Origin of the sequence: Tautonia rosea (assembly GCF_012958305.1) — a bacterium.
GTDB classification, from domain to species: domain Bacteria; phylum Planctomycetota; class Planctomycetia; order Isosphaerales; family Isosphaeraceae; genus Tautonia; species Tautonia rosea.
This window is the reverse complement of the sequence record NZ_JABBYO010000026.1, coordinates 1-50,054: the sequence shown is the minus strand read 5'-3', so window position 1 is coordinate 50,054 and position 50,054 is coordinate 1. Positions and strand designations below refer to the sequence as shown.

The window sequence follows — 50,054 nt, the reverse complement described above, 5'->3', positions numbered from 1 at the left end:
AGCGCTGGTGCAGGCGATCGCCGAGGCCGATGGGGCAATCGTCTCCGGGGCCGAAGTTGAGTCGACGCCCGTCGACGACCCGACGCTCGGGACGCTCATCGGGGCTGAGCTGGTCGGTTCAAGAGGTTATGGCTGCATCTCCTGCCACGTCTGGAACGGCAGGCAACTCTCGCAACCCGACCCCGGAGCCCTTGGCCCGGACCTGACCCGAGTGGCCGGCCGAATCCGGCGAGACTGGTTCGATCAGTTCGTGCAAGATCCGTCGCGATTCAGTCCCGGCACGCCAATGCCGGCGATTTTCCCCGAGGGCCGGACGACGCTCACCTCGGTTCTCGACGGCGACGCGACCCGACAGCGTGATGCCCTGTGGGCTTACTTCACGCTTGGGAGTGACGCCCCTGCTCCTCAGGCGCCGCCTCCGGTTCCTCTGGAAGCCCCTGGCGCAGGGGAGCCTGTGCTGGTGGCACAGATCCCCATCGTACTCCCAGACCAATCGGTTGTTGAATCAATGACGATGCTCAACGATCGTCATGATCTGGTCGTGTACGACCTTGCCGACCATTCGCCCCGGGCCGCCTTCGTTGGAGGACGACTCTTGCGGACCGTCCAGGGACGGACGCGACAGTTCCATGGGGAAGGCGAGCCCGCTGGGCCCGTCTTTCTGCCTGGTCCATCCTGGACGCTTATTGCCGACGGAGTGCCGGGGAGGCCGATCGAGTGGCAGTTTCAGGGATATGATCGGCTCCAGGACGGCATGCGTGTGCGATCGTTAGCCCAGCTCGCCTCTGGGCCAGTCGAGTTCGAGGATTCGGTCCGGATCGTCCGAGCCGAAGAGGAGGGCCGGCTCGAGCGGGTGGTCCGGGTGGCGGGGCTCCCGCAAGGCGTGTCCCTGGTCCTTCGGCTCGGCGACCCTTCCGCAGAGGCATTCTCGGCAGAGGCGGTTACAGGAACGATCGAACCGGCGATCGACGGCAACGGGAGAGCGGTACGACTCATACCCGACCTCTCTGGATCGGTTTTTGTAATACTCTCACATGTGTTGATTCATGCTCGTTCGGCCCCAGTATGGGAGGGAACGCCGCTTGAACAGCCTGACCTCACGGGCGGGGACCTGGAACGCCCGGGGTATCGGGCCGTCGCGTTCCCGAGGCCAAAGACGGTGTCGGGAGAGGACCGGGTGATGCCCGCCGCACTGGCCGTTGATCCGGTGGACGGGAGCCTGTTCGTTTCTTCGTTGAAGACGGGGGAGCTGTTTGTGGTGGACGACCCGCGAGGCGACCCGTCCTCGGCTCGCTTTACGGACTATAGCCGCGGCCTGTTCCAGGATGCATTCTCCATGCTCGCCGGGCAGGATGGCCTCTCCGTGCTTCATCGTCGGAATCTCACCCGAGCGAGCGACACCGACGGCGACGGCCGGGCGGATCGATTCGACCGAGTTGCCGCCCTCCCTCATGGAGTTGCAGACACGTATGACTATGCGTACGGCCTCGTGCGTGATCGAGAGGGGGGCTTCATCCTGAGCTATGCCCCCTATGCGAACACGAGCCTGCCGGGGTCGGGGGGGGTGTTGCGGATCGTCCCCGGACGGGAGCCGGAGGAACTGGCTTTCGGCCTGCGTAATCCGCTCGGCTGGTGTTCCGGGCCGGACGGAGAGGTCTTTTTTACCGACAACCAGGGGGAGTGGGTCGCCTCCAATAAGCTTTGCCACGTCGAGCGAGGGAAATTCTATGGCTTCCCGAACCCGGGGCAGCCGGAGCATGCTGAGAAACCGGCTGGGAGGCCCGCCGTGTGGGTCCCTTACGCGTGGGGACGATCGATCAACGGTGTCGCGTACGATAACACAGGAGGGAAATTCGGACCGTTCTCCGGCCAGTTTTTCCTTGCGGAACTGATGTATGGTGGCGCGATCGTGCGGGCGAATGTCGAGCGGGTGAACGGCCAGTACCAGGGGGCCTGCTTCCCGTTCTGGGGAGAGGGGCTACTCGGGCCTGTCAGCCTGGCCTTTGACCCGGCAGGGCACCTCTATGTCGGTGGGATCACGGAACCGGGCTGGATGGCTCAGCCCGACCGAGGTGCCCTGTTTCGCGTCGATTTCACGGGCGAGACCCCCTTCGAGATGCAGTCGATCCACGCAATGCCCCGCGGGTTCCGCATCGTCTTCACCGCACCGATTGATGAGAAGACCGCGGCCGTTCGGTCCTCGTATCACCTGGAGCGATATCGCTACGAATATACCGGAGCTTATGGATCTCCCGAACTCGATCGTTCGGAGGTTGGGGTGGAAAGGATTCTCGTCGCGCCCGACCGAATGAGCGTCGAGCTGACGACGGAGCCCCTCGTTCAGGATCATGTTTATCTCATTGACGTCGCCGGGGTTCATTCCGAATCGGGAGCGTCCCTGGTCCATGCGGTCGGGGCTTACACATTGAACGAGATCCCTGGCAAAGACAGTCCATGATGCCGATGGCGGCGATGAATCGACATCGGCACCGAATGAAGCGCATCGAGTTTCATAACGATGTTCGTTCGTGAGGTCGCAAATGAATCGATCGGTGGGCGTGATCGGCCTCGGGTTGATGGGATCGGCGATGGCCTTCCGGCTGATGGAAGCGGGGTATCCCGTTGAGGTCTTCAATCGGACCAGAGAGAAAGCCGAGGGACTGATTGAGCAGGGAGCACGCTGGTCTGAGAACCCGATGGTTTCCTGTGATCGCGTCTTGATCAGCCTGTACACGACGGAGACCGTCGAGGAAGTTCTCGACAGCCTGGCAGCGGGGCTCCGTCCGGGGCTGATCCTGATCGACACCACGACGGGCGACCCGGACCGAACGGCCGCCCTTGGGGCGAAGTTGACGGCTGGCGGGGTCTTTTACCTTGACGCGCCGATCTCCGGGTCCAGCGAGCAGACGAGGCGAGGGCAGGTTTCGACGGTCGTCGGCGGCCCACGGGAGGCATTCGACACCTGCCGAGATCTGTTCGATTGCCTCACGGAGCGTGCTGTCTACGCCGGTCCCTCCGGCAGCGGGTCGAAGCTGAAGCTGGTCAGCAACCTGGTGCTGGGGCTCAACCGAGCTGCCCTGGCCGAGGGCCTCGCGTTCGCCCGGTCACTCGGGCTCGACCCGGAGACGACCCTGGACGTTCTGCTCCACTCCATGGCCTATTCCCGGATCATGGACACAAAAGCCCGGAAGATGATTGATCGCGACTACCGGACGCAGGCAAAGCTCTCGCAACACATCAAGGACGTCCAACTCATGATTGCCGCCGCTGGTGCGGCCGGACTGGACCTTCCACTGAGTGAGGCCCACTGCCGGATTCTGGAAGCAGCCGCTCGGGCCGGCTACGCTGATGCGGACAACAGCGCGCTCATCGAGGCTTACAACCTGTCCGTGTCCGAGCCTGGGTGATCGGACCGGGCGGACCGTCCCTTCCCTGCACCCATCGACTTCAAGGTTGTGAACTCGCTTTACCGACAAGCAGCCCACGGTACGCCATGCCCGAGCCGACCGCAGCGATGCATCCGATCGACCTGATCGTGCTGGTGGCCTACCTGGCGGGCATCACAGCCCTCGGAGTCTGGATGGCCAGGCGGGTGCGTTCGATCGGCGACTACTTCATGCCCCGTCGATTCGGCAAGGCGATGATGACCACCTTCGCCTTTGGGACCGGGACGGCGTCCGACCAGGCTGTGAGTGTGGCCGCCGAAACGTTTCGGGTCGGACTCGCAGGGATCTGGTGGCAATGGATCTGGCTCCCGGCCACCCCGTTCTACTGGCTGATCGCCCCGATCATGCGGCGGCTCCGGGCGATCACGACGGCGGACGTGTACGAATTGCGTTACGATCGGAGCGTGGCCCTGTTGTTTTCGGTCGTCGGAATCGTGGGATTGTCGGTGAAGATCGGTCTGCTGCTGAAAGGCTCAGGAGCGTTGATCGAGGCCACGACAGGCGGAGCAGTATCGGCCGACTGGGCGATCCCCATCATTACGGTTCTGTTCGTCGCCTATGGCACGGCCGGAGGGTTGGCCGCAGCAATCGTCACGGACTTCGTTCAGGGGATCCTGACGATTCTCTTCTCCTTTCTGCTGCTCCCCTTCGTCATGCAAGCCGTAGGAGGGATGGAGGGTATCCGCGGGACTATCGACGATCCCGAAATGCTCTCGCTCGTCGTCCCGGGAGAGATCGGCCTGTTTTTCGTGGTGATGTATGCGATCCAGGCACTGATGGGGATCGTAGCCCAGCCATTCATCATGGGAGTCTGCGCTGCCGGTCGGACCGAGATGGACGGTCGCTTCGGATTCATGGTGGGGAATATTCTCAAGCGAATCTGCACGGCGGCCTGGAGCCTGACGGCGTTGGCGGCGGTCGCCTGGTACATCAGCCTTGGCGTTGATCGGGCAGACATCAACCCGGACCACGTCTTCGGGGACATGGCCCGGGAGTTTCTTCCGGGGGTGATGCCGGGATTGCTGGGAGTGTTCCTCGCCTCGCTGGTGGCCTCGGTCATGAGTTCGTGCGACGCGATGATGGTCTCCGGCTCAGCGCTTGCAACAGAGAACATCTACAAGCCGATCGTGCGGGGCCGCGATCCGGGGCACTACGTCTGGGTTGGTCGGCTGGCGTCGGTGGCGATTGTGGCAGGTGGGATCGTCTTCGCCTGGGCGGTTCCCGACGTCATCACGGCGCTTAACATCTGGTTCCGGATCGCCCCGATGATGGGGATCGCCTTCTGGCTGGGGCTCTCCTGGAGGCGAACGACCCCCGCAGGCGCCTGGGCCGTCACGTTGACCGGATTTGCATGCTGGTGGCTGGCCGAGCTACCGAATGTCGCGGCGCTGGTCGCCCGGATGCCGATGGCCGAGGCATTCGGAATCGTTCGCCTGACCAGCGAGGGCCGACTCGCGATTGCCGAGCCGTGGGTGATCGCCCTATATACCGGTGCGGCCGTCATTGCCGGGGTCGTCGTCAGCCTGGCCACCGTGCAAACGCCCAGGGAGCGGCTCGATCGCTTTTACACCTTAACGAGGACGCCCATCGTTGCTGGAGAACGGGTCGAGGAGCCGTGCACCCTGCCGCCGGGTGTCGAGCCCGCAAACCGGCCAATGCTCCTGACCGCCGGGGGTTTGGAGATCCCCTGCCCCTCTCGCACCTCGGTGCTCGGATTTGTCTTGGGTTGGGTCGCAGTCGTGGGCATGGTCCTCGGGTTCCTGTGGCTTCTGGGTGGTTAATGCAACGATGAGCCGAGTGCCCTGATGAGGTTGAGGCCGCAAAAACGTCGATCGGCCGAACGCTCCCCACAGGGGACCGGTCGGCCGATGTGTGCGAGGGAAAAGCGGCGTGTCAGGAAATCGTATCGCCCTCGGAGGCGTTGAAGTCAAGAACGCGATCCCGGTTCTTCTTGATCTGATTAACGACGTACCACTCGGCGAAGAACAGGTCAGCCCCTGCTCCCCCGTAAAGGGCGTCGGCGATCCCGTCGGACCCGCCCCGGAGGCGGTCGTTGCCGTTCTCGCCGTAGAGTTTGTCGGCGCCACTGCCCCCGTCAAGGTCGTCGTTGCCGTCGCCTCCCAGGAGGACATCCTTACCGGAGCCGCCGTTGAGGGTGTCGTTACCATCGCCTCCGAGCAGGGTGTCGTCGCCGTTCAGCCCGTCGAGGGTATCGTTGCCGGCCCGGCCGTCGAGGGTGTTCGCCCGGGCATTGCCGCGGATCATGTCGTCGAAAGAGGTGCCGACAACGTTTTCGATCCCCGAGGCACTGGAGAGTTGCAACTGGAGGCCGGTACGGCTTTGCGAGGCCCACTGCAACTCGGTCGACCCGAGGGTTATTCCCAGGCCGGAGCCGAAATTGGTGAAGTCGAGGGTGTCAGCCGGGTCGTTGGTCGGGCCGTGGGGGTCCTCATCTTCGAAGATCGCGTCGATGCCAGCGGCGGTGATGCCAAAGACGTACGAGTCGTTGCCGCGTTGGCCGTAGAGGGCGTCGTCACCCTGGCGACCTTCCAGAACGTCGTTGCCGTCATTCCCCCACAGAGTATTGGCAAGGGCGTTTCCGCGAATCACGTCGTCGAAGACCGTCCCCTTCACATCCTCGATGCGGTCTCCAGCATTGAGTACGACCCGAAGCAGCGGGTTGACGACCTGAGTGGCGGTCGATCCCAGGTCGATGGCGATGCCGCCAGACATGCCGGAGAAGTCAATCGTGTCCCGGCCCTGTCCCGACAACTCGATGATCCGGTTGGTGCCGCGATCGTCGGTGAGCGAGGAGAACGCGTAGGTGTCGTTCCCGTGGCCGCCGATGAGTGTATCGTTGCCCCACCGACCGTCGAGGATGTCGTCGCCCCCGTTCCCGACCAGCCGGTTGCCGCGTGTGTTGCCTCGAAGGAAGTCCTTCTGCGGGCTGCCGAGGACGTTCTCGATGCCCGAGTTCGTCGTCAGGTTCAGAGCCAGCGGGGCGGATCGGATGTCGTCGCCGGGGAAATAGGGCAAGACGTCTTGCCATCCGGTCTGGTTGAGGTCGAGATTGACGGTGTGGCCGTAACGGCTGAAGTCGAGCGTGTCGGTATCTCGGGAGACTTCCTCGATGATCGTGTCCCGGCCAAGATTGGCGTTGCCGGAGAAGACGTACGTGTCGTTGCCCGAACCGCCATTGAGCCCGTCGTCTCCGGATCGGCCCTCAAGGCGGTCGTTACCCGGACCCCCCGAAAGCACATCATTCATCCAGCCGCCGATCAGAGTGTCATTGCCGCTGCCGCCGTTGAGCTCTGAGGGGAGGATTGAGTTGTTCGTGATCTGGTCGTTACCGCCGAGTCCGTTGACAACAACCCGATTGACCGACTGCCAGGGGAAGTAGCGGTTGAAGAGCGTCTGGCCGTTGGACGCCAGAGTCATCGAGACGAAGTCATTGCCGAGGTAGTCGATCCGGATGACGTCGGCCTGCTCGGTGCCGGTGATCGTGACGATCCCGTTGACGAGGTCGCTGATCCCGGCGGTCATCAGCTGTCGGCCTTCCAGGCGGTCGATCGAAGGGCGAGCTGTCCGGGCAAGACGTCGGGCTCGGGGTGAGGTGTGGCGGCTCATGGCTCGGGCTCCTTTGGCGAGTCGGCTGCGAGGGGACGCCTCGCCTCCAGTGAGATGATCCGGTTGATCTCCCGCCGCGATTCTCGACGGCGACACCCATCAATGAGCGAACTCAGCCGGCGCCCGACAGGCCTTCCGAATTGGTTCCGGGACGCAGCGACAGGGCAGGCAGCTGGAAGCGAGTCCTCGAGCCCGGCGAGGTGGGCACTCGTCCGGGGATCGACAGGATGGGTAAGATGCTTGGGATCACCTCACGACGGGGTGTTCCCGGGGAGGCTCCGGCGATGGTCAATGACGAGGACGATGGCTCGGTCACGCGGTGGATTGAGGACCTCAAGGCCGGCGAGCACGAGGCGCTGGAGCGGCTCTGGGGCCGATACTTCGGTCAGCTCGTCGCCCTGGCTCGGACCCGGCTGAGGTCGAGCCGAGGCGGACCGACCGTGTCCGACGAGGAGGACGCGGCGCTGAGTGCCCTCAATAGCCTTTGGGAGCGTGCCTCCGATGGTCGGCTCCCCGACCTCCGGGGCCGAGATGAGCTCTGGCGACTGCTGGTGGTCATCACAGCTCGGAAGGCCCTCCGCCAGGTCGAGCGTGAGGGGCGAAAGAAGCGGGGAGGTGGTAAGGTCCTCAACGAGGCAGTCCTCGCCGCGACCAATCCCGGTGACGGTGACGAGGGTGGCCTGTTGGCGCGGGTGGCTTCCGACGGCCCAACGCCCGAGTTCGCCGCGATGGTCGCCGAGGAGACGGTCCGACGGCTCGACTCGCTCCCTGACCCAACACTCCGTGAGATTGCCCGGCTTCGGATGGAAGCCTACACCAACGAGGAGATCGCAGCCCGCCTTGGGTGCGTCGTCCGGACAGTTGAGCGAAAGCTGGAGGTCGTCCGGAAGATCTGGAGCGAGAACGCCCGGCCATGACCACCCCCAATCCGACCGAGCCGTCCCTCTCCCCGACAGCGGCCCTCCGCATCGACGGCCTCTGCGACCGATTTGAGGCCGACTGGACCGCCGGCCGTCGCCCTCGGATCGAGGACCTGATCCTTCTTCTCGAACCGATCGACCGGCGGCCGGCGCTCGGTGAACTGCTCCGGCTGGAGCTGGCCCTCAGACGCAACGGGGGCGAGGTCCCCGACCCTGAGGAATACTTTCTGCGATTCCCCGGCAATCCGGGCGAGGTCGATGCCGCCTTCTCCCTCGACCGTCAGGATCGGGCAACCCTGATCAAGGACGCTGCTGACTCCCCCTCCTCGCCGGTCCCAACAGCCCGGGACTCATTGCCGCCCGGCTCCCCCGCAGCGCCGCCCTCGGCCCCGGCCGGATACGAGATCCTCGGGATCCTCGGTCGGGGAGGGATGGGAGTCGTTTACCGAGCTCATCAGGTGCGGCTGAAGCGTGACGTGGCACTCAAGATGATCCTCGCCGGGGGACACGCTTCTTCCGAGGCGATCGCCCGGTTCCTGGCCGAGGCCGAGGCGATCGCGAGGCTCCGCCACCCGAACGTCGTGCAGATTTACGAACTGGGCGACCACGAGGGGTGGCCCTACTTCGCAATGGAATACCTCGCACGGGGAAGTCTGGCACGAGAGCTGGACGGCGCTCCCCGGTCGTCGAGGGAGGCGGTCGCCCTGATCGAGCAGATCTGCCGGGGAGTGGCCGAGGCCCATCGATTGGGGATCGTCCACCGCGACCTCAAACCGGCCAACATCCTGATTGCCGACGATGGCGCTCCCAAGGTCGCCGACTTCGGTCTGGCCAAGACCCTCGGCACTGACTCAGGGCTGACCCGCACCGATCTGGTCGTCGGCACCCCCAGCTACATGTCTCCGGAGCAGGCGAGCGGTTCGCCCGGGGGAGTTGGCCCTGAGGCGGATGTCCACGCCCTCGGCGCGATCCTCTATGAACTGCTGACCGGCCGGCCGCCGTTCCGGGGGGCCTCGGCGCTTGAGACGGTCATGCAGGTCCGCACGATCGACCCGGTTCCTCCTCGTCGATTGGTTCCCGGTGTCTCCCGCGATGCCGAGACAATCGCCCTGACTTGCTTGCAGAAGGATCCGGCCCGGCGCTATGCCTCGGCCGAGGCGCTGGCCGATGACCTGGCCCGATACCTCGAAGGCCGGCCGATCGTCGCCAGGCCGGTCGGCCCGGTGCGCCGGGTCTGGCTCTGGTGCCGACGAAGGCCGGCACAGGCTTCGCTTGCCGGGCTGCTCGCCCTGGCCGTCTCGGCCGGGTCGGCCTCGGCGATTGCACTTTGGCTGAGAGCCGAGTCCAACCTCGCCGAGTCGAACCGCCGGCTGGACCTCGCCCTTGACGCGGTCGAGCAGTACCATACCGGAGTTGGCGAGGAGGTCTTGCTCGACCAGCCCGAACTGGAGGGGCTGAGGCGTCGGCTGCTTCAGACCCCAATGCGGTTCTATCGGCAACTCGGCCGGGAATTGCAAGACGGCCGCCGGGACCCGAGGACGCGTGCCCGGCTCGTCGAGACCCTCGTCTCCCTGGCAAACCTAATCTACAAGGTCGGCACTCCCGACGACGCGATCAAGGCCTATCGCGAGGCGATCGCCGTCGCCAGGCCACTCGCCAAGGAACACCCCAATGAACCTTCCTATTTGCGGGCGCTCGGCGACGCCCTGATCCGGCTGGCCGAGGTCGAGGCCGACACCGGCCGGCTCGATGAGGCTCGCACCACCCTGGATGAGGCCCTCCGCCATCATTATCTGCTCGCCCGGCTTGAGCCGGGAGATCCTGCCCCCCTGAACGGGCAGGCGGCCTGCCTGCACTACCTGGGCAACGTCGCCTGGGACTCCGGCGAGTTCGAGGACTCCGAGGAGTTTTACCGCCAGGGAATCGCTCTGCGAGAGCAACTCGCTCGTGATCATCGTGGGGATCCGGAGTTCCTCGACAATCTGGCCGGCACCCGAAACAACCTGGCCATTCTGTTGGCGAACCTGGGCCGCACGGAGGAAGCCGAGGTCCTGTTCCGCGCCAGCCTGGACGATCGGATCCGGCTGGTCCGCAATCAACCGGATTCGGACGAGTACCGCCGCAAACTCTCCTCGAATTACAACAACCTCGGCTCCCTGCGTTCAAACATGGGCCGGTCGTCCCAGGCACTTCCCCAGTTCGAGGCGGCCTTGAAGATCCAGGAGGACTTGGTCCGAGAGCGTCCGAACGTGGCCCTTTACCAGTTCGACCTGGCGACGTCTCACGTCAACCTGGCAGTTCTCGAATCCGACCTGGGCAACGACGACCGGGCGGTTGTGCTGTTTCGCCAGGCGATTGACCGATTCGACCGACTGGTACTCGACCATCCCGGCCGGCTGGATTACGCCCTCCTGAGTCATCAAGCCCAGCTTCTCCTGGGAGAATCGCTCTTCCGTCTCGTGGACTACCCGGCGGCCGAAGACGTCTATCAATCGGCCGTTGCACTAGCCAATCGCCTCGGGAAGGCGCACCCTGACCTTCTTGAGATGTCCTTCCGGCGGGCCTGGTCCCGGGCTTCGCTGGCGGGCCTGCTGGCAGAAACCGGCCGGACGTCCGAGGCTCGGGCAGCCTACGTTGAGGCAATCGAGTTGTTTGACAGTCTCTCGGGAGGGACTGATCAGGGTGGGCCAGTTCCCGTCGACTGGGCCATCGAGCGAGCGAGATGCCTGCTCCACCTCGGCCTTCTGGAGCTCCGGGTCGGCCGTTCCGAGGAAGCAAAGGCGAAGCTGGACACAGCGATCGAGGCCGTCGACGCCTTGTTCCGAAGCGAGCCGGGAGGCCCTGACCTTCAGATCCTCAAGGCTGATGCGACGGTCGCCCTCGGCCTCCTGCAACATCGGGCCGGTGATCCTGTTCAGGCAGCTGCCCATTACGAGGAGGCCGCCTCAAGTCTCGAAGCCGTGTTGCAGGAGGTTCCTGGAGACTCCTGGGGCTGCGAAGTGCTGGCCCGAGCTCTCTCCGGCCGCGCCCGGATCCTGGCCGATTGTGGACGGCCCACGGACGCTCTGGCCGAGTTCGACCGCGCCCTCGGGGTTGCCCCAGCCGCAATCCGGGAAGAACTCACCCTCGGCAGACTTGAAGCGCTCTGCCTCATCGGCGACCCGTTCTGCGCCATTGCCGAGACCGAGCCTCTGGTCGCATTGCCCCAGGTGCAAGCACGTCCTCAGCTTCGCATCGCCGCAGCCGTCGTTTTTTCACGGGCCGCATCGGCCCTCGGAAACGATGCGCTGGCCGACCGAGCCGAGGCCGAATTGCTCGCGATCGAGAACCTGGCTGCCCTTGGAGACGGTCTGGCTGCGCTGGAGTTGCTCCAAGAGCCCGCCCTCGACCCGATCCTGGGGCGCCCTGCCCTCCTCCAGCTGCATGCCAGCCTCTCGGCCCGTCTCGGCGATCCCTCCGTACCTTAAGTTAAGGTCTCCTGCCTCAGAAGCGCGGAGCCCAGTTCTGGTACCGCCCAGATTGCTGAGATAAAGATGCTGTGAGCCGCTGCGTCGTCTTGCGTGTCGAGCAGAAAGGCCAGACCGATGTGGTCTGGCCTCTTGGTAACTTGAGTTCAACCGTCACCTTGTCGAGCGTTCCGGTGAACGCGAACGGGGGTTTGGATGCGTGGCTCACCGGGGTCCCAGTGTTCCGGCCGATGAGCAAGCCGTAGCCGGTCATCGCGCTCTACTGCCCGACGACCTTGATGCCCTTCCGCTCGCCGACCTGCTGGCCATCGACGGAGATCGTCATGTCGCCGATGCTGTAATCCGGCTTCAGATGAGTCTCGGTCGGGGTGAACACGATGGCCCAGATCACCCCGGGCGTCACCTCCAAGCAGCTCAGGCGAGCCAGCGACTCACAGATGACCGAGGAAGCGCAACCGAGTCGTCGGCTCGGACCCGCTCGAGTAGCGTCATCGACGTGGGACGAGCATCCTCCACGACCGTCTCCTTCGTCGAGATCAACAATTCGCCTCGATCGTCGACAGAGTACGGACTGCGGATCGATGGAATCGAGGTCTCGGCTCTGCTCGATCGCTGATTCGCACCAATCCAACCTGGTGATTCACCAATGTCGCAACCGCGGGGCAAGTCCCCTTGTGGGACATCGACCCGTTGTGACTCGTTAACCTCGCCGCCATCGTCGGGCTCCATTCGACCCGGCACCCCTCTTTCATCCTGTCGTGTTGATTCAGGATGACCGAACCGAACATTCGGCTGCCGGGCAAACGCGGCCCAATCCTTCTCTTCAGATCAACGGCGTTGGTCGCATGCTTCAAGCGGCTGGCGGTTGAGCATAAGGTTATCGACTGTCAAAGACGACGATCTCGTGTTTCGTGTTCACCGTCAAACATCGCCCGTCCGCGGTAAATTGAACGCGAGACTCAATCCACTGTCCATCGACAGAGAACTCAATGATCGATTGATTGGTGAGAAGATCCCAGACCTTGAGACGATCATCACGCCCCAGAGTCGCGGCCAGACGGCCATCGGGCGAGATGTCCAGCGAAGCAACCGGACCACGGTGAGCAAGGGTCGTAAAGCTCGGTTTCCATCGCGAGCAATCCCAGATGATCAACTTGCGGTCGCCACTGACTGAAAGCAGTCGCTGACCATCCGGCGTGAACTTTACGGCCTCAACCGAGGTGGAGTGTCCTTGAAGTCGATGGAGGATCACTCCGGTTGCGACCTCATAAACGAAGATCTGGTTCTCGATGGACAGGGCAAGGGTCGTTCCCTCGGGAGAGAAAGCGATGTTTCCGGCCTTGGGAGCGAGGATCCGCACCTCCTCACGGCCACTGGGGACATCGAGGATTTGCACGCCAAAGGATTCATGATCTCCCTGACCATTCGCTCGAAGAGAACCTTCGATCACAGCAACGTTCCGACCATCGGTCGTGATCGCGAGGCGCCGGATAAAGGAGGGCTGCCGCGGACTGATCCATTCGAGCAAGATTTGCCCTGTCTTCGTTTCCAGAACCACCACGCGCCGTTCTGTTGCGACGGCGATCACGCGACCATCGGGAGTGGACGTGCTTCGGATCCAGGATTCGTCCGCAGCCTCAGGATCGATCCCGGTACGGTCTTCGACTTCTTCAAGAAGCAGGCGAGGAGGATGATTCGCATCAAGATCCCACTCCCACACCCCGGAATCGTGCTGCGAAACGACAAGCAAATCACTCCCTCCTCGTACCTGAGCCTCCAGAACCGGCTCAGACGGAATGTGCCGTTGTCCCACGTCTTTCGGGGTCTTCCATTGCACAATCCTTCCATCGTGTCCCGCCGAAAGGATCGTCTCAAGGTCTTCCAAGACCAGGAGCGCATAGACCCGCCCTTCGTGGGCGACCCAGGTTTTGCCAGTGAACACGGTCAACGGTTCCCCCCGATTGATCACGGGAGACGATGCAAGCAGTTCCCCGGTCGTCGGCTCGAACGGAAAGACGTGGATCACACCACCCCGATCGCCGGTCAGAAGCTCGGAACCATCGTGGTTGAATGTCATCGTCTCGATCCCGTCGGAAATGCGCGTGGGGATTGAGGAAACGACCCCCTGCTTGAGATCGATGACCATCAACTCGCCATAGCGTCCTCCGATCACCACCGATTCGCCCACCGGCGCGAACGCGACAAAGGCCGGCTTTCGAATGGTCGAAAAAACCTGGCGGGTCGTACCCGTCGCCAGGTCGAGGAGAAACGCTTGATTTTGCTTTTCTTCGAGCACCATAACTAGAGACGTATCTTCCCACACATCGAGCCCTTTGACAGGACTCTCAATTTCAAACTTCCAGAGAAGATCGCCCGTTGCTACGTCCCAAAGATAGGCCGCACCATTCCCGCCATCATGGCCATACGAAAGGATCTGAGTCGCCTCGTTCACAAATCGGACACCCATCGCCAGGCCGTCATGGGCTGAGACGGTCTGGCGCAACGAACCATCGACCGCGCTGAACAGCCTCAGCGTACCGTCATCACCGGCCGAGGCCAGGATCGTCCCATCAGGCGAAAACGTCACATCATTGACCTCCACCTGACCCGTTGCGATCGTCAGTTCAGGTTCGTTGGTATTGCTCAGGTCGAACACTCGAATCGTCGCATCCAGACCAGCTACCGCCAGTCGAAGACCATCCGGAGATCGTTCCAGGCAGTAGGTCGGACCCAGTCCGCTGGCCAGATCCGTTCCTGGAATTCCAGCCCGGAGATTCAAATGATGCCAGACAAACGAGCGCCGATCCTCAATGCCTGGAGTGGCAAGATAACGATCCAGAAGCTCCCGAGCTGACCGAGGATCACCGTGCTGTAGTGCCTGATTGGCAAGACGCATGTCCGAGGCATAGAGCAAATCCCTCACATACGATTCGCTCTTCCGAGCTCGTTCCGCGGCCAGTTCAACGCGAGTCCGTTGATACTCGGCCTCGGCAAGACTGACCTGAACTTCCTTGAGCGCATCCGCAGTCCGTCCCTGCTCCTGTCCAATCAAGACGAGGCTCAATGACAGACCGAACAGGATGATGAGAACCATCGCAGAGAGCATCATGGCGAGGTTCCGGTGCCGTCGGATCCACCTGACCCCGTAATCAAAGGGTCCCTGACGCCTCGCGAAAATCGGGCGATCGTCGAGAAATCGTTCAAGCTCCTCAGCCAATTCACCCGCCGTGGCGTATCGGTCGGTCGGTTCCTTGGCCGTGGCTTTCGTTACGATCGTTTCGAGGTCCACCGGAACATGAGGATTGATGCGACGAATGGGTTTGGGGTCCACCTCGATGATGCGACGAAGGAGTGATTGCCGGTCCTCATCCTCGAACGCTGGCTGAAGGGTGAGAAGCTCATACAGCGTAATGCCAAGCGAATAGACATCGGTCCGCCCATCGACAACCACCCGCCCCCCCGAAGCTTGCTCCGGACTCATGTACTTCAGCGTTCCAAGCAGGTCGCCCGTCATTGTGATGCCCGAATCTCCTTGCAGTCGAGCAAGCCCAAAGTCGGTCACCCAGAGGGTCCCCGAGGGGTCGAGCAACAGATTGCCCGGCTTGATGTCTCGATGAACGACCCCCTGTTCGTGAGCGTGCTGAAGCGCCTGAGCAGCCTGCACCCCCAGTTGAGCAACCCAGTGAAAGTATTCCCGATCTCGTAGCACCGGGGCACGCGTTCTTCCTACCTCGTGACCGACCGCTCCTGCTCTCTGCAGAGTCGGCGGCTCGGGACAGACCGTTGTTGCCTCGAACCACGTCCGGCCCGTGACTTCCACTCCCAGATCGGCACTCGTCCCGAGCGCCCGAAGCACCTCGGCAAGGCTCTGCCCCTCAATGAACTGCATCGAAAAAAAATGGAGACCGCGATCGAACCCCACCGTATAGACCGGCACCACATGCGGATGTCTCAGATAGCCGACAGCCTGTGCTTCCAGCTGAAACCGTTGCAACTTACGCGGGTCTGCCGCCGCCGTGGGGGGAAGGACCTTCACCGCGACCCGTCGATCGAGCGAGAGCTGCTGCGCTTCATAAACGATCCCCATTCCTCCCCGGCCGATCTCCCGAACAAGCTTGAAATCACCAAGTTGTCCGGATGTGTTAAAAAGCTCATCATCCTCGCTTGCTCTGTTCGGCGATGAGGGATTGACCGGCCTCCCACCGAGTTCGGCCATGATCTCGATCGCCGACAGCAACCGGCGCAACTCGGGAATCTGGCTCGGGTCGTCTCGGGCAAATTCGTCTAGGTCCACAGACTCTCCCGAAGCAATCCGGTCGGCCAGCTCGGCAACCCGGTCGACCAGGCTCGGATGATCGAATTCGCGAAAACCTTCGTCACTCGACAAAGAGCTCATGAGCACGTCTCGCCATTCTCATGGTTTAAGCACTTTCGAATTCGATCAAGTGCGCGAAGATGTCGGACTTTTGCCGCTCCCTCGGTAATTCCGAGCACTGCAGCAATCGTCCCAAAACGCAGATTTTCGAGATAACGCATCACCAGCACCTCCCGATCCGTCTCAGAAAGGCGTTCCAGGGCTTCAAACAGGCTCTGACGCTGTTCGAGACGCTGAAGGACTCCGCTGGGAGTGGTCTGGCTGGTAGCAAATTGGCTGAGAAGTCGCTCCGTCGAGGCATGAGACAGGAGGCTGAGTTCGCGACTAACCTCACGTTTGATGCTTCCCAGGTGGCGGCGGTTCGCCTGGGCAAGCCGATCCTTCGCAAGTCGATGGATCCAGGGATAAAACGGCAGCGGTCGGTTCGCAAGGTATTCGTCAAGCTTACGAGCCGCTTCGACGAGCGTTTCCTGAACAATATCTGAGGGATCGAGCCGCCGACTGAGCCTTCGATCGATTCGAACCGCAACCATCCGCCGCAACCGATCCCGATATCGCTGCAGCAGCCATTGCCGAGCGACCTCATCTCCCGTCCTGACTCGATCCAGCAGGAAATCGGTCTGTGATGATTCCTCGATCATGATCACCTCCACAACGACACAGAGTGACGGCTCAAATCTTCCTGACCGAAGCGCACGTTCGATCTCGTTGCAAGCCAACCGACCACAAGGCTTCCTTCGGTTCCTCTGCGTGACTCCTTCGTTGACAACGTCACTGACTCGGCAAACCCTCAACATCCATCCACAAAGAACACCTCAAGACACATCTACGGATCATCCCGCCATGTGCCCTGCGAATTTTTTTCGAGTCCTACTGTAACCTTTCCAAGAGTCTTGCACGATTGTGTCTGAGGGTCCATCGTTTCGTGCCTCTCTGTGGAAAAATGATTCAACTCGGAAAGATCAACCTCGGAATTCCACACGCTTTCGCTTGCAATTCATCGACAGTGAATTGTAATGAGGTTTTGAGAGTACGTGACTTGCAGTTTTTTCCACATCTTTTGTGATTGCATTTTCGATTCGGGCAGCGACGAGGCTGTTCGTGGTCTCTCGGGCGATGGTCCTGATCGTCTCTTGAGGTTGCACCAATTTGATGATTCCGAGCCAGGAGATCTCCGGTGTTTCGACCCTTCGCCTCCCGATCCGATCGATTGCGATCCCGTCGCTCGTCTCCTCGCCGACGATCACTCCACCTTGAACCTCTGGAATCTCGTACAGTCTTAAGCACCTTCATGGTCACCAACCTCGCCGAGAACGGCCCCGGATCGTTGCGCCAGGCCATCACAGATGCCAACACTCGTCCCGGAAGCGATCTCATCCAATTCGCACACGAGGCCCGGGGAACAATCGTTCTCAGCGAGCAGCTCATCATCACCGACGACCTGACCATCCTCGGACCCGGCGCCGGCGCGGTGACGGTCAGCGGGGGAGGCACCTCGCGGGTCTTTTCCGTCCTTCCGGCCGAGTTGGCGGCGACTCCACTTGTCTCCCCTACCCTCGCGCAACTGGAAACAGCTCCTACCGTCACCATCGCGGGCCTGACCATTGCCGACGGGCTCGGCACTGATGCGCCGGGCTACCACCCCTCGAACGGTTTCGGCTGGGCTGGCGGCCTTTATAACCTCGGCGGCACCATTCACCTCAACCAGGTGGCCATGATTGGCAATTTGGCCGTCGGCGGCCTGGCGGCCGGCGGGGCGATTGCCAATGAATTCGGCGGCACGATCACCATCGCTCGCAGCCACTTCCAAGGCAACGAGGCCTCAGGCTTCGGTATCGGCGTAGGAGGGGCGATCACCTCCGACACCGGGGCAACGGTCGATGGGACGTCCGGTCCTCCAACACTCACAATCCATCAAACCACCTTTATTGACAACGCGGCCCGGTCGCTCACCGGGTACGTCGAAGGCATCCCCTTCTCCGGGTTAAGCCTGGGAGGCGCGGTACTGAATGTCACCGGCTGCTTGACGATTGATCGCAGCCATTTCGAAGGGAACACTGTCGAGTCCGGTCCAGGCACCGAGAACGCCTCGGCCGGCGGCTCCGCGTTTGGTGGTGCCGTCTACTCTGGCGATGTGGGCCCCTTCGGCGTCTCTGACTCGACGACGACCGTCCGCCGGAGCGTCTTTGTCGAGAACACCGCGACCGGCGGCGGCGGCGGAGCGGCCGGACTTCCCGGAGGGGAGGCGGCCGGTGGAGCGGTTTCGGTCAACAATGGCGGCGATTTGTTGCTTCAACACAACACCTTCCGAGGTAACGCTGCCCTCGGCGGCACCGGCGGCCTCGATGCCAAGGGTGGCACCGCTTCCGGAGGCGCAGTGGCGGGAGCCGGCGGGGCCTCGCTAACCCTTGAGCGAAACGCCTTCCGTGACAATCAGGTCCAGGGCGGCTCCGGTTTCGGAGCAGGGTCCTCAGCCCCCAGCCAGGGTGCTGGACTCGCATTGCACGCTGTCGAGATCACCGGACTGGTCCCGGGAACGGCCATCGCCTCAGTCAATCGAGACACCTTCTTCCAGAACACCGCAATCGGTGGTCTCGGCGGAGGTATCTTCAACAACGGTAATCTGAATGTCGTCCATGCCAGGTTCCAGGGCAACCGGGCGGTCGGCAATCCCGACGTGGTTCTCGACCTCGGGCCGGCCTTCAAGGTCGCTGGGGGAGCGGGTGGCGGTGGCATCGCCAACGTCGGCACCCTGCAGGTTTCCGGCGGTCTCTTCGCCGACAACCAGGTGCAAGGGGCCGACAATGTCGCGACTCTGCCCAATGCCTTCCCTCTCGGCCCTGCCTTCCCAGGGAGCACCAACGGCGGCGCGATTGCGAACTTCTCGACCTCGTTCGGCTCCGCTTCGGCCAGCATCTCCCGGACCCACTTTACCGGGAACATCTCTCGGGCAGGCAACTTCGGCAACGGTGAGTTTGCAGCGATCGGCGGTGGAGGAGCCATCTTCAATTCCGCCTCGATGACCGTTGCCGACAGCGCATTCACCAGCAATCGGGCCATCGCGGGCGACAACGCCGTCAGCCCCTTCCACAACGGCCATGCCCTCGGCGGAGCCATCAATTCCGGATCGCTCACCCCGGCTGTCGATCCAACCGACCCTGGCGCCTCGCTCACGATTCACCGCAGTCGGTTCTCTTCCAACGAGGCCATCGGCGGCAATCACAACGAGGTCACGCTGCCGCTTGATCAGGTTCCGCTGGCCGATGCCCCAAACAACGCCTACGGCGGCGCAGTCCTCGTATATCAGGGGATCGGGACGATCACTCAGAGTTCCCTCTTGCACAACCGGGCAATCGCCGGCGTCGGCGGGGCCGAACAGAAGGGAAGCCTTGGCGTTGGTGGCGGTGTTTTCTTCTTCGGCTTCCTTGGCCCGGTGAGCGGATCAATCGACCGCAGCACGATCGCCCACAACGCGGCGATCGGCGGCAACGGTGTCGAAGGAGACGGCGGCCACGGGCTCGGAGGCGGGATCGCCATCGGCACGCTCGGTTCGCCGTTCAGCCCTTCCTCCGAGGTAGTGCTCACCCGAAATCACCTGCTCGGCAACCGGGCGCTCGGAGGCCAGGGAACGCCGGGCTTTGGCAACGGCGGCGATGGCCTCGGCGGAGGCATTGGTGTCTTCAACGGAGGATCGGCGACGATCGAGCACTCCCAACTCCTCCTCAACCGGGCCGTCGGTGGCTCCGGCCTGATCGGTGGCAATGGCCTCGGCGGCGGCATTTTCAACGACGCAATCGCCTCGACAACCCTCCTTCGCAGCATGATTTTCCTGAACGCCGCGTTCGGCAACGGCGCAGGAACGGGCCTGGGCGGCGGCATCTTCAACGACGCCGGTGGCCTCTTCCAGATCGATCCCCCATCCCGTTTCATGACCCGTCTCAACCTCGCCTCGGACGACGGCGACGACGTCTTCGGCGACCTGACGGATCTGTAATGCCAACACTTCCAGCCGCAGGCCCCGCGATCGTTGGCGGTTTGCGGCTTGGCTTTTGTGTCTCCGGGTGGCTCGAGATTGACCATGAACGGTCAACCAGCGACCCGGTGAAGTGAGACTGTTCGGCCAAATGAAGGAACCTGCAATGACTTTCATCAAACACATCGCAATTTTTGCGCTGACAACGATCGTCCTGAGTGTCCACGCCCGCGAGTCGTCGGCTCAGGTAGTGCCCTACAAGGCACGCGGCATCGGCTTCTACACTCCGAACGAGACGCTGACGGGTGGCTCCTATGTCGTTGAGGGACTGGGAACGCACCTGGGCCGGCATACCGGCTTCGGCGCTCTCAAGACGGAACCGACAGAGAACCCGCTGGTTCTCAACTTCGTCGGCATCGACGAAGCGGGTTGGATTGCCGCCGACGGCTCTACCGTGAGCGTCAGTATGGGGGAAGGCCAGGTTCAGCTCATTCCGCTGGACCCTAACTTCACGACCTTCACCGCGGTCTGGACAACGACCTTCACAATCGAGGGTGGCACCCGCCGGTTCGCCAATGCCGGGTCCGCCGATGAGCCACTCACCGTCATCGCCATCAACCAACCGTTCACATTCGCCGACCCGGTGTGGGTGTTCGACTGGACTGTCAACGGGAAGTTCCGCCTGCGCTGAGCGACGCCCAGCCCAGCCGAACCGTACCGGGTGTTCGTACCGGGTCCAACACCCTCTCCATCCCCCCCCTTCGGCCCCGCGTTCGGTCCTCGGCTCCCGTCCGAGGGCCGTTGCGGGACCGTTGCATTTGTTTCAGGAATCACTGACTCATTATCCTGTTGATTCGATTTTCTGCATTCGCTCACCCGTCTCCAGTTCCCGTTCTTCCTCTCGGGCTCGTTTCCGACCCAGCTCCACATCAACGAGTGCCAGCAGCCCTCCCCCCACCAGAAAGAATATGATCACTGAGAGGATGGCCGATCGGCTGGACCCGGTCACCGCGATCACCGCCGCGAAACAGGCCGGACCCAGGATCCCCGCGAACTTCTCGGCAATGGCGAAGAAGCCGAAGAACTCGCCTGATCGCGGTTTCGGGATCAAGCTGGCGAACAGCGATCGGCTCAAGGCCTGGCTCCCCCCCTGCACCATGCCGATGAGAATCGCCAGCAAGAAAAAATGACTCGCACTCGTCATCAGATAGCCAAGCATGCTGATCCCCGTATACACCACCAAACCGAGAAGGATCGCCCGCTTCGCCCCGATTCGATCCGCCAGCATCCCAAACAGGAACGTGAACGGAATCCCCACAAACTGCACGAGCAAAATTGACGCGAGCATCGCCCCCTGCCCAATCCCGATCTCCGCCCCGAAGATCGCCGCCATCTTGATGATGGTTCCGATCCCGTCGTTGTAGAGCAAGAATGCCAGGAGCATCACAAACGCCTCCCGGTATCCTCGAAGCGCCCGCAACGTCCTGCCTAGTCGTCGGAAGGCAACCCGAACCGGGTTTGCCCGATCCGTCTCTTCCGGCCCCAGCACCGCTGGCGGCTCACTCACACGCAAGAACAGCGGGATCGAGAACAGAACCCACCAGATCGCCACCGACAGAAACGCCAGCCGCGCCGGCAGCGTGGCCTGGGCCTCGGTAATCCCCTCTCCTGAAGGAATCCCGAGCAACCACGGCCATTGAATCCAGGCCAGGTTGACTGCCAGCAAACTCCCTCCGCCGACATACCCGAGGGCATACGCCGCCGCGGACACCCGGTCCATCTCCTCCGGTTTCGCCACGTGAGGCAAGAGCGCGTCGTAAAAGACAAAGCTCAACCCCGCCCCGACCTCGGCCAGAATCAACAGTACAGCGGCCAGCAGCCAATCGCCGTTCCCGATGAAAAACATCCCCGCCACCGACGCCACTCCCAGGACCATCGAGGCACCCAGTAACCGCTTCTTGATCCCGAGCCGGTCGGCGATCACCCCGAGAATCGGCGCCATCACCGCCACCAGAGCCAGGCCGATCGTACTGGCAATGGCAAACCGCTGCGTGGCCACCGCAGGGGGCAGATCAGCCCCGGCAACCCTCAAGAAGTAGATTGGGAACACCGACGCTACAACGATCGTCACCATCGCCGAGTTCGCCCAGTCATAAAGCGCCCACGACACCAGTTCCGGCCGGTCCAGGCCAAGTCGACTCCGAATCCCTCGCACCGATTCCACTCCTCGCCCTGATTCGGAAGTACTCGCCATGCCACCCACCCCAGCACTTGACCCACCAACCAGACCCTGGCCTCGACATCCGACGAGCCTACCACCAACCCGGGTGACGATGATACGACCCGGAGATCACGATGACCCATCCTGGCCGATCCAACCGAACGCCACCTCAACACTGAACAATTCTCGATTGATGATGCCAGGGTGACGTCATTTCCTTTTGCTCCGTGTTCAATCGATTGAAACACTCCTCAACACGATCACCCCACCGATCCCGCGCTGGTTCTCTCGCAACAGTCGGATAAGATCAGAGAAGCTCGCGACTGCCTCCCCTTCGCCCCTGGAGAACCGATGATGGCCATCTCCCGTCGCCTCTTCCTAAAAACCGCCGCCGTCGGCACCTCGATCGCCCCGTCTCTCGGCGCCGGGCCCTCCCCTGCCCCGAAGCTCCCCACCCGAGCCTTCGGCAAGACGGGCATCGAGGTCCCCATCCTCGGGTTCGGCTCCGGCAGCCGTTTCCTCATGTACGAAGAGGAAGACCGCGCCCATGAGGCCCTCTCCACCGCCATCGATCTGGGGATCACCTACCTCGACACAGCCCACTCCTACGGCAACGGCCGCAGCGAGGAACGCATCGGCCGCCTCATGCCCGATCGCCGCGATGAGGTTCTCCTCGCCACCAAGATCGGCGCCCGCAAGGGCGACGACGCCCGCCGCCAGATCGAGCAGTGCCTCTCCCGATTGCAAACCGACCGCCTCGACGTCCTCCACATCCACGCCCTCCGCGACGAGGACGACCTCGCCGCCATCGAGGCCCCCGGCGGTGTCCTGGAAGCCCTGTACGAAGCCCGAGACCAGAAGATCGCCCGAGCCATCGGCATCACCTGCCATGCCGCCCCCCGGGCCCTCGCCTTGGCACTGGAGCGCCACGACTTTGACTGCACCCAGATGGCCCTCAACGCCGCCATGGCTCGCATGGCCGACACCCAGCAAGGCCTGAAGGCGACTCCCATGACCCAGGGAGGCTTCGAGGAACTTGCTCTCCCGGTCGCCCATCGTAAGAACATGGGCATCATTGCCATGAAGGTCTTCGCCCAGGACCAGATCACCGACGCCGCTCCGATTGACGCCCTCTTGCGCTATTCCCTCTCGCTGCCGATCAGCCTCGCCAGCCTCGGCATGCCCCGGCCCGAATTCATCGCCCAGAACGTCTCCCTGGCCCGCCAGTTCACCCCCATGCCCGACGCCGATCGCCGCAAACTGATCAACTCCATCGCCGCCGAGCGTAAGGTTTCGCTCGCCCGCTTCTTTCAGCACCACGCCGACGCCTGATCCTGCCTTACCAAACGACCAACCTCCCAGGACCCCGATCGATGATGCAGCTCGCCTGGCGGATCGCCGTTCCCCTCGTCCCACTTCTCGCAATTACCCTGTCTGATGCAGCCCGAGGTCAGGGTTTTCCGCCAGACGAAGCCGCAACTCAGATGACCGTCGCCGAAGGCCTCACCCCTCGCCTCGTCGCGGCCGAACCGATCGTCCGTCAGCCGGTGGCCATCGACTTCGACGACCGCGGCCGCCTCTGGGCCATCCAGTACCTTCAATATCCGAATCCGGCCGGCCTGGAGCGTGTCGCGGTCGATCGCTACTCCCGGACCGTCTACGACCGCATCCCCGAGCCCCCTCCCCTCGGTCCCAGGGGCAGCGATCGCCTCTCGATCCTTGAAGACACCGACGGCGACGGTCGGATCGACTCGTCCCGCGACTTCGTGTCCGGCCTGAACCTCGCCAGCGGCTTCGCCTTCGGCGACGGTGGCGTCTACGTCCTCAACGCGCCCTACCTCCTCTTCTACCCCGACCGAGACCGCGATGACGTCCCCGACGCCGATCCCGAGGTCCGGCTTACCGGCTTCGGCATGGAAGACGCGCATTCCGTCGCGAACTCCTTGACCTGGGGCCCCGACGGCTGGCTCTACGGCCTCCAGGGAAGTACCGTCACCGCCCGCATCCGGGGCATCGAGTTCCAGCAAGGCGTCTGGCGATACCACCCCCCCACCGACCGCTTCGAGCTGTTCGCCGAGGGGGGCGGCAATATGTGGGGCCTCGACTTCGATCCCCGAGGTGAGCTGTTCGCCAGCACCAACGTCGGCGGCAACGTCATGCTTCACATGGTCCCCGGCGGCTACTACTGGAAGTCATTCGGAAAACATGGTCCACTTCAGAATCCGTATACGTTCGGATATTTCGATCACGTTTCTCACGAAGGAATCACCGGAGGACATGTCGCCGTCGGCGGCCTCTTTGCCCTCACCGACGCCCTTCCCAGTTCCCTTCGCGGCCAGTTCCTCGCCGCCGACCTGCTCGACCACTCTGCGCACCGTCACGAGCTGTCCCGCCTCGGCTCCACCTACCAGGCCCGACAGGTCGGCGATCTGATGCGAGCCAACGACACCTGGTTCGCCCCCTCCGACATGACCCTTGGTCCCGACGGTTCCCTCTACCTCACCGACTGGCACGACCGCCGCACCGCTCACCCCGACCCCGATGCCGATTGGGACCGTTCCAACGGCCGTATCTTCGCTCTCGATGGGCCTCATCGCCGATCCCTTGACGCATCCTTTGATCTCCAATCGCTTACTCCCCTTCAATGGATCGCTCTTCTCGACCACCCCGACGCCTGGTACGCCCGACGCGCCCTCCGTCTCTTGCGAGAACATCCCGCCCCCTCAATCCTCCCCGAACTCCGATCCCGATCCCTCGACGGCCGTGGTTCAACCGCCCTCCTCGCCCTCTGGGCCTTGCACGGTGTCGACGGCCTTGACGACCCAACCGCCCTCCTCCTGCTCGATCATCCCGACCCCGACATCCGCTCCTGGACCGCTCGCCTCCTCGGTGATCGAGAAGCTCTCAGACCCTCCCTGACCAATCGGCTCATCACGCTTGCGGAAACCGATCCCTCCCTCGACGTCCGATCAATCCTGCTCGGCGTGGCGGCCCGACATCCCTCAACGCTCGGCCTCTCGATCACTTCGGCGATCCTCCGGCGTGACGAGGACGGCTCAGACCCCTTTATCCCCCTCCGACTCTGGTGGGCCATCGAGCGCTGCGCCACTGAGCAACCCGCCGAGACAATCCACACGTATGCAACCCCTAAATCCTGGCAATCATCCCTGTTCCGCTCGGACATCGCCGATCGCCTGCTCCGTCGCTTCACTGCCGAAGGCACCGCCGAGGGAGATCTCTCCTGCCTTCGTTTGATCGATTCGAGTCCGGACGAGGCCACACGGTTCGCCCTCCTTGATGCCCTTGACGAGGCCACGACCGACCGCCCTGCCCCGATCGTCCCCCCGCTGGCGACTCGGATTCATGAGATGGCCGCCTCGCATCCCAACCCGATTTCCTTGCTCCGGCTCTCCGCCAGGGCCGGCCATCCCGACTCCCTCGACCGCGCTCTCCAGAAGGCCGCTGACCCCTCCACCTCCTCGGCCGATCGCCTTACCCTCCTCGCCCTGATCGCCGAACGCGGTGAACCCGCTCACCTTGACCCGATGCTCCGATGGGCGACCGGCGACCCCTCATCCAGTTTCCGCATCGCCGCGCTCGGCGCCCTCGGACGCTTCGACCACGAATCAATCCCTCAAGCGCTTCTCACCTCCTATCCCGACCAGTCGAGCGACTGGCAACGCCGGGCGCGCGACCTCCTTCTCTCCCGACGATCCGGAGCCCTCGCCCTGCTCGACGCCGTCGATCGGGGGCAGATCACGGCCGACGAGGTGACGACCGATCAGGTCTCCAGTGTGGCAGCCCTGGGCGACCCTGCGCTGGACGCCAGGGTCCGCGAGCACTGGGGGGCCATCTCCTCCACCACCCCCGAGGAGCGCCTGGCCGAGGTCCGCCGTCTGAACAACGACCTCCGCGCCGGCCCCGGCGACCCCGATCGCGGCCGCCTTCTGTTTCGGGAGCATTGCGCCTCCTGCCACCTTCTGTTCGGCGAAGGCCAGGACGTTGGCCCGAACCTGACGCACGCCAACCGATCCGACCGCGATTTCCTGCTCATCAGCCTGGTCGACCCCTCCCGGGTGATTCGCAAGGAATACCTCCCCTCGGTCGTCGCCACCCGAGACGGCCGGATCCTCAGCGGCCTGATTGCCGAGCAGTCGCCAACGCATCTCACCCTGATCGCCTCCGACGCTTCCCGGACGGTCCTCCCCCTCACCGAGATCGAGGAGGTCGCCGACGCAACTACCTCCCTCATGCCCGAGGATCTGTACCGTTCCCTTGCTCCCCAGGAGTTGCGCGATCTCTTCGCCTATCTTCAGGGAACCACTCCTGACCCCGCCGATTGAGTGATCCACCCCCGTTACCCCCGCAGATTTGCACCGTTCGAACAATGCCCCCCTGCGCATGAATCGGCACCGGGATTTGAGGGACACTGGTCAGCTCCCTCCCCCGTTTCACCGGGATCCGAGGGACATTCTCGCGGCAAGATGATCCGGTCAAGCTCTCCGGAGGGCTTCGGCAGGGCTTCCCCGACTGTCCTCGTTCTTACCGGGAATCGGGGGACATTTCCCTCCGGGATCGACCGCTCAATCTCTTTGTTCCAGGCCCTCTCTCTACCGGGATTCGAGGGACATTCATACCGGGAAATGAGGGACATTCTCTACCGGGATTTGAGGGACTACTACCGGAATTCGAGGGACATTCATACCGGGAAACGAGGGACATCGTACCGGGATTCGAGGGACACAATACCGGGAACCGGGGGACACATTACCGGGAAATGAGGGACATTTTGTTCCAGAAGTTCAAGCAAACAAAGGATTTGCGCGCCCTATAACTAGATAACCTAAATAACTCTGTTAAACTAACACCAACTGTCGGCGGTTGTTGGTGCTTCCTCGATTTTGGGATTTCGGGTGAGGATACGTGAATGGCTCGCCTGCCGCTCTTTCCCGACGACTCGCCACGCCTTCCTGACACCCAGGCCGGGCGAGACGAGATGAACTTCGCCGAGTTCCCGCTCGTCCTGCTGACGGACCGTGTACCCATCGGCCTGAAGGGGAAGAAGTCGATCCGCTATGAGTACCCGCACGGCGCCCTGACTGTCTCCGGCAGCGATGCCTACGGCTTGCCCACGGCCGCCGATGCTGATGTCCTGGTCGGCCTGATCCAGCTCACCCGCAAGAAGAACGATTTCCAGGACCCCAAGGTCCACTTCACCCGATACGAGCTGCTCAAGGTCCTGCGATGGCCCGACGAAGGGAAGTACTACCGCCGCCTCGACGAGTCGCTCAACCGATGGTCCGGTGTCACCCTCTACTACGACAACACCTGGTGGGACAACCGCGCCAAGAAGCACCTCACGGCCAAGCTCCACGTCATCGAAACCGTCATGATCGACGACAAGGCCACCAGCCGGAGCCAGCCGCAGCCCTTCTCCTACTTCGTCTGGAACAAGACCTTCATCGAGAGCTGCCAGGCCGACAACCTCAAGCGGCTCGACCTCGACACCTACTTCGGCTTCCGTAGCGCCATCTCAAAACGCATGTACCGCTTCCTCGACAAGCGTTTCTACACTTCTCCTGAATGGTCGTTCGAGCTCCGCGAGTTCGCCATCGACTACATCGGCATGAGCCGCAACTACGCCACCAACGCCGGCAAGATCAAGGAGAAGCTCCAGCCCGCCCTCACCGAGCTGGAGGAAACCGGCTTCATCGCCCCCCTGCCCCGCGAGGAGCGTTACACCAAGCAAGGCCGCGACTGGATCATCAAGATCGCCCGGCAGCAGCCGACCTTCTCCCCGATTGCCCCGGAGCCCCCCCTGCCCGACCCGGCCGATGCTCCCGACGACCCGCTCGCCCTCCAGCTCATCCAGCAGGGAGTCACCCCCCGGGTCGCCGCCGACCTTGTCCGCGAACTGCCTGCCGACCGGATCGAATCCAAGCTCGACCTCCTCCAGTGGCTCCAGGAGCACAAGCCCGGCCACGTCAAGGAAGCCGGCGCCTGGCTCGTCCGTGCCATCCGAGACGACTACGCCCCCCCGAAGGACTACCGCCCGAAGGCCGCCCGCGACGCCGAGCAAGCGGCCGCCCTCCAGGCCCACCAGACGCTCGACGACGCCCGCCGCCTCGCCGCCGACGAGAAGCGCCGACGCAAGCGCGAGGCCGAGGCGATCGACGCCTACTGGTCCCGCCTCTCACCCGACGAGCAGGCCGCCCTCGACGACCAGGCCCTCCAGGCCACGCCCCCCGAGCCCGGCGTGCTCCGTTCCCCCTTGAAGCGCAGCTACCTCAAGACCGTCCGCGAGGCCCACATCCGCGCCTTGCTCTTCGGCGACTCGGGATCGACCGACTGATCGGCCACAATCACCCGTCCGAGGCGGTCACTCCCCCCTTCCCCTCAGCCCTTTGGATCAAGCGAGTCGCACCGCAATCCCCGGATCGCCGACCGGTCTCATTTTGTGTGACTGCCCCTGCCCGATCGGGCGATGATTTAGGAGACCCCCGACCGCGCCTCACCCGCCCGGTCCCTCCGATCATCCCCTTCCCGATCGAGTCCCGACGGATGCGCACCCGAGGCCACTCCCGCTCCCCGTCTTCTCCGAAGCGTTCCTCCGCGCCCTCACCCCTCGACCGCTGCGCACCGACACACAACCCCCGCGGCTTCCCTCTCCTTAACGAAACGAAGCCATTTCCAATCACAACGCCTCCGAGGTTCCGAAACGAACCCGATCGCCTGGTTCCCAAACCGTCCCTGCTCCCCTCTCGGGCTCAGCACACCGGAGCGCACCTGAAGGCGCACCGAACGGCGCACCAACTCCTGAATCGCTGCGGAAGCCCGTTCGCGGTGCTGCCTGGACCATCCCTCCGGTGGACGAATCGAAGCCACGCTCCCATTTCCTTTGGAGTTCCGAAACAAACCGGGGTCACAGGTTGCAATTGTCTTCCATTGAATGAGTTATGGCAATCAGTTCCCGATCGAAACGGCGCACCCGAGGGCGCATCGAGCCGCGCACGGGCCCCCAACACCCGACGTTTTCCCCTCCCCCTACCTCGATTCGCGTCGGCCCACCCTGTGACGAAACGAAGCCATTTCCCCTCCTCTCCGATTCCCGAAACGAACCCCCGAACCCGGCCTCGATCCGCCCCTTCCGACCTCAACATTTCCGAGCATCTCCAGCGCACCGAAGCGCACCGGAGGGCGGGTCTCCCCCCTGCCCGATCGCTCCGACCTCGGCGTCTTACACGGTGTAAACCGCTCCGGTCGCCCTGCTCACCTGGCCCACAGCGTCGGGATCTTACACGGTGTAAACCGACCCGATCGGCGCGCCGGTTCGCGGGTTCGGGCACCCAGGAACGCCGATCGCCTCGGCTCCCCCGGCGCCGGGGTCTTACACGGTGTAAACCGATCCGATCGGAGCTCTGTTTCGCTGAACTCGGCACCCCAAAACGCCGATCGCTTGAAGCGGGGATCGGTCGCAAGAACGGCTCGCGCGACGCGGACCAAATCCGAGGGCGACCGAGCACGAATGAGGAGGCGGACCATGCCCGCGGCGACGATCTGTTTCTTGAATCAGAAAGGGGGAGTCGGCAAGACCTCCTCCGTCTACCACCTTGGCGGTACGCTCGCCAGAGACGGTGCCCGGGTGCTCTGCCTCGACATGGACCCTCAGGCCAGCCTGACCCAGGGCTTTTTCGGACCCGACGCGATGCGGGCCCGCGCCGCTCACGAGACGATCGCCGGCCTCTTCGGCAATGGCATCATCCCGGCCGCCGATGAGCTGATCGTGCCGACCGCCTTCGATCGGCTCGCAATCGTCCCCGGCTCCGTCCACCTGACCCGCCACAACGTCCCCGAGCCCTGGGACGCCCCTGACGACCAGCAGCGTGCCCTGGCTGAGTTTGTGTCCGAGGCCGCCGATCGCTTCGATTGGATCCTCATCGACTGCCCCCCGAATCTCCACCTCTGCGCCTGGGCCTCGCTCGCCGCTTCCGATCACATTGTCGTCCCGCTCCAGGCCGAGGACTTCGGCTCGCAAGGCGTGGCCGCCATCCTCGACTGCATCGACGCGATGCGCACCGAGGTCAATCCGACGCTCAACCTCCTCGGCTTCCTCATCACCATGTTCAGCGCCCGAACGGCCATCCACCGGGCCTACGAGTCGATGCTCCGCGAGCTGTACGGCTCCGACGTGCTGGAGACGACCATCCCCCACGCCATCGACTTCAAGGAAGCGATCGCCCAGCGCAAACCCGTTCCGTACAGCAAGCCCCGCGGCGCCTCGGCCAAGGCCCTCAAGGCGCTGGCCGAGGAGCTGAAGCTCCGCATGTCTTACACCGTGCAAAATGCCGATCCGGGCGAGGCCCGAGGAGAGGCGGCATGAGCAAGCGAGACGAACTGCTCAACCGGTTCGGGTCGAACCTCGCCGAGTCGATGGGGGCCGGCCGACGATCGGGGCAGGGGGCCGCTCCCGCGTCCGATCGTCCCGCCGGGCCGAGCCAGCACCAGGGGACCAATCGCCTCCGGACCGCCGTTGAGATCCAGGTCGACCGCATCGAGGCCGACCCCGACCAGCCCCGCCAGGAGTTCGACCCCGACGCCATCGCCCGCTTGGCCGCCAGCATCGAGTCTCACGGCCAGCTCCAGCCGATCGCCGTCCGCTGGGCTCCCGATCGCGGCCGATACATCGTCGTCGCCGGCGAGCGCCGCTGGCGGGCCATCAAGCACGCTGGCCGGGCGAAGGTCGCCGCGGTCATCATCGAAGGGGAGCGCAGCCGGGAGCAGATCCTCGAAATGCAGCTCATCGAGAATTGCATCCGAGAGGATCTCAAGCCCGTTGAGCAGGCCCGGGCCTTCAAGACCTTGATGGACGCCAATGGCTGGACCGCCTCCCGCCTGGCCGAAGCCCTGCACCTGACCGGCGCGTCGGTCTCCCGGGCCCTCGCTTTGCTCGATCTGCCGACCGGCGTGCAAGCCTCGGTCGATGATGGTCGGCTCGCCCCGTCGATTGCATATGAGATCAGCAAGGTCGACGACCCGGACGAGCAAGCAGACCTGGCCGCCGAGGTCGTCTCCGCAAAACTCAACCGCGCCGAGACGGCCGAGGCCGTCCGCCGCCGCAAGCTCGAAGGGCAGGGGCCCCGCCGCTCCGGCAAGACCAAACCCCGCAAGGTCACGACCCGGACCTACCGGACCTCGACCGGATACAAGGTCATCGTCGAGCATCGCAAGGGGACCGACCCCGAGACCATCCTCGACGCCCTCAGGGAGATCATCACCCAGATCGAAACATCAATGAACTCGAATTCCGAGGCCGCCTGACCCTCACGCCAACCCCTCCGATCCGGACTCGACCGGATCGGAGGGCATCGGATTACGGCGTCTCATCCCGCCAGACGATCTCCCCCGAATCGACCCCCCAGTCGGGGCCGAAGAACCCAGCGGCCTCAACCGCTTCCAGACCTTCGGTCAGGACCTCGGGACCAATTACCGTCAGGTCGGGATAGGCCACCCCCGAGACGAACACCGGCAAGCGATCACTCAAGCGAAAGCCGTTGATTCCCGTCCCCGAGACCGCCCCCACGCTCGCCCGATCGCTTCCCGGTCGGGGCCGGATGAACAGGCAGGCCAGGTCGTCCCGCTCCCGATCGACTGAGCCCACCCGCAGGCGTCCCCGCTCAACGACGACCGGGGCATCACCGAGCAAACTCGGCCAGGCCGCATTCGACTCCGCGTGACCGTAGAGCACGACATTCCGATCCGGATCGGCCGCGGGGTCGAAGGCCACGTCCGGTATTACGTCGATCGACCCGTTCCCTCGATAACCGAACGTCTCTGCGTCGTACCGAGCCCGAGCCAGGGCCCAGGCGTTTTCCTCCTCCGAGCCGACCGTCCCATAAACTAACACCACCCGATGACGAAACGCATCCTTGAACGCACCATACCGATGAGGACCCTTCGCGGTCGCATCCGGTTCCGGAACGACGGCCCAGCCCTCCGAATCGTCCGATCGGGCCAGCCGGATCGTCGTTCCTTCGTTCGGCCAGGGGGTTTCGCCCGTGTCGCCATCCAGCTCGAAGGCGATCGGTGCCCCCGGCTCCAGGTGCGTCAGGTCGATCGCCAGCCGAGCAACGTTCTGGGTCGTCCCCCGGAACGACCGGGCCTCGGGATCGTGGTCGATCGTCACCCGGCTCAGCGCGAAGGGCTGGTCCTGCAATTCGACCGTCACCCAGTCGCATCGGCTCGACACCCCCGGGCTGGCCGTGGAGAAGTCGACCCGGCGGACGGCGCCCGGCTCGGGGTTGCTCCGCTCCCGGAAGAAGTCGAACAGGGGGGGCCAGTCGACGCACTGGTTCCCCCACCAATGACCGGCGCCGGGCTGCTCGTAATAGGCGAAGTCGGCGTGGAACCGGCCCAGCTCGGCCCTCATCGTCCGGGCCTGGGAGACCGGAACATTGTCGTCCCGATCGCCGTGCAAGACGTAGACGCCGTTGCGACCGAGATTCTCGACCAGGCCGATCGTGTCGCTTGGCGAGGCGGCCCGGGTCAGCGGATCGGCCGGCCCGTCGGCCGCGTCTCTCTGCGACGCGCCAGCATACGACCACATGCTCACCCACCCCGCGCTCGGGGCGATGGCCGCCCAGCGGTCGGGGAAGGTGACGCCGAGGTGCCACGTCCCGTGGCCTCCCATCGAGTGGCCGGTCAGATAGGTCCGGTTCGGATCGGTGCCGAGCGATGCCTGGGCGTGCTCCAGGACCTCCAGGGCGTCGAGCCGCCCCCAGTCCTCCCAGTCGAAGCCGTAGGGGCGTCGGTTCGTGGGGGCCACCAGATGCCCCCACGTCTTCGGGGCGTAGGCATTGGCCTGGCCGATCGCCTCGACCGACGCCCCGTGCAGGGAGAGGAACAGGGCAGGGGGGCGATCGTCCTCAACCTCAACCGGCGTCATCGGCTGCAGCGCGTAATACTGAACGCTACCGTCAATTCCACTGATGAACGTTTGTTTTCGACTCTGCTCGGGAGTCCGCACGTTGAGATCGAACCGAACCTCATCGAGCACCCGGCGAGCGTCGCCGTTCTTTTCGACCAGGCGAACGATGATCGGGACCGATCCCATTCCTGGATCGGCAGGGGCCGTCGATCGCATGGCAAACCCCACCTTGCGGACACTCAGGGGGAGCAGGGGGGGAACCTTGGTCAACGCTCCGGGCGTCTCGCCGACGTTTCCGACGCTCGCCTCGATTGTCAGATCGGTGGCTGTGGTCTTCGAGGCGTTCCGCACGAGGACCGCCGCGACCGTCTCGACCGCCTCGCCCTCGACGAGGTCCGGGAGGGTCGGGTCATTCGAGTCAAGCGACAGTGGTTGCTCCGGCTCGACCAGCCGTGCCCGGAGCCGACCGCGACCGACCGAGAAGAGCAGGGGGGTTCGGCCAGCCTTCAAGGCCACCGGAAGGCGAAGCCAGCCGTAGCCATACGGGTCGCCCGTCCGGGGGACGCCGTCGACGTAGACCATCGAGTGTCCGGCGGCTTCGAGGATCATCACTCGATCTACGTCCGAGTCCACCTCCACCGCAACGTAGCCCCCCCGAAGCTCGCGGCCCTGAAACCAGCCGTCCTCACCGCTCGCGATCGCCTGCCAGGTGCGCGACTGGCCGTCGGGCATCGCCACCCGATCACCCTCGACCGGCATCGACCAGTCCCCGGAGACGACCCTCGCCTCGACGGGATCAACGTGGACCGGCGACCGGCCTCCGCTGCCGATCCGGGGCAAGGCCAGCGCGTCTCGGCTCTCGACCACTCCCGGATCGTCGGCCCCGACCTCCGAGCCTGTCAAAAGGGTCAGCAGAGCCGCGAAGATCGCGGACCGATTCAATCGGTGAGGTCGCGTTCGATGCACAAGAAGACTCCTCATTGATCCTTCATCGCCTGGCGTCATCGGCCGTGAGAACCCCGACCGATCGGGGCTAATTATGCCTGACACCCTCCCTCAGGGGAACCGTTGCCTCGCCCCGCCGAGTCCAATCGGATGGGGCAAGATCAGGAGGAGCTATCCCCTTCGCCGCGTGAATGACCTGGAATCGAATCGAGCAATCGGCTGCAATGGTGCGGACGTTTTGCCACAGTGTCGCCGGGTTGGATTCCCTTCGTCGGGACAACGGGTCCGATCGAGGACGCTTCGCCACCAGCCCCGAGCACGCAGGATTCACCCCAGGAGCCTCATTCGATGACTGATCCGGTCCGCGGCGCAATGGTCGCGTCGCTGCTTCTGATCGCCGTCCAAAGCCTTCGCGCCTCCGACCCGGCCGATACCTCAACGCCGACGCTTCGATCGGGTATCGACCTCTCGAACGCCGATTCGGCTGTTCGTCCTCAGGACGATCTGTTCCGTTACGTCAATGGGAAGTGGCTGGCCGAGGCCGAGATTCCCGCCGATCGATCGGCCGACGGGGCCTTCTACGCGCTTCGAGACGAGGCCGAAGAAGACCTCAAGGCCCTGATCGAGCAAGCGGCCGAGACCGGTGGTCCGCCAGGCTCCGAGACCCAGAAGGTCGGCGACCTGTTCGCCAGCTTCATGGATGAGGATCGCGTCGAACAGCTTGGTCTGGAGCCGATCCGAGACGAGCTGGCGACGGTTGATGCCATCGAATCCAAGGATGATTTTCTCCGAACGATCGCGGAACTGGAACGAGTCGGCGTGAGTGGCCTCTTCGGCGGCTATGTCGACACTGATGCGAAGCAGTCCGATGCTTACATCATCAACTTGTTCCAGGGCGGGATCGGTCTGCCGGACGAGTCGTATTACCGCGACGAGAAGTTCGCACCGATCCGAGAGGCTTACGAGTCTCATATTGCCCGGATGTTCTCTCTGGCAGACCTTCCCGACGCCGAGGAAAAAGCCCGCCAGATCATGGACCTGGAAACCCAGCTTGCCTCGCACCACTGGGACCGCGTCCGGAGTCGAGACGCCACCCTTACCTACAACAAGAAGGACCTTGAGGCCCTCGCCGAACTCACTCCGGGCTTCGACTGGCCCCGATTTTTCGAAGCCTACGGTGCGGACGACATCGACCAGGTGATCATCGCCCAACCGAGCTACTTCGAGGCCATGTCTGAGGTTCTGGACGAGGTCCCCCTCGACCAGTGGAAGACCTGGCTGACCTGGAACGTCCTCCACGCCTATGCCCCGTATCTAAACGAGGCAATCGTCGCTGAGAACTTCGACTTCTTCGGCAAAACCCTGACCGGGGCCGAGGAGAACCGCCCCCGGTGGAAGCGGGGGGTGCAGGTCGTCGAGGGGTCGCTCGGCGAGGCCGTGGGTAAGCTGTTCGTCGAGGAGCACTTCCCGCCCCGGGCCAAGGAGCGCATGGAGGAGCTGGTCGCCAACCTCATCGAAGCCTATCGCCAGGGGATCAACGGGCTCGACTGGATGGGCGAGGACACCAAGGCGAAGGCCCTCGAGAAGCTCGAGACCTTCAACCCCAAGATCGGCTATCCCGACACCTGGCGAGACTACTCGGCGCTGGAGATTGTGCCCGATGACCTCGTTGGCAACATCCAGCGTGCGACCGCCTTCGAGGTCGATCGGAACCTGAAGAAACTCGGCCAGCAGGTCGACCGCGGCGAGTGGTTCATGACCCCGCAGACGGTCAATGCCTACTACAACCCGGGCATGAATGAGATCGTCTTCCCGGCCGCCATCCTCCGGCCCCCGTTCTTCGACCTGGAGGCCGACGACGCCGTCAATTACGGGGCCATCGGCGCGGTGATCGGTCACGAGATCGGTCACGGATTTGACGACCAGGGTTCCAAATATGATGGCGTCGGCAATCTGAACGACTGGTGGACCGACTCGGACCGTGAGGAGTTTGAGGTCCGCGCCGGGATGCTCATCGAGCAGTACAACTCGTTCGAGCCCGCCCAGCTTCCCGGCCAGACGGTCAACGGAGCGTTGACGATCGGTGAAAACATCGGCGACCTGGGAGGCCTGACCATCGCCCACCGGGCCTACCGGATCTCGCTGGATGGGAAGGAAGCACCGGTAATCGACGGCCTGACCGGCGATCAACGGTTCTTCATGGGATGGGCTCAGGTCTGGCGGACTAAGTACCGAGACGCCGAACTGACCCGCCGACTCGCCACCGATCCCCACTCCCCCGCCGAGTTCCGCTGCAACGGGGTCATTCGCAACATGCCCGAGTTCTACGAGGCGTTCGGCGTGAAGGAAGGAGATGCCCTCTACCTGCCTCCAGAGGAACGAGTGAAGATCTGGTAATGCAACGAGTTTGGGTGGGGTGGTCGATTATCACCCCGCCAGAGCCGAGGCTGCCGCGGCCAGGAGGAAGACCGCGGCGGTCTTGATCAGGGTGATCACAAAGATGTCCGGGTACGACTGCCGGTGCGTCAGGCCGGTGATGGCCAGCAGGGTGATCACCGCCCCGTTGTGGGGTAAGGTGTCCATTCCTCCGGAGGCCATCGAGGCGATCCGATGGAGCAGCTCCGGGCTGATCCCCTGATCCTGTGCAGCGTCGAGCGCCTGACGGCCCATGACCTCCAGAGCAATCGACAGGCCGCCGGAGGCCGATCCGGTGATAGCAGCCAGCACGTTGACGGCGACCGCCTGAGAGATGAGCACATGCCGACTGACATCGAGCACCATTGATCGGACGATCTCGAAGCCCGGCAAGGTCTTGATGACCGTGCCGAAGCCGACCTCTGAGGCCGTGTTGAAGATCGCCGGGAGCGAACCCGCCGCCGCGGCCGAGAGTGAGGATGAGACCGAGTCCTTCATCCGACCGATATTCAGGCCGAGGGTGGCCAGGATTCCCGCGGAAAGAGCGACAATCACAGCCCAGGTTGAAGCTGCATCCTGAGGGCGAGTCTCGGGGAAGTCACGGAGAAGCGCTGCCTCGGCGTACCAGGTCTCCACCGACCACGCGGTCCGGCTCAAGATGAAGTTGACCGCCAGCACCACTAGCAACGGGACGACCGCCGCCCCGAGCGAAGGAAGCCGATCGGCCGATCGGGCCGCTGGTTCGTTCCGGTGGCCGGTGCCATATCCTTCCCCAATCAGGGCAGCACGGGCTCGTCTTCGTTCCAGCCAGAAGAGGCCCCCAAACAGGACGATAGCACCACCAATCAGACCGGTAAGGGGTGCGGCGTACGCATCGGTGCCGAAGAAGCGCGTGGGGATGATGTTCTGAACCTGTGGCGTGCCAGGCAGGGCATCCATGGTGAAGGTGAACGCCCCCAAAGCAATTGCCGCCGGAAGCAATCGCTTGGGAATGTCCGCGACGCGAAACAAGGCCGCGCCCAGGGGATAAACGGCGAATGCCACGACGAACAGGGAGACGCCGCCGTAGGTCAGGACCGCCCCGGCCAGCACCACCGCCGGGATCGCGTGGCGAGGCCCCATTGCCCGGATCATCGCTGCGGCAATCGCCGCGGCCGAGCCGCTCGAGTCCATGAGCTTGCCGAACACCGCTCCCAGGAGAAACAGAGGGAAGAAGGCCCGGACGAACCCGGCCACGCCGGTCATGAACAACTCGGTGTAGGCAGGGAGGAGCGGCATTCCCGACAGCGCCGCAGCCAGTAAGGCGCAGAGCGGAGCGAAAACGATGACGGGCAGGCCCCGATAGGCGACCGTCATCAGGAGGCCAAGGGCCAGGACGATTGCTCCCACCTCGATCAGCATGGGGTAAGGCCTCGGAACATAGATGGCTCGTGTCGGGATCGAGTGACATCGTTCGGGGTCATCTGTGGTTCAATCCGAGGCTCGCAAGAGCGCAGCCACACCCATGCCACCCCCAACACAGAGGCTGATGGCGGCCTGATGAACTGCCCCCCGTGCGATCTGATTCGCGGCATGGACCGCCAGCCGAGCCCCGCTGGCGCCGATCGGGTGCCCGAGGGCAATGGCGCCCCCACAGCGATTGACCGTTTCCTCGGCGACGGGCAGTGCTCGCATACAGGCGAGTACCTGAGAGGCAAACGCCTCGTTGATCTCGACCGCATCGCAATCGGCCAGTGCAAGACGCTTGCGATCGCAGAGGCGACGCAAGGCGTACACAGGGCCGAGACCCATCTGCGACGGCTCGCACCCGACGGCGACCGAATCGACCCAGTCACAGAGGATCGGCCAGGATGCTCGGGTGGCCAGCTCATGATCGGTCAGCAACAGCATAGCGGCACCATCGTTGATTCCGCTGGCATTTCCGGCCGTCACGGTCCCCTCGGGGTCGAACGCCCCCTTCAAGCGTGAGAGGTCGTCGAGAGTCGTTCCTGGCCGGGGATGCTCGTCCGTGTCGAGCCCTTCGAGGGGAACCCGTTCATCGTGGAAGACGCCGGCCGCCTCGGCGTCAGCGAAGCGCTGGTGACTTCTGACGGCCCAGGCATCCTGGCTTCTCCGGTCGATGTCGAACGATTCGGCCATCGCCTCGGCCAAGAGCCCCATGTGTCGGCCTTCGAAGGCGTCGATGAGCCCATCGCGGAGGATTGAATCAACGAGCGGGGTGTCTCCCAGCTTCAGACCTTGCCTAGCCCGAGGGAGCAAGTACGGTGCACCCGACATTGACTCGGTGCCGCCGCATAGGACGGCCCGAGCTTCTCCAGATCGGATCACCTGCGCGGCCAGGCGAACGGCTTGCAACCCCGATCCGCACATCATGTTCACAGTAAACGCGGGGACTTCGGGTGGCAGGCCCAGACGAATGCCCACCTGCCGGGCGACATTCATTCCGTGACCGGCCCCAAGTACGTTGCCGATGATGACATGATCGATCAGCGATTCATCAACCTGATCCACGATCGGCCGGGCTGCGGCACAGGCGAGATCAACCGGAGAGAGCCGTTTGAGGCCTCCGAGGAATCGCCCCTGGGGTGTTCGCCTGGCCGCGACGATGCAGAGACGATCCATTAGATGTCCTCAGTGTCGTGATCAAAAGCAGAGATCGGCATGAATTTCGGTTCGTGGATCAACGGTCGGAATCCCATCTGGTCAATGACGTCGCGCTGAAGGTCGATACCGGGCGCGACTTCAATCAACTCCAGACCCTCCTCCGTCATCTGGAAGACAGCCCGCTCTGTCACATAAAGAGCTTCCTGTCCTTTCTGCCGGGCAACGTGGGCGGCATAGGACTGCTGTTCCACAATCGGGACAAACTTCCGGACGCTTCCTTCCCGGACAATCCGCAAGCGGCCCTTGCTGACCTCCACCTCCAGTCCGCCAGAGGTCATTGTGCCACAGAAGACCACCCGACGAGCGTTTTGTGAGATGTTCACAAAACCGCCGACTCCTGCCAGACGTGTTCCGAATCGAGAGACGTTGACGTTTCCTTTCTGGTCGATTTCGGCGGCTCCAAGGGCAGCGAAGTCAAGGCCGCCGCCGTCGTAGAAGTCGAACTGAGCGGGTTGATCAACAATTGCCTCGGGATGGCTTGAGGCACCAAAGCTGAGACCGCCGGCCGGAACGCCGCCAATCGGCCCGCTCTCGACGGTCAAGGTCACGGCTCCGAGCAAGCCTCGTTCGGCAGCGATCAAAGCGATTCCTTCCGGCATCCCGATGCCAAGGTTGGCGATCGCGCCCGGCTTGAGCTCATCGCAGGCCCGCGATGCAATGATCCGTCGCACGCCTGCCGACAATCGGGGGCGGTCGTCGAGCAAATCTACATTGCCGGGGCGACAGTAGGTTGGGTTGAACCTCTCGGCGAAGGTCTGGTCGTGTTGATCTCCAGAGGCAAGGACGATTCGATCGATCAGGATTCCCGGGACTCGGACCGACATGGGAGGGGCCGCTTGGGGAAGGAGCCGACGGACCTGGGCGATGACCGTCCCTCCGCAATTGTGAACGGCCTGAGCGATGGCCAGGACTTCGCCGATGATCGCTTCCTCATCCATGACAAGGTTGCCGTGGATGTCGGCGGCCGTCCCTCGGATCAGGCCGATATGGACTGGAAATGCTCGATAGAACAACCAGGGGCGGCCGTCAAGTTCGAGACGCTGGACCAGATCGGGCGACGACCTAGCATTCATGCGCCCGCCCTGGTGAATCGGATCAATAAATGTCCCTAGACCAACCCCTGTAATGCATCCGGGCCGACCGGCGGCAATATCGCGGAGCAGGTGGCAGATGACCCCCTGCGGGAAGTTGTACGCTTCGATCTCATCGGCCAGCGCAAGCTGGCCGATCCGAGGAGCAAGCCCCCAGTGGCCGCCGATGACTCGGGCCAGCAATCCGCGATGACCGAGGTGATTGAGCCCACGATCAGCGCCGTCTCCCTGACCGGCGGCGTAAAGCAAGGTCAACCCTTGGGGATGGCCGGTCTGGAGAAATCGGGCCTTGATCGCCGCGGTGAGGGCTTCAGGATGGGCCGCTCCGACAAAGCCACCACTGACCAGGGTTTGACCGTCGTTGATCGCCTCGACGGCCTCGTCGGCCGAGCACAGGAGGTTTTCGATGCGAGGGGTCACGCCCACCATCCCCCGTTGACGTGGATCGTCTGCCCGGTGATGTAACTTGCCAGGTCGCTGACAAGGAAGAGGATCGCATGCGCGATCTCCTCCGGTTCTCCAAAACGGTTCAGGGGGATCTCGGCGAGCATCCGAGCGCGGACTTCCTCGGGAATCGACTTGCCCATGTCGGTCAGGACGACGCCGGGAGCGACTGCGTTGACGGTGATGCGCCGAGGGGCCAACTCCTTGCTGAGCACTTTCGTCAAGGCGATGACCCCAGCCTTGGCCGCCGCGTAGTTTGCCTGCCCGAAGAAACCAACGACACCGGAGATCGACGCGAGATTGACGATCCGGCCGCCGTCAACCATGCAGGCGATCGCCGCCCGGCAGACGCGGAAGACCCCACTCAGGTCGGTTTCGATCACGGTTTGCCACTCCTCGTCGCTCATCTTGCGAAGGGTTCGGTCCCGGATAACTGCGGCGTTGTTGACGACGATGTCGATCCGGCCAAACTGCTCCTGAATGGTGGTGATCAGGGTGTCGATCTGCTGAGGGTCGCACACGTCGGCCGGGAGGGCCACGGCCCGATTGCCGAGCTCCTCGGCGACGGCTTGAGCGCGATCGGCGTTCTGGCCGGTTGCGTCCGGGGGATAATTGATGACCACGGCAGCACCGGCTGCATGCAAGAGGGTGGCCGAGGCCTTTCCAAGTCCCTGTCCGGAGCCGGTTACCAGGGCCACCTTGCCGCCGAGGTCAATTGCGATCACCGTTGCCGTCTCCAGAGAGTCCCCTGCGAGGCCGAGTGGACCCTTGCTAGGGACTCGTTTGATCATTGGAAAAAAAGAGACGCACCGACCCTTCACCAGGGAGTCGATGAATTGGGCTCGAAGTTAACCGGGAGAAGCATGTCGAACAAGCAACGGCCCCGGGAGGATTGCGTCCCCTTTGATGGACCAAGTTCACCCGCAACGTTCCGGGAATCGAAGCCGGCCCTCACGGTGATCGGTTCAAGACCTTGACCATGACAGTTCGATATGGCCAGGATCTTGAGATCAAGGGGACGTGCCCATCTCGAAGGTGATCCAGAACGGGAGATGCGTCCTGGATCGTGGGTTCTTCCACTTTGGCACCCATCTCAGCGTGATCGAGCACGTCATCCACCCGCCCGAAGATCGGAGGGAGAACTCGTGATCCGTTGTGTCCAGTTCATGATGGCACTGAGCCTGTTGCACAGTTCGGTTGTTGCGGAAGAACCACACGAGGCCCGACTGGAAGTCCTCTTTCTCGGCGATCAGGGGCACCATCGTCCCTCTGAACGGGCCGCGCAGTTGATTCCGGTTATGGCCGGACGCGGGATCGACATGACCTACACTGAGGACATCTCAACAGCCCTCGATCCGGAAACCCTCAAGGCGTACGACGCTCTGATCATTTATGCCAACATCGAGGCCATCTCCCCCGAGCAAGAGCGGGCTCTGCTCGACTACGTGGCGGCCGGTGGTGGATTCGTGCCGATCCACTGCGCTTCGTACTGCTTCCTGAATTCGCAGGCGTATGTTGATCTGGTTGGTGCGCAGTTTCTCCGCCACGGGACCGGTGAGTTCGAGACGGAGATCGTCGATCCAAGCCACCCGATCATGGACGGGTTCGAGCCGTTCCGAACCTGGGATGAAACCTACGTCCATACCAGGCACAACCCCGAGAAGCACCTGTTGCAGGTCCGCGCTGATGAGGAAGGCCGGGAGCCCTGGACCTGGGTGCGGACCCACGGAGACGGCCGTGTCTTTTACACGGCATACGGCCACGATGCCCGGACCTGGACCGAGCCTGGCTTCCAGGATCTCATCGAACGCGGCATCCGATGGACCGCCAACCGGGGAGCGGTGTTCGACAGCCGCCCTCGAGCGGTGGATCGGAATGGGGTGTTCTCATACATCGAGACGGATACGCCGATCCCGAACTATCTGGCTGGCGAACAGTGGGGCACCCAGGGTGAGCCGCTCCGCCGAATGCAGGAAGCGCTCAAGCCCGCCGAGTCGAGGAAACGCCTTGTCGTGCCCAACGGCTTCCGCGTCGAACTGTTTGCAAGTGAGCCGGACATCCTCAAGCCCCTTTGCATGGCCTGGGACCACCTCGGCCGGCTCTGGATTACCGAGAGCGTCGATTACCCGAATACCCGAAGAGAACAGGGTGAAGGCCGCGATCGCATCACGATCTGTGAAGACACGACGGGAGACGGCAGGGCCGACTCGTTCACCGTGTTTGCCGAAGGGTTGAACATCCCCACAAGTTTGACCTTCGCGCAGGGAGGCGTAATCGTCCATCAGGCCCCCGACACCCTGTTCTTGAAGGATACCGACGGCGACGATCGGGCCGACATCCGCGAGGTCCTGTTCACCGGATGGGGAGTCAACGACACCCACGCCGGGCCGAGCAACCTGCGGTACGGCCTGGATAACTGGCTCTACGGGATCGTCGGTTACTCGGCTTTCCAGGGCCAGGTCGGTGATCAGTTGCACCGCTTTGGCCAGGGGTTTTACCGGTTCCGGCCCGACGGTTCGGCTCTGGAATTTCTCCGATCGACCTCAAACAACTCATGGGGAGTCGGCATGAGCGAGGAGGGCCTGATTTTTGGATCAACCGCCAACGGGTGCCCGAGTGTCTTCCTGTCGATCCCGAATCGCTATTACGAAGCGGTCCGAGGATGGGCGCCGACGGTCCTCAGGAACATTGCCGACTCCAACCGGTTCTTCCCGATCACCGAGAAGGTTCGCCAGGTTGACTGGCACGGCGGGTTCACGGCCGCTGCCGGTCATGCCCTGTATACGGCTCGAACCTATCCGGACCATTACTGGAACAGCTCGGCATTCGTCACGGAGCCGACCGGCCACCTGGTGGCAACCTTCACTCTGGAGCGTCGCGGCACCGACTTCGCCGCACACTACGGTTGGAACCAGCTCGCCAGCGACGACGAATGGACCGCACCCATCATGGCGGAAGTTGGTCCCGATGGGCACGTCTGGATCATCGACTGGTATAACTACATCGTCCAGCACAACCCGACGCCTCAGGGGTTCGAGACGGGCAAGGGAAATGCCTACGAGACCCCGTTACGCGACAAGACCCACGGCCGGATCTACCGGGTTGTCTATGAAGGTGCTCCCCCAGCCGAGCCGATGGAACTCGATCCTGAAGACGCTGAGAGCCTGGTTTCGTCTTTGTCTCACGACAACATGTTCTGGCGGCTTCATGCTCAGCGGTTGCTGGTCGAGCGAGGCAAGACTGATGTGGTGCCGGCGCTCGTTGCCCTGTCAAAGGATCAATCGATCGATTCGATTGGCATGAATCCGGGGGCGATTCACGCCCTCTGGACCCTCCACGGCCTGGGGGCGATCGAGGGAGAGGCGAGGGATGCCGCCATCGCGGCACTGGGACACCCTTCGGCCGGCGTCCGACAGAATGCGGTTCGCGTACTTCCGATCGATGACGACAGGGCCTTGTCAGCGATTATTCGATCCCATCTCCTGCACGACGACGATCCGCACGTGAGGCTGTCGACGCTGCTGGCCCTCTCGGAGCGTCCCGAGTCGGAGATGGCCGCCGGATTGATCGTCGAGGCGATCGCCTCTGGTGCCTTCGACGACGATCGATGGCTCGGTGATGCGGCCGTCGCGGCTGCGGCCGCACACGCTCGGCCGTTCCTGGAACAACTCGCCGCCCACAAATTTGACGAGACGCCGGGTACAACGGTTCTGACCGTGGCCGATCGCGTGGCCGAGCACGAGGCCCGAGGTGCCCCGGCCGAGACGATCGGCACGACAATGGCCAGGCTCGCATCCGCCCATCCCGACGTCGCGCAGGCCGTGATTGCCGGGATCAGCCGGGGATGGCCCGAGGGACAGGCGGCAACGATCGGAAAGAATGAGCAAGCGTCGATGGCGACGCTCCTCGCGAGTCTCCCGGCTGAGACGCAGGGCCAGATCGTCGACCTGGCCAACCGATGGGGGGCCGAGGGCTTCGAGGCGTACACGGCCGAGATCGCCACCCGACTCCTGACCGAGGTGGACAACGACGCCCGAACCGAGGAGGCGCGGCTGGAAACGGCCCGGCAGTTCATCACCTTCCGTCGCACCGATGCCGGGGCCTCGGCCGAGCTGATCTCCCTAATCACGCCGCAATCGACGCCGGCCTTCGCCGCCGGGCTCGTCTCGGCGATCGGACGCAGCGCGGCCGCGGACTCGGGCACGGTCCTAGTCGAGGCGTATCCGTCGCTCACCCCGGTCGTCCGCTCCGAGGTCCTTCGCGTCTTGCTGAGCCGGGCCGACTGGAGCGCCTCGCTGATTGACGGGATCGAGCAGGGGATCATCCCGGTCGGCCAGCTTGCCCTGGATCAGAAGCAGGTGCTGATGGGCCACCCGGACGCCGCGATTGCCGAGCGGGCCTCGACCCTGCTTGCTCGGGGAGGCGGCTTGCCCAATCCGGACCGTCAGCGGGTGATTGACGAACTCGCCCCGGTCGTCCTGGCCGGAGGCAATCCGACCTCCGGCCGCGCCGTGTATGAAACCCTCTGCTCCAAGTGCCACCAGCATTCGGGCGAGGGGGGGAAGGTCGGACCCGACCTGACCGGCATGGCCGCCCATCCCGCCGAGGAACTGCTCGTGCACATTCTCGACCCCAGCCGAGAGGTCGAGGGGAATTTCGTGCAGTACACGGTAGCCACGATCGACGGCCGGATCCTCAGCGGCCTGCTCGCCGCCGAGACGCGGACCTCACTCGAACTGATCGATACCGAAGGGAAGTCTCATACGATTCTCCGAGACGACCTCGACGAGTTCATCGCCTCCGACAAGTCGGTGATGCCCGAGGGCTTTGAACAGCAGGCCACGCCCGAGCAGCTCGCCGACCTGATCACCTTCCTGACGAGGCCGGGCAAGTACTTGCCGCTTGATCTGCGCAAGGCCGCCACGGTTGTCAGTACCCGCGGCATGTTCTTCGACGAGGAGTCTCGGACCGAGCGGCTCGTCTTTGACGACTGGTCGACCAAGACGGTCGAGGGGGTCCCGTTCCAGCTCGTTGACCCGCAGGGCGATCGGGTGCCCAATGCGATTCTCCTCCATGGGCCGCAGGGCAGGACCCCGCCCCGAATGCCTCGGGTTGTCGAGCTTCCGGTCAATGCACCGGCCGAGGTTATTCACCTGCTGGGCGGCGTCGGCGGCTGGTCGTACCCTTTCGGTGACGAGGGGTCGATCTCGATGATCGTCCGACTTCACTATGCCGACGGCACGACCGAGGACCATCCGTTGCGCAATGGGATCCACCTGGCCGATTATATCCGTCGGGTCGACGTCCCTGGTTCGACTCTTGCCTTCGAACTCGGGGGCCGGCAGCTTCGATACCTCACCATCCGTCCCGAGCGTCCCGACGACCTCATCGAACGGATCGAGCTTCGCAAAGGTCGGGACGCCTCTGCCCCGATCGTCATGGCCGTGACCGTTGAGGTTGGTGGAATCGAGTGAACGAGACCTGTTCGATCACGGGGAATCCGAGCTGACGGGCGGCCTCGATCGCGGTGATGATCTGCGCGGAGTGCTCGAACCACTTCGGCGTCTGCCCACACCGCTTGGCACTTGGGAACGATCGAGGCGTCCTTTCGCGGCGTCGATGCTTCAGCCTTCGGGCTTAAGTCGTGCTGACGCGGGGGTGCACCGCAACGGCGTTGGTCCCCATGCCGGTATCGCAATCATTCAGGATAGGCTCACGATCGTTGATCGAGTCGGGCTTCATGGCGACTCGTCGTCCATCGAAGTTCCCTCCGATCATCTCCGATCAGACGTCGGGGCGCCAGGACCATCGTGGCAAACGCTCCAAAGGCCCAAACTCATCTCAAGTTGTCGACTCGTCAGAAGCGGTCGGTCCTCTCCTGGCTGAGCAAAACGCCCGATGGCCTTTGGACACGACCGACCTGTGGACCACACCGCGGCTGTCCGCGGTTATTCAATCCCTTTGGGCAAAAGCAATACCCCGGTTCCGACAAGAAGCTTGAACCCTGAAGATCGATAACCTGGCTGCCTCGAGTTTCAGGTCGTTTCTCTCAGATCGAAGCCGAGGAAACACTTGGCTCCCGACCCATCCCTAGGATTCCGAGAGAAACCGTCCAGCGCGGCTTGATCAGAGCCGTAGGGTCTGATAATCATTATTATGTGATCAGGTTTCATGAATAAGGACATGAACGAACAACCAGTAAGAGATCCAGAACAGGAAAGATTACATCAAATGATTCATTTGTTGAGTACTGGGGGAGGTCCCGATAGACTGGCCGGTGCCGAGGCGGTTCGGCTCGCCCGGTGAGCCACCATACGGTAAGAGAGGACCGACGATGATCTCGATGCTCGGCAGTCCGAAACGGTGCTGCGATGGGGTCACACGCCGCGAGGCGTTGCGGGCCGGGGCGATGACGCTTGGGGCTGGGCTCGGGCTCGGGCTGCCGGAGTTCCTCCGGGCCGAGGAGGCCTCTGGATCGAATCGAGGCAAGGCCAGGAGTGTGATCGTTCTTTACTTGCTGGGAGGCGCGGCGACGCAGGACATGGTGGACATGAAGCCTGAGGCGCCGTCCGGAGTGCGGGGCGAGTTTCGGCCAATCGCCACCAGTGTGCCCGGCCTGGAAGTCTGCGAGCACCTGCCACTGACGGCACGCTGGGCTCATCGTCTGGCAGTCGTGCGATCGATGACCCATAGCGCGGGGTGTCACAACCCGCTGCCGAGCTACACCGGCTGGGAGGTGATCCCGCCCGACATTGTCTCGACAAGCGAGACGTACCCGCCGAGCATGGGATCGGTGGTCGAGTCGCTTCGAAAGGAGGAACGGGCACTTCCTGATTATGTCTATATCCCTAATTATCTTGGATGGGGCCAGTCGATCCGGAGGCCGGGGCCCTATGCTGGCTTCCTTGGCAAGCGGTTCGACCCGCTTTGCTCTGAGTGCGATCCACACCTCGATGACGGCACGCCTGAGGAGCGGCCGTGGTATCCCCAGGTCCTTCGAGGGGTGCCATCAATCCCGAACGCGACGACTGCCGAGGGGATCACGCTCGATCGGCTCGACCGGCGTCGAGGGCTGCTGCAGCAGTTCGAGGGGCAACTCCGGCACAATCAGATGCAGGTATCCTATGATCAGTACGACCGCAGCCAGCGGCGGGCGTTCGACCTGTTGACCTCGGAGCAGGCTCGACGAACCTTCGACCTCTCGGATGTCGATCCGATCCGGGTCGACCGCTACGGCCGCACCTTGTTTGGGAACAGTGCGCTGATCGCCTCAAAACTGGTCGAAGCGGGGGTGCGATTCGTCAATGTGACCTGGGATCTCTACTGGGAGCGCCTTCGGTTGCAGCACGACGGCTGGGACACGCACGGCAGGAACTTCGCGATCCTCAAGGACTACAACCTGCCGTTTTTCGATCTCGCCTTTTCGGCCCTCCTGGAGGATCTGGAGGCCCGTGGACTGCTCGATGAGACGCTGGTGGTGGTGATGAGCGAGATGGGACGCACCCCGAAAATCAACGGGAACGCCGGGCGGGATCACTGGACTTACTGTTACAGCGTCACCCTCGCCGGGGCGGGAATCCAGGGTGGCACCGTTTACGGGGCCTCCGATTCCCAGGCGGCGTTTGTGAAGGACCTCCCAGTCCGCCCGGCCGACCTCTGCGCCACGATCTATCACTGCCTTGGCATCGACCCGGAGATGACTGTCGCCGATCGAACGGGCCGGCCAGTGCCGATCGCGCAGGGCGGTCGCCCGATCACAGGGATCCTCGCCTGAGTCATCACCCGGTGTGAGGACGACGAGTCGACGGCGATGAGGTAATTCCGATGACGCATTGCAAGTTCAGGGTTCTTTCCTCCTGCCCATTGCTGGCGCTTGTGATCGCTCTGATGAGTGGGACGCTCTGGGCATCGGATGAGTCTGACGGACCGCTTGACCTTGGACCGGAGGACGTGGCACCGGGTTTAATCGCCGTTTACCGCTCCGTCGATGGAAATGGGCCTGCCCTCCACCGGGTAGATGCGAAACCGGCGTTCGCCCTATCGCATTCCAGCCCGCATCCGCGCATCCCGGACGGACCATTCGAGGTGGAGTGGGACGGGGTCCTGCTGGTCAACGACACCGGCCCCATCACGTTTCACGCGTTTCTCGGGGGCGAGTTGGAAATGGTAGTCGACGGAGTCTCCGTCCTCCGAGGGATTGGCCACTCAGATACGAACGTGCTCGAATCGGTTGAGCCGCTCTCGAAGCCACCTGGGCGTTACCGTGTGTGGATTCGCTACCGATCGCTGAAGGCGACCCCGGCTCGGCTCCAGATCCACTGGGAAGGTCCAACGTTCGCGCCGGAACCGCTTCCCGCGTGGCGGCTCAGCCACCTCGTCGAGCGTATCACACCGGAACTTACGCGCGATCAAAAGGCGATGGCCGGGAGGGAGGCGATCGGCCGTTTTGGCTGCGCCCGATGCCATCAGGGAGCCTTACCCGGTGTTGACGACCCACCGCCGGGTCCGTCACTGGCCGATGCGGGGCGTCGACTGGATCGAGACTGGTTGATGCACTGGCTCGACGATCCGGCTCGGACGCGGGCCGGAGCTCGGATGCCTGCCCTGTTTGCCGAGGACCGGACAGGTGAGGTCGAACGGTGGATCCTTGCGGATCTCCTGGGCCGAAGGGACGTGGACCGCGCGGACAACGATTCATCGGTGGGGGACCACCGGGCGGGGCGTCGGGCATTTCTCTCGATCGGGTGCGTGGCTTGCCACCTCGTGCCCGACCAGGATCAGTCGGAACAGCCAAACCGAGATCGGTTCGGCTTTGAAGGGCTGGCCGATCGGATGAGCGAGGATGATCTCGTGTCCTTCCTGGGCAACCCGCACGCCCGTTACCCTGACGGCCGGATGCCTCGGTTGCCTGTCTCACCCACTGAATCCAAGGACATCACCGCATATTTACTTATGTGGTCTCCCTCCTTGAAGCGTGAGCGAGGGATCGAGACCCCGACCCCGGAGGAGATCCGGGCCGTGGCCCGTCGACTCGGAGTACGAGGGGGAGGGGCGGAGGTGGCGACGGCTCTCATGACCGAGCGGGGCTGTATGTCCTGCCATCCTGGTCTGGGATTGGGGAGCCCTCGCGACATCCCCTTCTCAGGCAAGGTCACCCACGGATGCCTGGAGCGAATCGGCGACGATGGCCCGAGATACACCCTCGATGACCCAACTCACGACGCAATTACCGCCTACCTGGCGGTGGCGAGCATGGAAATCCACCCCTCTCCGTTCGACACCCGGCAGCGGCACCTGTCCCGGGTCGGTTGTGTCCGTTGCCACCAGCGCGATACCGACCGTCCGCCGCCGATCGAGGAGGTGAGCCGGACCCTCGGCGGTGCCTATCTCCAGGTGGTCCCCTATCAACGCACGCCAAGACTGACGGATCCGCACGAGAAGCTGACGCCGGCCTACCTGGCTGGGGCAGTCAGGGAGGGTGTCTCAGGCCTGCGATCGGAGGCTTACACCTTTCGGATGCCAGCCTTCGGACCCGATGCGGA

Annotated in this window: 26 protein-coding genes; 16 read left to right on the top strand and 10 right to left on the bottom strand. The window is 63.4% G+C overall.

The window, feature by feature from the left end; all coding sequences use genetic code 11:
• The 3 genes from HG800_RS25810 to HG800_RS25800 form a co-directional block, all read left to right on the top strand.
• The coding region (locus HG800_RS25810; RefSeq protein ID WP_169981066.1) for a hypothetical protein at nucleotides 1–2,458 on the top strand (2,458 nt) is incomplete at its 5' end.
• Between the two features lie 82 nt (nucleotides 2,459–2,540).
• Entirely contained in the window at nucleotides 2,541–3,407 is an 867-nt protein-coding gene (locus HG800_RS25805; RefSeq protein WP_169981065.1) for an NAD(P)-dependent oxidoreductase, read from the top strand.
• 107 nt (nucleotides 3,408–3,514) lie between these two features.
• Nucleotides 3,515–5,227 (top strand): sodium:solute symporter family protein, encoded by a 1,713-nt coding sequence (locus tag HG800_RS25800; RefSeq protein ID WP_169981064.1) that lies wholly within the window; start codon nucleotides 3,515–3,517, stop codon nucleotides 5,225–5,227.
• A gap of 112 nt (nucleotides 5,228–5,339) precedes the next feature.
• Here the strand turns inward: HG800_RS25800 and HG800_RS28355 are convergent, their stop codons facing one another.
• Nucleotides 5,340–7,073, bottom strand: a complete 1,734-nt coding sequence (locus HG800_RS28355; protein ID WP_169981063.1) for a calcium-binding protein — start codon at nucleotides 7,071–7,073, stop codon at nucleotides 5,340–5,342.
• Nucleotides 7,074–7,300: 227 nt separating this feature from the next.
• On the opposite strand from HG800_RS28355, the gene HG800_RS25790 reads away from it, so the two are divergent.
• Entirely contained in the window at nucleotides 7,301–7,990 is a 690-nt protein-coding gene (locus HG800_RS25790; protein ID WP_235963973.1) for an ECF-type sigma factor, read from the top strand.
• A complete protein-coding gene (locus HG800_RS25785; protein WP_169981061.1) occupies nucleotides 7,987–11,460 on the top strand; it encodes a protein kinase domain-containing protein in 3,474 nt (1,157 codons plus the stop codon). The genes HG800_RS25790 and HG800_RS25785 overlap by 4 nt, the downstream gene beginning before the upstream one ends.
• Before the next feature lie 259 nt (nucleotides 11,461–11,719).
• On the opposite strand, the gene HG800_RS28110 is transcribed toward HG800_RS25785, so the two are convergent.
• The 3 genes from HG800_RS28110 to HG800_RS25775 form a co-directional block, all read right to left on the bottom strand.
• Nucleotides 11,720–11,851, bottom strand: a complete 132-nt coding sequence (locus HG800_RS28110; RefSeq protein WP_261345990.1) for a hypothetical protein — start codon at nucleotides 11,849–11,851, stop codon at nucleotides 11,720–11,722.
• 486 nt (nucleotides 11,852–12,337) lie between these two features.
• On the bottom strand, nucleotides 12,338–15,856 hold the full coding sequence (locus tag HG800_RS25780; protein ID WP_169981059.1) for a serine/threonine-protein kinase: 3,519 nt from the start codon (nucleotides 15,854–15,856) through the stop codon (nucleotides 12,338–12,340).
• Nucleotides 15,853–16,476: a sigma-70 family RNA polymerase sigma factor gene (locus HG800_RS25775; protein ID WP_169981057.1), complete on the bottom strand. Its 624-nt coding sequence runs from the start codon at nucleotides 16,474–16,476 to the stop codon at nucleotides 15,853–15,855. The genes HG800_RS25780 and HG800_RS25775 overlap by 4 nt, the downstream gene beginning before the upstream one ends.
• Nucleotides 16,477–17,012: 536 nt before the next feature.
• Here HG800_RS25775 and HG800_RS25770 point away from each other — a divergent pair.
• Nucleotides 17,013–19,829 carry a hypothetical protein gene (locus HG800_RS25770; RefSeq protein ID WP_169981054.1) on the top strand — a complete coding sequence of 939 codons (2,817 nt, stop codon included), beginning with the start codon at nucleotides 17,013–17,015 and terminating at the stop codon, nucleotides 19,827–19,829.
• A 145-nt stretch (nucleotides 19,830–19,974) separates the two neighbouring features.
• Nucleotides 19,975–20,499, top strand: coding sequence for a hypothetical protein (locus HG800_RS25765; RefSeq protein ID WP_169981052.1), 525 nt, complete (start codon nucleotides 19,975–19,977; stop codon nucleotides 20,497–20,499).
• 150 nt (nucleotides 20,500–20,649) lie between these two features.
• Here the strand turns inward: HG800_RS25765 and HG800_RS25760 are convergent, their stop codons facing one another.
• Complete coding sequence (locus HG800_RS25760; RefSeq protein ID WP_206352468.1) at nucleotides 20,650–22,023, bottom strand: MFS transporter; 1,374 nt, start codon at nucleotides 22,021–22,023, stop codon at nucleotides 20,650–20,652.
• Nucleotides 22,024–22,380: 357 nt separating this feature from the next.
• On the opposite strand from HG800_RS25760, the gene HG800_RS25755 reads away from it, so the two are divergent.
• From HG800_RS25755 to HG800_RS25735, 5 genes are all read left to right on the top strand, one after another.
• On the top strand, nucleotides 22,381–23,361 hold the full coding sequence (locus tag HG800_RS25755; RefSeq protein ID WP_206352467.1) for an aldo/keto reductase: 981 nt from the start codon (nucleotides 22,381–22,383) through the stop codon (nucleotides 23,359–23,361).
• A 41-nt stretch (nucleotides 23,362–23,402) separates the two neighbouring features.
• Nucleotides 23,403–26,372 carry a PVC-type heme-binding CxxCH protein gene (locus HG800_RS25750; protein WP_235963972.1) on the top strand — a complete coding sequence of 990 codons (2,970 nt, stop codon included), beginning with the start codon at nucleotides 23,403–23,405 and terminating at the stop codon, nucleotides 26,370–26,372.
• Between the two features lie 584 nt (nucleotides 26,373–26,956).
• The gene (locus HG800_RS25745) at nucleotides 26,957–28,381 is read left to right on the top strand and encodes a replication initiator protein A (RefSeq protein ID WP_169981048.1); all 1,425 of its coding nucleotides are present in this window, start codon (nucleotides 26,957–26,959) and stop codon (nucleotides 28,379–28,381) included.
• 1,188 nt (nucleotides 28,382–29,569) lie between these two features.
• Nucleotides 29,570–30,409: a ParA family protein gene (locus HG800_RS25740; RefSeq protein ID WP_169981046.1), complete on the top strand. Its 840-nt coding sequence runs from the start codon at nucleotides 29,570–29,572 to the stop codon at nucleotides 30,407–30,409.
• On the top strand, nucleotides 30,406–31,347 hold the full coding sequence (locus HG800_RS25735; RefSeq protein ID WP_169981044.1) for a ParB/RepB/Spo0J family partition protein: 942 nt from the start codon (nucleotides 30,406–30,408) through the stop codon (nucleotides 31,345–31,347). The genes HG800_RS25740 and HG800_RS25735 overlap by 4 nt, the downstream gene beginning before the upstream one ends.
• Nucleotides 31,348–31,399: 52 nt before the next feature.
• Here the strand turns inward: HG800_RS25735 and HG800_RS25730 are convergent, their stop codons facing one another.
• A complete protein-coding gene (locus HG800_RS25730; protein ID WP_169981042.1) occupies nucleotides 31,400–33,895 on the bottom strand; it encodes a carboxylesterase family protein in 2,496 nt (831 codons plus the stop codon).
• Nucleotides 33,896–34,246: 351 nt separating this feature from the next.
• Here HG800_RS25730 and HG800_RS25725 point away from each other — a divergent pair, with 351 nt between their 5' ends.
• Nucleotides 34,247–36,295 (top strand): M13 family metallopeptidase, encoded by a 2,049-nt coding sequence (locus tag HG800_RS25725; protein WP_169981040.1) that lies wholly within the window; start codon nucleotides 34,247–34,249, stop codon nucleotides 36,293–36,295.
• A gap of 30 nt (nucleotides 36,296–36,325) precedes the next feature.
• Here HG800_RS25725 and HG800_RS25720 read toward each other — a convergent pair whose 3' ends face one another.
• The 4 genes from HG800_RS25720 to fabG all read right to left on the bottom strand — a co-directional run bounded on the left by HG800_RS25720 (nucleotide 36,326) and on the right by fabG (nucleotide 41,237).
• Nucleotides 36,326–37,714, bottom strand: coding sequence for a GntP family permease (locus tag HG800_RS25720; protein ID WP_169981038.1), 1,389 nt, complete (start codon nucleotides 37,712–37,714; stop codon nucleotides 36,326–36,328).
• Between the two features lie 69 nt (nucleotides 37,715–37,783).
• Nucleotides 37,784–38,935, bottom strand: coding sequence for a thiolase family protein (locus HG800_RS25715; RefSeq protein ID WP_169981036.1), 1,152 nt, complete (start codon nucleotides 38,933–38,935; stop codon nucleotides 37,784–37,786).
• Nucleotides 38,935–40,488, bottom strand: coding sequence for an acyl CoA:acetate/3-ketoacid CoA transferase (locus HG800_RS25710; RefSeq protein ID WP_206352466.1), 1,554 nt, complete (start codon nucleotides 40,486–40,488; stop codon nucleotides 38,935–38,937). The genes HG800_RS25715 and HG800_RS25710 overlap by 1 nt, the downstream gene beginning before the upstream one ends.
• Nucleotides 40,485–41,237, bottom strand: a complete 753-nt coding sequence (gene fabG / locus HG800_RS25705; protein WP_206352465.1) for a 3-oxoacyl-ACP reductase FabG — start codon at nucleotides 41,235–41,237, stop codon at nucleotides 40,485–40,487. Before fabG ends, HG800_RS25710 begins: the two co-directional genes overlap by 4 nt.
• 420 nt (nucleotides 41,238–41,657) lie before the next feature.
• On the opposite strand from fabG, the gene HG800_RS25700 reads away from it, so the two are divergent.
• The 3 genes from HG800_RS25700 to HG800_RS25690 form a co-directional block, all read left to right on the top strand.
• Nucleotides 41,658–45,986: a PVC-type heme-binding CxxCH protein gene (locus tag HG800_RS25700; RefSeq protein WP_315852112.1), complete on the top strand. Its 4,329-nt coding sequence runs from the start codon at nucleotides 41,658–41,660 to the stop codon at nucleotides 45,984–45,986.
• 860 nt (nucleotides 45,987–46,846) lie between these two features.
• On the top strand, nucleotides 46,847–48,286 hold the full coding sequence (locus tag HG800_RS25695) for a DUF1501 domain-containing protein (protein ID WP_169981030.1): 1,440 nt from the start codon (nucleotides 46,847–46,849) through the stop codon (nucleotides 48,284–48,286).
• 50 nt (nucleotides 48,287–48,336) lie between these two features.
• A partial coding sequence (locus tag HG800_RS25690) for a hypothetical protein (RefSeq protein WP_169981029.1) occupies nucleotides 48,337–50,054 on the top strand: 1,718 nt, incomplete at its 3' end.

Excerpts from the sequence above, each read along its gene's own strand:
- HG800_RS25805 (WP_169981065.1), top strand. The coding sequence starts at position 2,541 with ATGAATCGATCGGTGGGCGTGATCGGCCTCGGGTTGATGGGATCGGCG.
- HG800_RS25800 (WP_169981064.1), top strand. The coding sequence starts at position 3,515 with ATGCATCCGATCGACCTGATCGTGCTGGTGGCCTACCTGGCGGGCATC.
- HG800_RS28355 (WP_169981063.1), bottom strand. The coding sequence starts at position 7,073 with ATGAGCCGCCACACCTCACCCCGAGCCCGACGTCTTGCCCGGACAGCT.
- HG800_RS25790 (WP_235963973.1), top strand. The coding sequence starts at position 7,301 with ATGGGTAAGATGCTTGGGATCACCTCACGACGGGGTGTTCCCGGGGAG.
- HG800_RS25785 (WP_169981061.1), top strand. The coding sequence starts at position 7,987 with ATGACCACCCCCAATCCGACCGAGCCGTCCCTCTCCCCGACAGCGGCC.
- HG800_RS25780 (WP_169981059.1), bottom strand. The coding sequence starts at position 15,856 with ATGAGCTCTTTGTCGAGTGACGAAGGTTTTCGCGAATTCGATCATCCG.
- HG800_RS25775 (WP_169981057.1), bottom strand. The coding sequence starts at position 16,476 with ATGATCGAGGAATCATCACAGACCGATTTCCTGCTGGATCGAGTCAGG.
- HG800_RS25765 (WP_169981052.1), top strand. The coding sequence starts at position 19,975 with ATGACTTTCATCAAACACATCGCAATTTTTGCGCTGACAACGATCGTC.
- HG800_RS25755 (WP_206352467.1), top strand. The coding sequence starts at position 22,381 with ATGATGGCCATCTCCCGTCGCCTCTTCCTAAAAACCGCCGCCGTCGGC.
- HG800_RS25750 (WP_235963972.1), top strand. The coding sequence starts at position 23,403 with ATGATGCAGCTCGCCTGGCGGATCGCCGTTCCCCTCGTCCCACTTCTC.
- HG800_RS25745 (WP_169981048.1), top strand. The coding sequence starts at position 26,957 with ATGGCTCGCCTGCCGCTCTTTCCCGACGACTCGCCACGCCTTCCTGAC.
- HG800_RS25740 (WP_169981046.1), top strand. The coding sequence starts at position 29,570 with ATGCCCGCGGCGACGATCTGTTTCTTGAATCAGAAAGGGGGAGTCGGC.
- HG800_RS25735 (WP_169981044.1), top strand. The coding sequence starts at position 30,406 with ATGAGCAAGCGAGACGAACTGCTCAACCGGTTCGGGTCGAACCTCGCC.
- HG800_RS25725 (WP_169981040.1), top strand. The coding sequence starts at position 34,247 with ATGACTGATCCGGTCCGCGGCGCAATGGTCGCGTCGCTGCTTCTGATC.
- HG800_RS25720 (WP_169981038.1), bottom strand. The coding sequence starts at position 37,714 with ATGCTGATCGAGGTGGGAGCAATCGTCCTGGCCCTTGGCCTCCTGATG.
- HG800_RS25715 (WP_169981036.1), bottom strand. The coding sequence starts at position 38,935 with ATGGATCGTCTCTGCATCGTCGCGGCCAGGCGAACACCCCAGGGGCGA.
- HG800_RS25695 (WP_169981030.1), top strand. The coding sequence starts at position 46,847 with ATGATCTCGATGCTCGGCAGTCCGAAACGGTGCTGCGATGGGGTCACA.